General features: G+C 55.7%; 46 protein-coding genes (1 of these 46 running past the window's edge). 8 read left to right on the forward strand and 38 right to left on the reverse strand.

Annotated elements, in window-relative coordinates; all coding sequences use genetic code 11:
* Positions 1–8, forward strand: partial view of a hypothetical protein gene (locus B2310_RS05890; protein ID WP_290729489.1) — the 3' portion only. 2,836 nt of this gene lie to the left of the window's left edge; only the last 8 of its 2,844 coding nucleotides appear in the window; its start codon lies beyond the left edge, outside the window; the stop codon is at positions 6–8.
* Positions 9–11: 3 nt separating this feature from the next.
* Here the strand turns inward: B2310_RS05890 and B2310_RS05895 are convergent, their stop codons facing one another.
* The 10 genes from B2310_RS05895 to B2310_RS05940 all read right to left on the reverse strand — a co-directional run bounded on the left by B2310_RS05895 (position 12) and on the right by B2310_RS05940 (position 11,223).
* Positions 12–887, reverse strand: a complete 876-nt coding sequence (locus B2310_RS05895) for a hypothetical protein (RefSeq protein WP_290725507.1) — start codon at positions 885–887, stop codon at positions 12–14.
* 9 nt (positions 888–896) lie between these two features.
* Positions 897–1,784: an orotidine-5'-phosphate decarboxylase gene (gene pyrF, locus B2310_RS05900; RefSeq protein WP_290729492.1), complete on the reverse strand. Its 888-nt coding sequence runs from the start codon at positions 1,782–1,784 to the stop codon at positions 897–899.
* Positions 1,784–3,007 (reverse strand): TrmH family RNA methyltransferase, encoded by a 1,224-nt coding sequence (locus B2310_RS05905; protein WP_290729495.1) that lies wholly within the window; start codon positions 3,005–3,007, stop codon positions 1,784–1,786. The genes pyrF and B2310_RS05905 overlap by 1 nt, the downstream gene beginning before the upstream one ends.
* Positions 3,004–4,875, reverse strand: coding sequence for a 1-deoxy-D-xylulose-5-phosphate synthase (gene dxs, locus B2310_RS05910; RefSeq protein ID WP_290729498.1), 1,872 nt, complete (start codon positions 4,873–4,875; stop codon positions 3,004–3,006). Before dxs ends, B2310_RS05905 begins: the two co-directional genes overlap by 4 nt.
* Positions 4,875–5,762 (reverse strand): polyprenyl synthetase family protein, encoded by an 888-nt coding sequence (locus B2310_RS05915; RefSeq protein ID WP_290729501.1) that lies wholly within the window; start codon positions 5,760–5,762, stop codon positions 4,875–4,877. Before B2310_RS05915 ends, dxs begins: the two co-directional genes overlap by 1 nt.
* A 103-nt stretch (positions 5,763–5,865) precedes the next feature.
* A complete protein-coding gene (locus B2310_RS05920) occupies positions 5,866–7,521 on the reverse strand; it encodes a hypothetical protein (protein WP_290729504.1) in 1,656 nt (551 codons plus the stop codon).
* Complete coding sequence (locus tag B2310_RS05925; RefSeq protein ID WP_173381745.1) at positions 7,518–8,354, reverse strand: TIGR02147 family protein; 837 nt, start codon at positions 8,352–8,354, stop codon at positions 7,518–7,520. Before B2310_RS05925 ends, B2310_RS05920 begins: the two co-directional genes overlap by 4 nt.
* Positions 8,355–8,455: 101 nt before the next feature.
* On the reverse strand, positions 8,456–8,827 hold the full coding sequence (locus B2310_RS05930; protein ID WP_173365609.1) for a hypothetical protein: 372 nt from the start codon (positions 8,825–8,827) through the stop codon (positions 8,456–8,458).
* A gap of 3 nt (positions 8,828–8,830) precedes the next feature.
* Positions 8,831–10,162, reverse strand: coding sequence for a GGDEF domain-containing protein (locus tag B2310_RS05935; protein ID WP_173365610.1), 1,332 nt, complete (start codon positions 10,160–10,162; stop codon positions 8,831–8,833).
* Between the two features lie 59 nt (positions 10,163–10,221).
* A complete protein-coding gene (locus B2310_RS05940; protein ID WP_290729509.1) occupies positions 10,222–11,223 on the reverse strand; it encodes a GDSL-type esterase/lipase family protein in 1,002 nt (333 codons plus the stop codon).
* Between the two features lie 122 nt (positions 11,224–11,345).
* Between B2310_RS05940 and B2310_RS05945 the strand changes: the two genes are divergently transcribed.
* Positions 11,346–11,819, forward strand: a complete 474-nt coding sequence (locus tag B2310_RS05945; RefSeq protein ID WP_173365612.1) for a c-type cytochrome — start codon at positions 11,346–11,348, stop codon at positions 11,817–11,819.
* A gap of 21 nt (positions 11,820–11,840) precedes the next feature.
* On the opposite strand, the gene B2310_RS05950 is transcribed toward B2310_RS05945, so the two are convergent.
* From B2310_RS05950 to B2310_RS06010, 13 genes are all read right to left on the reverse strand, one after another.
* Positions 11,841–13,721 (reverse strand): hypothetical protein, encoded by a 1,881-nt coding sequence (locus B2310_RS05950; protein WP_290725489.1) that lies wholly within the window; start codon positions 13,719–13,721, stop codon positions 11,841–11,843.
* Between the two features lie 84 nt (positions 13,722–13,805).
* Positions 13,806–16,526: a helicase C-terminal domain-containing protein gene (locus B2310_RS05955; RefSeq protein ID WP_290729512.1), complete on the reverse strand. Its 2,721-nt coding sequence runs from the start codon at positions 16,524–16,526 to the stop codon at positions 13,806–13,808.
* Between the two features lie 3 nt (positions 16,527–16,529).
* On the reverse strand, positions 16,530–18,326 hold the full coding sequence (locus B2310_RS05960; RefSeq protein WP_290729515.1) for an Ig-like domain-containing domain: 1,797 nt from the start codon (positions 18,324–18,326) through the stop codon (positions 16,530–16,532).
* Positions 18,326–19,708: a signal peptidase I gene (gene lepB / locus B2310_RS05965; RefSeq protein WP_290729517.1), complete on the reverse strand. Its 1,383-nt coding sequence runs from the start codon at positions 19,706–19,708 to the stop codon at positions 18,326–18,328. The genes B2310_RS05960 and lepB overlap by 1 nt, the downstream gene beginning before the upstream one ends.
* Positions 19,709–19,720: 12 nt before the next feature.
* The gene (locus tag B2310_RS05970) at positions 19,721–20,491 is read right to left on the reverse strand and encodes a LytR/AlgR family response regulator transcription factor (RefSeq protein WP_173365617.1); all 771 of its coding nucleotides are present in this window, start codon (positions 20,489–20,491) and stop codon (positions 19,721–19,723) included.
* A 1-nt stretch (position 20,492) separates the two neighbouring features.
* The gene (locus B2310_RS05975; RefSeq protein WP_290729520.1) at positions 20,493–20,948 is read right to left on the reverse strand and encodes a copper resistance protein NlpE N-terminal domain-containing protein; all 456 of its coding nucleotides are present in this window, start codon (positions 20,946–20,948) and stop codon (positions 20,493–20,495) included.
* A gap of 19 nt (positions 20,949–20,967) precedes the next feature.
* Positions 20,968–21,888 (reverse strand): formylglycine-generating enzyme family protein, encoded by a 921-nt coding sequence (locus tag B2310_RS05980; protein WP_290729523.1) that lies wholly within the window; start codon positions 21,886–21,888, stop codon positions 20,968–20,970.
* 19 nt (positions 21,889–21,907) lie between these two features.
* Complete coding sequence (locus tag B2310_RS05985; RefSeq protein ID WP_290729526.1) at positions 21,908–25,327, reverse strand: FG-GAP-like repeat-containing protein; 3,420 nt, start codon at positions 25,325–25,327, stop codon at positions 21,908–21,910.
* Positions 25,328–25,359: 32 nt separating this feature from the next.
* Entirely contained in the window at positions 25,360–26,196 is an 837-nt protein-coding gene (locus tag B2310_RS05990) for a hypothetical protein (RefSeq protein ID WP_290729529.1), read from the reverse strand.
* 5 nt (positions 26,197–26,201) lie between these two features.
* Positions 26,202–28,151, reverse strand: a complete 1,950-nt coding sequence (locus tag B2310_RS05995; protein WP_290729532.1) for a hypothetical protein — start codon at positions 28,149–28,151, stop codon at positions 26,202–26,204.
* A 5-nt stretch (positions 28,152–28,156) separates the two neighbouring features.
* A complete protein-coding gene (locus B2310_RS06000) occupies positions 28,157–28,909 on the reverse strand; it encodes a PASTA domain-containing protein (protein WP_290729535.1) in 753 nt (250 codons plus the stop codon).
* 89 nt (positions 28,910–28,998) lie between these two features.
* The gene (locus B2310_RS06005; protein ID WP_290729537.1) at positions 28,999–29,712 is read right to left on the reverse strand and encodes a Crp/Fnr family transcriptional regulator; all 714 of its coding nucleotides are present in this window, start codon (positions 29,710–29,712) and stop codon (positions 28,999–29,001) included.
* Between the two features lie 30 nt (positions 29,713–29,742).
* Positions 29,743–31,047, reverse strand: a complete 1,305-nt coding sequence (locus tag B2310_RS06010; protein ID WP_290729540.1) for an adenylosuccinate synthase — start codon at positions 31,045–31,047, stop codon at positions 29,743–29,745.
* 642 nt (positions 31,048–31,689) lie between these two features.
* Between B2310_RS06010 and B2310_RS06015 the strand changes: the two genes are divergently transcribed.
* Complete coding sequence (locus tag B2310_RS06015; protein WP_290729542.1) at positions 31,690–33,201, forward strand: fibro-slime domain-containing protein; 1,512 nt, start codon at positions 31,690–31,692, stop codon at positions 33,199–33,201.
* 7 nt (positions 33,202–33,208) lie between these two features.
* Here the strand turns inward: B2310_RS06015 and B2310_RS06020 are convergent, their stop codons facing one another.
* From B2310_RS06020 to glgA, 5 genes are all read right to left on the reverse strand, one after another.
* Positions 33,209–33,694: a hypothetical protein gene (locus B2310_RS06020; protein WP_290729545.1), complete on the reverse strand. Its 486-nt coding sequence runs from the start codon at positions 33,692–33,694 to the stop codon at positions 33,209–33,211.
* Between the two features lie 39 nt (positions 33,695–33,733).
* Positions 33,734–34,288: a hypothetical protein gene (locus B2310_RS06025; RefSeq protein ID WP_290729548.1), complete on the reverse strand. Its 555-nt coding sequence runs from the start codon at positions 34,286–34,288 to the stop codon at positions 33,734–33,736.
* Positions 34,289–34,383: 95 nt separating this feature from the next.
* On the reverse strand, positions 34,384–35,043 hold the full coding sequence (locus tag B2310_RS06030) for a vWA domain-containing protein (protein WP_173381681.1): 660 nt from the start codon (positions 35,041–35,043) through the stop codon (positions 34,384–34,386).
* Between the two features lie 140 nt (positions 35,044–35,183).
* Positions 35,184–36,236 carry a macro domain-containing protein gene (locus tag B2310_RS06035; protein ID WP_173381682.1) on the reverse strand — a complete coding sequence of 351 codons (1,053 nt, stop codon included), beginning with the start codon at positions 36,234–36,236 and terminating at the stop codon, positions 35,184–35,186.
* Positions 36,236–37,459: a glycogen synthase gene (glgA, locus tag B2310_RS06040; protein ID WP_173366448.1), complete on the reverse strand. Its 1,224-nt coding sequence runs from the start codon at positions 37,457–37,459 to the stop codon at positions 36,236–36,238. Before glgA ends, B2310_RS06035 begins: the two co-directional genes overlap by 1 nt.
* A gap of 130 nt (positions 37,460–37,589) precedes the next feature.
* Between glgA and B2310_RS06045 the strand changes: the two genes are divergently transcribed.
* On the forward strand, positions 37,590–38,237 hold the full coding sequence (locus B2310_RS06045; protein ID WP_290729555.1) for an NADase-type glycan-binding domain-containing protein: 648 nt from the start codon (positions 37,590–37,592) through the stop codon (positions 38,235–38,237).
* 81 nt (positions 38,238–38,318) lie between these two features.
* Here the strand turns inward: B2310_RS06045 and B2310_RS06050 are convergent, their stop codons facing one another.
* From B2310_RS06050 to B2310_RS06075, 6 genes are all read right to left on the reverse strand, one after another.
* On the reverse strand, positions 38,319–39,563 hold the full coding sequence (locus tag B2310_RS06050; RefSeq protein WP_290729558.1) for an alpha/beta hydrolase: 1,245 nt from the start codon (positions 39,561–39,563) through the stop codon (positions 38,319–38,321).
* A 111-nt stretch (positions 39,564–39,674) separates the two neighbouring features.
* A complete protein-coding gene (gene folE, locus B2310_RS06055; protein ID WP_072813434.1) occupies positions 39,675–40,241 on the reverse strand; it encodes a GTP cyclohydrolase I FolE in 567 nt (188 codons plus the stop codon).
* A 19-nt stretch (positions 40,242–40,260) separates the two neighbouring features.
* A complete protein-coding gene (locus B2310_RS06060) occupies positions 40,261–41,751 on the reverse strand; it encodes a glycoside hydrolase family 5 protein (protein WP_290729561.1) in 1,491 nt (496 codons plus the stop codon).
* Between the two features lie 155 nt (positions 41,752–41,906).
* On the reverse strand, positions 41,907–42,497 hold the full coding sequence (locus B2310_RS06065; RefSeq protein ID WP_290729564.1) for a nitroreductase family protein: 591 nt from the start codon (positions 42,495–42,497) through the stop codon (positions 41,907–41,909).
* A gap of 1 nt (position 42,498) precedes the next feature.
* On the reverse strand, positions 42,499–43,857 hold the full coding sequence (gene argA, locus B2310_RS06070; protein WP_290729567.1) for an amino-acid N-acetyltransferase: 1,359 nt from the start codon (positions 43,855–43,857) through the stop codon (positions 42,499–42,501).
* A gap of 5 nt (positions 43,858–43,862) precedes the next feature.
* Positions 43,863–44,816, reverse strand: coding sequence for an FKBP-type peptidyl-prolyl cis-trans isomerase (locus tag B2310_RS06075; RefSeq protein WP_290725431.1), 954 nt, complete (start codon positions 44,814–44,816; stop codon positions 43,863–43,865).
* Positions 44,817–45,009: 193 nt separating this feature from the next.
* Between B2310_RS06075 and B2310_RS06080 the strand changes: the two genes are divergently transcribed.
* Together B2310_RS06080 and folD are read left to right on the forward strand one after the other, a co-directional pair.
* Entirely contained in the window at positions 45,010–45,246 is a 237-nt protein-coding gene (locus B2310_RS06080) for a hypothetical protein (protein WP_173366453.1), read from the forward strand.
* Between the two features lie 59 nt (positions 45,247–45,305).
* A complete protein-coding gene (gene folD / locus B2310_RS06085) occupies positions 45,306–46,145 on the forward strand; it encodes a bifunctional methylenetetrahydrofolate dehydrogenase/methenyltetrahydrofolate cyclohydrolase FolD (protein ID WP_072813350.1) in 840 nt (279 codons plus the stop codon).
* A 21-nt stretch (positions 46,146–46,166) separates the two neighbouring features.
* On the opposite strand, the gene B2310_RS06090 is transcribed toward folD, so the two are convergent.
* From B2310_RS06090 to B2310_RS06100, 3 genes are read right to left on the reverse strand one after another with little or no spacing between them, the layout of a single operon-like run.
* Positions 46,167–46,529, reverse strand: coding sequence for a hypothetical protein (locus B2310_RS06090; RefSeq protein WP_290729574.1), 363 nt, complete (start codon positions 46,527–46,529; stop codon positions 46,167–46,169).
* A complete protein-coding gene (locus B2310_RS06095) occupies positions 46,526–47,524 on the reverse strand; it encodes a bile acid:sodium symporter family protein (protein WP_290729577.1) in 999 nt (332 codons plus the stop codon). The genes B2310_RS06090 and B2310_RS06095 overlap by 4 nt, the downstream gene beginning before the upstream one ends.
* 44 nt (positions 47,525–47,568) lie before the next feature.
* Complete coding sequence (locus B2310_RS06100) at positions 47,569–49,308, reverse strand: Ig-like domain-containing protein (protein WP_290729580.1); 1,740 nt, start codon at positions 49,306–49,308, stop codon at positions 47,569–47,571.
* 232 nt (positions 49,309–49,540) lie between these two features.
* On the opposite strand from B2310_RS06100, the gene B2310_RS06105 reads away from it, so the two are divergent.
* Positions 49,541–50,599, forward strand: a complete 1,059-nt coding sequence (locus B2310_RS06105; RefSeq protein WP_290729584.1) for a hypothetical protein — start codon at positions 49,541–49,543, stop codon at positions 50,597–50,599.
* 33 nt (positions 50,600–50,632) lie between these two features.
* On the opposite strand, the gene B2310_RS06110 is transcribed toward B2310_RS06105, so the two are convergent.
* Positions 50,633–53,887: a type ISP restriction/modification enzyme gene (locus B2310_RS06110; RefSeq protein ID WP_290729587.1), complete on the reverse strand. Its 3,255-nt coding sequence runs from the start codon at positions 53,885–53,887 to the stop codon at positions 50,633–50,635.
* Positions 53,888–54,490: 603 nt separating this feature from the next.
* On the opposite strand from B2310_RS06110, the gene B2310_RS06115 reads away from it, so the two are divergent.
* The coding region (locus B2310_RS06115; RefSeq protein ID WP_290729589.1) for a type IV toxin-antitoxin system AbiEi family antitoxin domain-containing protein at positions 54,491–55,002 on the forward strand (512 nt) is incomplete at its 3' end.

Raw genomic sequence — 55,002 nt, forward strand, 5'->3', positions numbered from 1 at the left:
CACGATAAGGATTAATTGGCGGGTGTTTCCGCTGCATCACCCGTGGCACCGTCCACGGGTTTTTCTTTTGCATTTTCTTCGGCGGGTTCTACTGCGGCAGTTTCCTCTTCCTTCTTCTCGACCTTCTTCAGCGAAAGCAGGTGGTGGAACGCATACGGCGGAGGCAACTTTCCATCGGCAAACGCATCGATAGTATTCTTCACGTCGTTGTACTTGGTGGAATCAGCCCCTGTCTTCGAGCCGATGCCACGGTATCCCAGTACACGGAAAGTCTTGTTGTAGAAGCTTTCGCGGAACTTCTTGAACCGGGGCTGCATCACGTCGTTCAGGATCATTTCGAGCGCGGTCTCCGTCTGTTCCGCATCGAGTTCGAACGTGCGGTACATGAGGCGGATATGCTGGGGAATCGTCGTATCGGGACTGTCGAAGTAAGGGCGCATCACGTCGGCCGCGGCACGCGGGTTAGGGAAGGGTCCCTTCGAGAGGCGAAGCGAGAACCCGACCGCAAGGCGCCACTGTTCCGGAAAGTTCTTGATTGCACGGCGCATCACGATAAAGTCCGTGGTGTCCTGCGTATCGATCGGAGTGATGCTACCGACAAAGTAATATGGCGTGTAGAAGAGGCTGTCGAGTTCGGTGCAGAGGTTCGCCACATGGCTCAGGTGGTTGTACTCCTTGCCCGAAAGGAAGCTCTCGCCCAGGTCCGTAAGCCCCTTGATCCAGAGGAGCCCCGCGACGGAGGCGTCATTCCCAGCGGCGACATACTTCACGTACGAAGCCTTCGGCAAGAAGGATTCATCGAAATGCGCGTTCGGGAGCGGCTTCGCCAGGTTGAAGGCGAGCGCGATAACCGCTACGGCAAGAACGATGCATGCAACGAACCGCATAGGCCTTCCCTATAGCGCGCAGGCCTCGGCCAGTTTTTCGAGAGCGTCGATACAGTCGTTCGCGAAATTCGACGGCGTGTTGTTGCGCTGCCATGCAAAATTGAGACCGCTCGAACTGTTGAGCACGTGGAACTTGCGCTTGCCGCCGCCGTTCGCGATTGCGGTAAGCACGGTCTTCGCGTCGCCGCCCTGTCCTCCCGGCACTCCCGGAATCGAGACGCCCGGAATCAGGAACGGGATTTCGTGCTTCTTCGCGACCGTGTAGGCGGTAATCTGTTCGAGTTCCTCGGGATGCGTCGCACCGACGACTGCACCCAGGTACCCGAGACTTCCGTCCCATTCCATAATCTTGTCGGCAACGGAGTAGAACGCCTGCGCATTGTCGCGCGGGTCATCGCTGCGGACGACCGTCATGTCCTGAAAATCGTGAGCACCCTTGTTGCTCGTGCGGAGCAGCACGTAGGCGCCATTTTCGGAGTTCTCGCGGATGAACGGGCCGACAGAATCGGCACCCATCCACGGCGAAACCGTCACGGCATCTGCCTTGTACACATCGTAGGCGGCAGTCGCATATGCGGCACTCGACTTGCCGATGTCGCCGCGCTTTGCATCCAGAATAACGGGAATGCCCGCGCTCCTGTAGTCGGCAATCAGCTGCTGCAGCACAAGCATCGCCTGCACGCTCACGCATTCGTAGTAGGCGCTGTTGGGTTTCACCACGGCGGGCTGCACGTTACGGCGCAATGCGCATTCCAGAATGTCGGAATAGAAGCGCTTGATCTTCTCTTCGGCACTGCCTTCGAGCGGGATAAGCTTCAAGACCGGGTCCATGCCGAGGCATACCGGGTTCCCGCACTTCGCGATTCTCTGTTCGAGAAGTTCGTGGAAATTCGCCATTACTTGAGTTCCTCCTGGATCTGCGCGGCTTCGTAGCTGAGGATTCCGTGCGCCACGGAAACATTCAAGGATTCAAGTTCGCTGCTCATCGGGATCTTCACCGTCTCGTCGGCAAGCTCGATGAAATACGGATTGGTGCCTGCGCCCTCGTTCCCCACGAGGAAGGCCATCTTGCGGAGCTTGTGCTTCGGAATTTCCTTCAGGCTCTGCTTTGCGTGCAGGTCCGTCGCAATGATGGTATAGCCCTTGCTGCGCAGGAAGTTGATGTGGTCCACGAGGTCGATATCGAATTCGAAGGGAACGCGCAGGAACGTGCCCGAGGAGCCGCGGACCACCTTCGGGTTGAACGGGCTCACCGTACCGCGGCCGAGCACCATGCCGTTGGAACCGAAACCGAGACTCGTACGAAAAAGCGTCCCGAGGTTGCCCGGATCCTGCACGGCGTCAACGAGCGTGAGCACGCTGCGGCTCGCCTCGTAGACGGGCTTGGTGTTCGCGATGCGGCAATGGGCGATAATCCCCTGCGGAGTAACCGTCGAGGAAAGCTGTTTCATCTGTTCCGGCGTGAGCACGTGGAGCGTGACTTCGGCGTCGTTGATTTTTTCGATGAGGTTCTCGTCCTCGAAACCTTCGACGACATACACGGCAATCACAATTTCGCGATGACGGGAGACAAGTTCGTCAACGACATGCACGCCTTCGCCAAGGAAGCGGCCTTCGCGTTCGCGGCCCTTCTCGGTCGTAATGGCCAGGAGCTTGCGGAACCAGGGCGGATTCGCCTCGGAAGACGCAGTCTGTTCCGCCTGAGTCTCCAATACGGATTCGTCGATATTCTCGTCGACAAGTTCGGCCTTCTGCTCGGGACGCTGACGGTACACGGGAGCACCCATGTCGCCAGAAGCGCGGAACGGACGGGCGTCGCGGTCGAAGCGCTTCTTGAAGGGGCGATCCCCGAAGCTGCGGGGACGGCGTTCGCGGCTGAAGCGGCCTTCGCCATCTTCACGGCGGCGTCCGTCTTCGCGCAAACCGCGCGGGCGGTCGCCTCGGAATCCCGGACGGTCGGAGCCCTTGAATACAGGGCGGTCTTCCCTGCGGAACGGGCGGTCGCCGGAATCCGTGCGGGAATCGTCGTCGCGGCGGGGGCGACGTTCGTCTCTTTTTTCGCTAACTCCGAACTTGCGGTTCAAAGTCGTTCTCACTGTGCGCTTGTTTTCTTCGCTCATAATTTTTCCATCAGCTGTCTGGCGACAGATTCGCCATCGATTTTAAGTAGTTTATACAATTCCTTGATTTCGCCCTGTTCCACAAAACGATCCGGCAAGCCAAAGCGGAACACCTTCTTGTCCGTATAGCCGAGATCCTCGAGCAGGTCCGACACGGCAGAACCGTAGCCGCCGATTCGGGTATTGTCCTCGAGCGTGACGATGACCTTGTGGTTTTCGAACAGGCCCCGATAAGATTGCGTATCGAGCGGCTTTATAAGGCGCGCATCCACAAGCGTCGGGCTGTATCCGTTCTGCTTCAGGATTTCTGCCGTCTTCTTGAGTTCGTTTGTCATGAATCCCGCACCGAGCAGCAAGATATCCTTCCCCTGCTCGATGACCTTCGGGAGTTTCGCGTCAAAAGGCTTGTCGCTTACCGGGGCAAGGGATTCGGCAAGCGCCGTGCCACGCGGATAGCGGATGGCGACCGGGCCTTCCATGTCGATGGAGGCCGTTATCATGTCGCGGAGCTCGTTCTCGTCGCTCGGAGCCATGATGGTAAGGCCAGGAACGGTACGCAGGAACGAAAGGTCGAATGCGCCATGGTGCGTGGGGCCGTCGGCTCCGACAAGCCCTGCGCGGTCAAGGACGAAAACGACATGCAGATTCTGGAGCGCCACGTCGTGCATAATCTGGTCGTAGGCGCGCTGCATGAAGCTCGAATAAATTGCCACGACGGGAACAACGCCATCGCAGGCGAGCCCCGCGGCAAAAGTAACCGCATGCTCTTCGGCGATGCCCACATCGATGACACGGTCGGGCAGTTCCTTCGCGACAATATCCATGCCGCAGCCGGTCGGCATCGCGGCCGTAATGCCCATGATGCGGTCGTCCTTCTTCGCAAGTTCCAAAAGCGTCTTGCCGAACACGCTTGTCAGCGAGGGATTCGGGCTGCCCGGCGAAAGCGGAAGTCCGCTCTCGGGATCGAACGGGCCCGTACCGTGGAACTTCGTCGGATTCTTCTCGGCAGCGTTGAGGCCGCGGCCCTTCTCGGTAAGCACGTGCACAATGCAGGGACCGGGCTGGTTCTTGACCCTCTGAAGGATCATGATAAGTTCGTTAATGTCGTGGCCGTCGATCGGGCCAAAGTAGCGGACGCCCAGGTCCTCGAAGAACGTTCCGGGCTTCACCGCATTCTTCGCGGCCGTTTCCACCTGCAGGAACAAATCACGGAAACGGCTGCCGAGCACACCCGGAAGCCTCTTCATCAGGCGGTCCAGGTCCGAACGCATCTTGTTGTAGACCGGGTCCGATATAACGCGGTTCAGGTACTTGCTGAACCCGCCCACGTTCGGCGCGATGCTCATCTTGTTATCGTTCAAGATGATGGTCATGTTCTGCTTCGAGACGCCCGCATTGTTCAGGGCCTCGTAGGCCATACCGCCAGTCATGGAGCCGTCACCGATGACCGCCACCACGTTGTTCTTGCGGTTGAAATGGTTACGGGCAACCGCAAAACCGAGCGCCGCCGAAATGGAGGTGGTCGCATGCCCCGCGCCAAAGCAGTCGTATTCGCTTTCGCAGCGCTTCAAGAACCCGGAGATGCCGCCCTGTTGACGGAGCGTGTCGAACCGGTCGTAGCGACCCGTCAGAAGCTTGTGCACGTAAGCCTGGTGTCCCACGTCCCAGACAATCTTGTCGTCCGGGGCGTTGAACACGTAATGGAGCGCAAGCGTGAGCTCCACGACGCCAAGGCTAGACGCAAGATGCCCGCCATGCTTCGAGACCTGCCCGATGATGGTTTCGCGGACCTGCGATGCAAGCCGGTTCAATTCGTCCAAGGAGCAGTGCTTGATGTCCTCGGGAGACTTTACGTCTTTCAATTCCATTACTTAACCCGTGTAATGATGAAGGCGGCAATCGCGCGGAGGATGGAGGTGTCGCAGTCCAACCTATCCAAGGCAAGGAGAGATTCTTCGTAGAGTTCGTGCGCACGCTCGCGGGACTTTTCGAGTCCGACCAGCGAAGGATAAGTCGCCTTGCCCTTCTCGATGTCGGAACCGGCATCCTTGCCCAGTTCCTCGGTCGTAGAAACAATGTCCAGGATGTCGTCCACAATCTGGAAGGCAAGCCCGATGGAGCGTCCGTAATCGCGGATAGCTTCGATAGATTTCTTGTCGGCGCCAGCCAGCATCGCACCCACCTGGAGCGAAGCCTCGATAAGGGCAGCCGTCTTGTGGTAATGGATGTAGTCCACAATTTCGAGGTCGACCGTCTTGCCTTCGCATTCGATATCGGTCATCTCGCCGCCGATCATGCCGTAGGTACCGAGCAGGTGGGCCAGCAGCTCTATCGCCTGGGCATCGCCCGTCTTGCCCATCAGTTCGAAAGCCTGCACGCACAGGGCGTCTCCCGCCATGACGGCAGTCGCCTCCCCGAACTTCTTGTGGTTCGTGAGCTTTCCGCGACGGTAGTCGTCATTATCGACACAGGGCAGGTCGTCGTGGATGAGGCTAAAGGTGTGGAGCATCTCGAGCGCAGATGTCGCAAGCCAGATCTTGTCGCCCTTGCCGCCGAACATGTCGAACGTCGCCTTTGCAAGGCCCGGACGCAAGCGTTTTCCACCAGCAAACATGGAATAACGCATAGCCTCGTGCAGGCGGCACGGGCGGTCACTTACGGGGGGAAGGTGTTCGTCAAATTTCGCTTCCGCTTCCTTGGCAATACGGGCAAGGTAGTCCTGCGCTATAGCAGATTCTTTTTCAAGATTTTCCATAATCCAAAGATACTTAAATTCGCGTTTACAAACAATGGTGGCATTGTTCAAATATCAAATAAAAAAGCCCCCGGCAGGGGCTTTTCGGTCATTTTCATGTGCGTTAGAACAGTGCGCCGTAGAGAATCACGTCGTCGATGTAGAACTCGGAACCGTCCTGCACGAAGATGTGGAACTGCTTGACCCAGCTCTTGACTCCGCTCCACGAGGTGAAGCAAGATTCCGTCGTCGCGGCACCCACGCAGAGTTCGGCAGGGTTCACGCTGATGCGCTGCCAGTCCTTGGAAAGCGGGATCCATTCGGTGGCGGCCTTCAGGTTCTTGCTCGGGTCGATGTAGTTCTCGAGCGAAAGCCTGATGTTACCGTTACCCTTCGCGTAGAACACCACGGAATCGATTTCGGAGAACTTCATGTTGTGCTCAAACGCGGTACCCACAAGCGCCCAGGCGTAATCGTCGCTAGCCAGCTTGTACGTGCCGTGGAACACCTTCGACTTGCGGGTCGAATCGTACACGATTCCTTCCTTCACGCTGTTCGCAGGCTTGATTTCGGTACCCTTCTTGAGGCTATCCGTATTCAGGTACCAGCCTTCGCCACCATTCTCGAAATCCTGCAGGACCTTCACCGGGTTCAGGAACTGCGTGCTGTTGGATTCCGCCACAGTGTTCCATTCCGCATAGAGGCTGTTCAGGCTATCGGCAGTCACGAAGTATATCGGGAGCGAATCGCCCGCGGGCACGCTCGGGAGCACGTAGGCACCCACGTTGTTCGTCTTCACAAGCACATCGAGCCCGTAGACACCCACCCAGAGGAACTCATCCACCGTGCGGAGCGTTACTTTACTCGAAACAGACGCGGTCGCCGAAATCCATATGGTATCGAGATCCGGCAGGTCTTCCGCATCGAACACCTTCGAGAAAGCAAACCCGTCAGAAACGACCGTCAGGCGGTATTCCCCCTTCTCGGGCCATTCCATGGTAAACCTGCCGTTCGCATCGGTGCGGACATCGGAATCCACCATCGCATTCTGGACTGCAAACTTTTCGGCCTTCGCGTCGGCGGCACGGAGGGCGACCGTCGCATAGGCAGCAGGAGTACCGTCCTTCAGGAGCGCGACGATTTTCCCTTCATCGGGATCGGGAGCGCGATAATCCTTCAGCACGGATTCGCGGGGCTTCAGGTACAAGGTCTTTTCGTCCAGGGTCTTGTCGTAGTCCCCGTCAACGAAATAGAGGTGCAGCGAATCGTTCGCCGGGAGCGCGGACAACGCGAACCAGCCGTTCGAATCGGTCTTCACGAGCACGTCGGTACCGAGCACGCCCACCCAGACATTGGAACTGCCTTCGGGAACATCCACGACTCCAGCCATCAGGGCGGTCGCGAGGAGGTTCACCGTGTCGGGGGAAGCCTTGTCGTTCGATTCACTGAAATCGGCGCGGGTCACGACCTTGGAGAACGCGACTCCATCCGGATGGACCACCGTCAAGCGGTACTCGCCTTCCTCGGGAATCTTCACCTCGAAGGCGCCCTTCTCGTCTGCATAGCCGTCGGCCACCACGAGGGCGTTCTCCTCGACTGCCTGCGAAGCGCGGAAGTTGACCTTCCGGAGCGCGACAGACGCATAGGAAGCAGGCTTGCCGTCGATAAGCGCAAGTCCGTTCGTCGTCTCGCTGCCGGGACCTTTCGTAAATTCATCGGGCGCGGAAGAACAGAACCACCCCATAAGGGCGATCGGCATTAGAAGAAGCAACTTTTTCATTTTTCCTTCTCCTGTAGTTTCTTCGCAAATCCAATCGGGAACAGCTGGACATTCAGCTGGAAGACCGTATCGTCGCCATCGCCTTCCTGCGACATGCGCAGAAGCTCGCTGCGGAACTCCTTGATCTTTTCGCGGATGAGCGCGATGTCGTCCATGTTGAACGTCATCGTCACCGTGCTAATGTCCCTGAGGGGAGGCGCATGGCGTTCGAGGGATTCGCCGCCAAGACGGATTGTTTCCTTCTGGAAAGTACGCACGGCTTCGGAGCGCCAGTTTCCACCGGTACTCACGAAGGTGTCGTTCACCTTCCAGTATCCATCCCTATCCCTCGAAATCATGTTTAAATCATACAAAAGTTTTACGGCACTCTTGGCCTCTTCCACCGTAATCGGGGGCGTACAGCTCTCCGCCAGGCCCTCGAAGTCGTCCTTGAACTTGCAGATGCCGATAATCGAGCGGATGGCGTTGCAATACCAGTTGCGGTAGAACTCAAGCTCCTTCTTCGCAAGCCTCTTGAGGGGGATCCCCTTCAGGATCTGCATCTTCTCGTAATGGTTCAGCGCCTCGGCATCCGTCTTCGCGCGGCCGAAGCAAACAAGTTCGGTCCAGTAGGCGGTCTCCTTCTCGTCGAGCCCGAAGAATTCGGCCATGGGCTTCACGAGAGAGAGCGTGAGGTGGATCTTTCCCTGGGACACGCGCAAAAGGTTGCCCGGGTCCGCCCCGAGCTTCATCGCCATGTAACGCCAGGAGATGACGCTCTTGCGCTGCTTGAAGTCGTCAAATGCGTCACGGATCCATTCGCGGTAGTCTGTATATTCAAAAATCGGCTTCACAAAAATATCCTCTGGAATCACCCCTCGGGGTGGCCCGCAAAGTCTTGTGGGCTAACAGATTAAAAATAAAACAGCGCAAGCCAAAAAGGTAGTATTAGGGGCTAGTCTCCGTTGTGAAATTTTACAACGACATTTTCGGCGCTAGGGCATGAGGCCGTCCAGCGGCACTCCGGGGATTCACGGGAAGCCGAAATCCCGCAAAAACCCTCAAATTCGAGGATACCGCCCTTAAGATCGTAGTTCACCAGGTAGTCCAGCACCTCGGACTTCGAGTCCAGGACCGCCCTCTCGCGCATCATTTTTGCGGTGACGGCAATCACACAGGCGTCCTTTTCCGGGTGGTTCTCGGCCTCCTCGGAGAGGGCGTTCCACGACAGCTGGATAGGCTTGAAATCGACCTCCGGCTCCTTGTGTGCGCACGAGGCGAGCAGAAGCGACAACGCCGCAAGGGCAAAGGAAAGACGCGTGCGCATAGGCTATCGGTTCTGGCGCTTGTAGGTCGCGCTCGTCACGCGGTTGCGGCCCCCTTCCTTGGAGGCATAGAGGGCCTTGTCGGCGCGTTCGAACAGCTTCTTGGGATCTTCGCCCGGAATCATCTCCGCAATGCCGAACGAGCACGTAATGGTCTGCTGCTTGATGAGCTGGGCCTTCTCGATGGCGATACGGAGCTTCTCGGCCAGGAACTGCGCGTTCTGGATAGGAGTGTCGCCACAGAGGATGACGAATTCCTCGCCTCCCCAGCGCACCAGGCTGTCGCTGTTGCGGATCTTGCCCTGGATGAGCTTCGAGAGGTTCACGAGCACCTCGTCGCCCACGCTGTGGCCGTAGGTGTCGTTCACTTCCTTGAAATGGTCGATATCGAGCATCACGAACGAGACGGAGGAACCGTTCTTGTTGAGGTTCTCCTGTTCGCGCAGGAGCACGCTACCGAAACCGGCGCGGTTGAGGCAGCCAGTAAGCGGGTCGGTGCGGCTGGACTTCTCGTATTCGCTCTTCTCGATTTCGAGAGCCTCGAGGTAGCGTTCCAGTTCTTCCTGGCGCTTCTTGTTCGCGGCGCGCTCACGGTTGTAGTCGAAGAAACGGATGACGAGGATGATGAGGAAGGTGACGAACCAGACCGCGACGATGATGGTCACGAGGTCGGCCCACGGGATCTTCTTGCCCTTGAAGCAGAGTCCGCGGATTTCGAGCGTGCCGTAGCCGAGCGGGGCGTTCGTGCCCGTCTGGATTTCGATAAGCGGGATGTTCGAGAGGTCGACGCGCGCCTTGTGGACGTTGATTTCGTTCTGGGCGACCCACCAGGACGCCACGCGGAATTCCTGCGGGACGAACACGGCGGGATAAGTCTCTTCGAGCGGGAAGAACTCGATTTCGTTGAACTTGAGCGAACCTTCGTCGCCCTCGCGGTAGAAGTCGGCATCGTAGCCGCGCAGGTAGAGGCGGACCGTTCCCTCGCCACGGGGCTTGATCCACACGAAGATGCTGTCGTATTTGGAGAAGTCGCGGCCCTTGGTCTTGCCATCGCCCAGGAGGATCTTCACGCCCGCATACGGGTAGGCGTAGCCTTCCTTGAGTTCGTAGTCGACAATGATGGAAGAATCCGTACGGGTAAGGGCGACCGCGGAAGCACCCCCGTCCGCGCTGTCCGTCTCGGGAATCACGTAGGCGTAATCAGAAAGGTTCAGGAACGTAATATCGTCCAAACCGTTCTTGTATGCGAACAGCGCAATGACCGTCGCAGCCAATAGGACGAAAATCAGGATGTTCATCCTGAATAGGGCGTATATTTTCTCCATGATTCTCGACATGTTCCTTCCTACCGATATACCTCCAAAAATAACATATTACGGATTCCTAAACCAGCCCGCTACCGCGAAAGCCACCCGCCAAGGCGCCCGACAAGGGGTCTGAGAGTGTTCGCGAGCTCCTTTTGCGACATTTCGCTCGGGTGACCGTGCAAGGCGGTATTCTCGGTGTAAACAAACTTATACACAATATCGTTTTTCCCCGCGGCCACCTGGTCATTGTAGATGCTCTCGACAACGCCGCCTAGGTCGTCATTCGGCCACGTCTTCGTCGCGACGAGCAGGAACTTCACGCCGGGATGCAGGGCGCGGAGCTTATCCAGCAGTTTCGCATACGCTTCCTTGAACTTGCCCACGTCCGCATACGGGGGCTCGCCCTGGAAATCGTTGATGCCCACGAACACGACCACGACCTGCGGATGGAACTTCTCGAAATTCCAGCGTTCGGCATCCTTTTCCTGCTCGGGGGTGCCCATCATCGTGTATTCGTACAAATTCTCGAGCGTCCACTCGGGGACGATATTCGCATAGTTGCGCACGAGCCCGCGACCGCTCACAGCGTTTACCTGGTAATCGGCCTTGTAGCCTTCGGCAAGCAGGAAGGCGTAGCTCTTGCTCGCGTTCGTCTTCTCGAAGGGCGTGCCGTCTTCCGGCCCCTTGCCCTCGACCCCGTAGCCGACCGTAAAGGAATCGCCGATAAATTCGATGCGTCGGTTCCAGGACTTCGGTTTCGGCCCGAAGGAACCGCCCTTCCCGAGTTCGATGCCGCGGATGCAGATTTTGCCCGGATTGGATTCACTGACCTTGACGAGGCGGTAGGTGTGGGAAGCCTTGTCTTTCGGAGCCTTGAAGGAAAGTTTCCTGCGGTCGTTCACCGTCTCGTATTTCACCGCCTTGCCGTCGATTTCGAAAAGGAACCGGGCCTCGCCCTCGATGTCAAACGAAACTTCGGATGCCGTCGCGTTGAAGGAGACCGATGCCGCGGGGGCACTCGCACAAAGGCATTCTTCACTGACACTCCACCGCCCCTGCAAAAGCAGGGACTCTTCTTTGGGCATGGACATGGATTGCCCTCCATAGGCAAGGACGGACACAAAAAGGGCCGTCGGCAAAAACAACTTCACATTCATGGGGGACAAAGTAGCAAGTTCAGCCCCAGAGCCTGGGCGTTTTATATATTCTCTACATGCAAAAGCGCAGAAATGCATATGTTTTCATCGCGGCGGCCACCTTCTACGGGCTGCTCTCGGGCCTTGCCGCCGCGGGCGAGGCTGCGCCGGAAGGCGCCGGCGCCCCCCAGGTGGAGGCGCCCGCCCCCGGATCCCCCGGGGACACCCTCACCCGCGAGGATGCGCGCATGGCGTACCTCGTGTACAAGCTGCTCGACAAGAACGGCAAGATAAAGGGTGCAAACCTCAAGCGCGGCGCAAAGCTCTTTTACCAGAACTGCAGGCCATGCCACGGCGAAGACGGCAGGCGCGTAAACGTGAATCCCTCCGGGAAGCCCACCTACATAGGGGAGCGCGCACGCGAGGACATGCCCACGTTCTGGTACCAGATGAACTTCGGCGACGAAGAGCGCAACATGGAAGCCTACTACGACGAGATTTCGCTCGACGAGATGAAGGATATCGCGGGCTACGCGCAGACGCTTCCCTAGCGCGGGAGGCGCCGCGGGGGCCTAGATATTCTTCTGCAGGACCTTGATTTCCTGGATAAACGAAAGCGGAAGCGGAAGCATGGATTCGACTCCGCGTTCCTGGATGTCGACATTGAGCGGCGCCCTTGCAAGGTGCAGCGCATGGACGGAGAAGACAATCTCGCGTTCCTTTTCCGCACGCTTGGCAGGATCCTTGACCTTTGCGGCCAGGAACGTCCCCGCCATCTTCGCATAGCGGAGCACCTTCACCAGGTCGAACGTATCCAGCTTCTGGTAGACGCTTCCGTACTTGGTCGAATTGAGCGCGGACTGGATAGACGCCTCGTCGATATCGTCCTTGAGTTCGTAGTCGGGCTTGCCCGCCTCGGGCCAGGCGATGGTGAAATCCTTGCGCCATTCTTCCGTAGGCGCGCGGTCGCGAACCTTCGCGGACAGATCCACGAACGGACAGTAACCGAAACTCTCGAGGATTTCAAAAGCCTTGTGTTCGAGTTTCGGGTTCAAGATAAAACCGTAGCCCGGGATGTATTCTTCCGTACATTCCATGAAATGCGGGAACCTGGCCAGTTCCGACAGGATCTTCAGGTCGTCAATCTTCAGCAGCCGGACCGTACTCACGCGGGCGCCATAGAACGAGGAGTTCCATTCCCGGAAAGTCGAGAGCACGTTCTCGGGCGGCTTGATCCAGTTGAAGAACTGCTCCATCTCGGATTCGTATATGCCGCTCTTCAGCCCCGCGAGGTAGCCTTCCTTGTCGATGTTGAAGCAGAGGAAGGATTCGTCGTTCTTTACGCGGGAGAGGCACGAGACAAGGAACAGCAGGTAGGGCGAAGTGTCCGTAGATACGACCATGTCGAAGTTCGGCAACATCGAGACATTCCCTTCGGGCTGCGGGACGACGGACGTTTCCATCCATTCCTTCCCCGCACCGCTTACCACAACGGCCGAGACCTTGCCCGACTGGAACTGGAACTTCACGAGCCCGAGAAGCCAGAGTTCACGGAGCGGACGCGGCAAGAAATCCCAGGCCAGATGCTTGCTCGACTCGAGGACCCGGTAGGAGGGGTCCATGACCCAGAAGAGGTACGCCGCCTCGGACACGCTCCTTCCCTTGGCAAGCTCGTTCAGCAGCTGCCTGCAATGCACGGCATCGCCGCGGAAGCGCACGTTCAGCCACCACGACAGGACATACTGACGGAGGCGGAATCCACTCGTCTTCAGGAACTCGGTCGCCTTCTCGGAGGGGTACAGGAGGGAGTTCTCCTGTTCGAGCCAGTCGTTCTGCGTGAGGAAATTGAAGATGAGCGAAAGCTCGTTCTCGGCGGCCTTTTCCGAAATCTTGGATGCAGCCGTAAACGCGCTCGTGCAAATCTGGAAGCTCCTCCTGTGGAGCGTACCGTTGGTGTTCACCCGCAGCTCACCCTTTTTGGCAAGCGAGAGCACCATGCAAATGTGCCAGTTCAGCAGGTTCCCGTAATCGACAAGATTGCGGTCGAGCCCGGCCGGTTCGTCCGCCTTTATCTCGAAGCACCTCGAAAAATCGCTGAAGCCCTGGTATACGGCCGCACCCGTAGAATTCGACCTCCAAATCAGGAAGTCCCTGCACATCGCAAGCAGGAACTTTCTCAGTTCCTTCTCCTTGCTCACGTGGACCGTCAGGCGGAGCTCATTGTAGGTAAGGCCCCTAGAGACGCTGTGGTAAATCAGGTTCAGTACGCGACGCTGCCACGGTTCCATCGCGGCAAATTTTTCGACAGCGCGGTTCTTGTCGCTAAAAAACGACATCACTTCGGACTGGATGAGCGCATTGTTCAGAAGCCCCTTTTTCCCATACGCCTTCGCATGGACATCGCGGAGCAGCGACTTGGACATACCATCGAAATAACTAAAGAGATCTAGCATCAAAAATCCTAAACATCAAAGGAACACCCCTTCCCAAACACAACATTCAGGGGGACGCAAATTTAGAAAATATGGCGAGGGGTGTCAAGAAACGAACTTCTTCACGTCGTCGACAGTATTCGCGGTAGCGTGCTTCATGTTCCAAATGCGAGCAAACGTCTTGCCGTAAGCCTCGGTCACTACACGGTTGTCGAGAACAAGCACCTTGCCCGAATCGCTTTCCGTGCGCAAAAGCCTGCCCAGGCCCTGACGCAGTTCCATGTACGCCTCGGGAATGTAGTAGCTCTTGAACACGTTCTCGCCCTTCGCCTTCAGGTCGGCGGAAATGCCCGCGACCAGCGGTTCCGACGGATTCGGGAACGGAAGCTTCGTAATGACCAGGAGCTTGAGCGCATCGCCCGGGAAGTCGACACCTTCCCACAGGCTCTGGCAGCCGAGAAGGCACGCGCCGCGCGACTTGCGGAACATCGCCACGAGACCGTCGAGAGCGCCATCCACGTGCTGGCACAACAGGAGTTTGCCCTTCGCCGCAAAAACGGGAGCGAGCGCCGCCTGCGCCTTCATCATCGCGGAAATGCTCGTGAACAGTACCATCGTGTTCTCTTCCACTTCGGGGAGCACCTGCACGAGAGTCTCGTTCAGCGCGTCGCCGAATTCGGGAGTCGAGGGCTTCGGCAAGTAGCGCGCAACCATCACGGAGCGTCTGGAATCGCTATTGAACGGTTCGTTGAACACCTTGAGGAACGGACGCTTGGGCTGGTCCGCGCCGACAAGGCCCATGCGCTGCGAGAAATACATGAGATCCCCCTGCACGGCAAGCGTCGCCGACGTGAACGTCGCAGACTTTACCCACGGATAGAATTTGGACTTCCAGACATCGCCGGAATCGAGCGGATAGGCGTGCATCTTGAGCGTATGCGGATTGAACGGTTCTTCCAGGTAGAACACCCAGTCGCTACGGCCAGCCTTCACAAGGAATTCGAAATCGGCCATGAAGCGCTTGAGCTCTTCCATACGGCCGGCGGCATCTTTCACAAGGCCTTCCATACGCGGATTTCCGGAAACGAGTCCGAACAGGGACTCGGCACGGCTCTTCGCAATTTCGTACTGGTCCAGCACGGATTTCGGGTCCGCCTCGTATTCGGCAAGGATCCCGTTCGCAAAGACAAAGCCTCCCCTTCCGGCTTTCTGCTTCTGGAGCTTTTTCCCGATCTTCATGAAGAAGCGGTGCAGGCACTTTTCCGTCTCGGCAATATCGGCGGTAAGCTGGTCGCACTCGCTACGGGCCGCGGCATCCTCTTCGGGAATACGCGAGCGGATTTCCGAGAGCAGCCCGCCCTGGCCATCCTTCGTCGGCAAAAGCGTCTTGGCCACATTCCTGAATCCAAAGAAGGAGACCGTCCTCCCAAAGCACTGGTTGCTAGCATCGGGAAGCTTGTGCGCCTCATCGAACACCACATGTTCGTACGAAGGCAGCAGCGCGAAATCGAGAGAAAGGTCCGCGAGGAACAGCGAGTGGTTCACCAAGAGAAGGTTCGCCGCCATGGCACGGCGCTTGGCGGCAAGCGCAGGGCACTTCGAATAGTAGGGGCACTTTTCGCCGCTACACGAAGAGGCGCTGCTCGAAATCTTGGACCACAGCACGCGATTGCGGGAATGGCTGAACGACGAACATTCGCCCACGTCGCCGCTCCGGGTCGAAACGGCCCACGGCAGGATCGCCATGAAGGAATCGCGTTCATCGGGAGCCAGAAGCGTTTCCGGTGCAGAAAGGATTTCCGAAAGCTTGCGGAGACAGAGGTAATTGTCGCGGCCCTTGAGGATCGCGGGCACGAGATTGCCTTCGTAGAGAGGCATGATCGAGGGAATGTCCTTGTTCCACAGCTGGCTCTGCAGCGCATGTGTCGCCGTGCTGATAACCACGCGTTCGCCCGTGACCGCCTTGTTCGCGGCAGAAACGAGATAGGCAAGCGACTTGCCCGAGCCCGTCGGGGCTTCGAGCACGCAGAGGCCGCCCTTGTGCATATTGCGTTCCACGCACGATGCGTAGTCCTGCTGGTTCAGCCTCGGCTTGAATCCTTCGACAACGCGAGAAAGCAGGCCGTCTTCCTTCAAGAATTCGCTCACGCGAGGCGCCTTCCAGGTCGGAAGCGAGCCCGCCTGCGACGGGACATCCGCCATGGCGAACTTGGCTTCGGGCAATTCTCCCGCCTTCTTTTCGAATAAAATCTCCCAGTCGGAACCTTCGGCAATGCGCCCGAACGCATCGAGCAGCCACGGGTCCATCCCCTTGATTTTTTCGTAGGCCATCACGAACAGCTTTCCGCAGGCATCCGCATCGGGAAGCGCACGGTGGGCGCGGCTTCGTTCGATTCCCAGTTCCTGAGTAAGCGTGTCGAGCCTATGGTTGGGCACATCCTGGTAGGCGATTCTGGACAAGGTAAGCGAATCCCAAACGCGGACGTTGTCGAAGGCGATTCCCACCTTCTTCATGGATTGCTTCAGGAATTTGGAATCGAAATTCGCATTGTGCGCAACGAGCGGCAGGTCGCCGACAAACGAGCAGATTTTCCCGGCGAGGCTTGCAAAATCTTCCGCCGATTCCAGGTCCGCACGCGAAATACCCGTCAAGGATTCGATGAAGGGCCGAAGTTCGGCAGATGCCGGCTTGACCAAGCAATCCAGGGAGTCCACGGGTTCCCCATTCTCGAAGCGGACGAGAGCCACCTCGATAATTTCGTCCTTGTCAAATTCCAGACCGGTCGTTTCCAAATCGACCGCGACAAATGCGGGAATCTTGTCCATTATTTACCTCTTTCTTTCCGGAAGCACCGGCAAATTCGGCAACAGCTTGTTGATATCGTTTTCACCATTGGCCACATGCACCGTATCGTTCGGGGCGCGCCACGGCAAGCCATACCGGAATGGCGCCAGAGTCCCGCCGTCGGGAGTCAGCCTGCCACTTTCGGCATAATAGTAGTCAATAAAATACTTGCCTTCCACAAGATTTTCAAAGGCAAAGGTCCCATCGCGGTTGCAACGGACATAGTAGGGATTCTTGTTTTCGGTCGCAATCAGTCGAACTGTCACGTCCGTGTTCCCGTTCGGGATGCGCCCCTTGAGTTTCGCAAGCTTCAGCTTGGATACCGTCTCGAACTTAAGAAGCTGCTGATACTTGGTCTCGATTACCGTATCGCGCACGCCGTTGCTGTCGGCTTTTGCAAGCGTCGTATCCTTGTAGCCCTTCAAGAAGCCGACCGTCACGTCCGTAGGCCACGGTTCCTTGGGAACGGCCATGTAGCGGACCGGGTCTATGCGTTGCATTTTCACTTCGGACGTATCCTTATTTATCACGATATGGAACGTTTCCAAAAGCGAATCGACCGGCTTGCTGTAAGCGACGACAAGCGTATCGCCCGGGAACGCGGACCTCGTTTTCGAAAGCAGCTTCGTCTTCGCAATCGATGGGGCAAGCGTGTCGGCGGGCTTCTCGACCCATTCGAGTTCCACTTCCGCATGGAGGGAATCGAGTTCGCGGAAAAGGGAATCCTTCGCCACCTTGCATGCAAACTTGTATGTAAGTTCAGGGGCGGGAACCGAATCGAAATAGAACTGCGGCTTTTCGGAGGATGCCCCCAGGTAAACCGCCGAGGGGTGTACGGAACGTCCGTCGGGATAAGTCAGCGTGCAGTTCGAAAGTTCCGCGAATGCGGAATCGAAATAGAGCGGACGGGAAAACGAGGCTTCCAGGACATTCGCAAACGGCTGTGAGACCGACACGAGTTCCAGCTTGGAGGAATCCTGGTCCGCGAGGGGAACCCACAGCGTATCCGCAGTCTCGGGAGTCAGCACAAGGTCGTCCGTCCACACACCGGCAAGTTCCATCGAAGGCTCAATTTTCTGGTTCCCGTTCACATCCACAAAGGCAACAACGCGGTAGCGTCCGGGCTTGAGCCCCGTGAGCTTGAAGTTGCCCGCGCTGTCCGCACGCGTAAGGAACAGCGGGGGTTCCTTCGTGAGCATCGGGAGGGAATCAAGCGCATGCGTCACCGTATCGCGGTACTTTTCGAGATAGCGGTGCCCTTCGCGGGATTCTCCCATCAAAAAGAGGCCGATGCTCGGGAACATCTTCTTCCTCGCCATGGAATCGTTCACCAGCACGCGCCCTTCAAGCGAAAGCGAATCGATATGGTCGCCCGTCGAGAACACTATCTGGAACGGTTGCGCAAGGGCGTTGCCGTGCAAGTCCTTGATGCCGCCCGCGAAGGTGACCGTATAGGTCGTTCCCGTGTCGAGAACCGCCCTGGACGTAAGCTCCAGCGTCTTCCCGCTGACCTCGAACTTCATCTTCTTTTCGATGGGGGGCGAAATGGACACGGCACTGCGCGGAATCGAGGCGTTAATCCACTCGTCGAACTCGAGTTTCACATAGAGTTCCTCGGGATGGTTCGTCGTATTCAGGGCCGGGTAGACCGCAGCCACCCGCGGAGGCAACTTGTCCGCAGGGCCTCCCGATGGCGCCACCTGGGTTGCGCACGCCCATAGCCCGATGCAGGCAAGCAACGAGACAAAGGCGGAAACGTATGCGGAACGGCCAAACTTCATCAGTCTATCAGCGAAATAATCTTTCCGATGCGTGACCAGCGGATCCTGAACGGGATGCGCCACCAGGTAAAGGGGTTCCCCAGGCTGAACGCCTGGTCATCGTTCTCGAAGGAGAAGTAGATTACGAATGCCTTCGCACGGATATTGCGGAGCGTCACGAATCCCCAGTAACGGCTATCCGCAGAGTTGTCGCGGTTGTCTCCCATCATGAAGAAGAGCGGCGTCTGGACAACATAGCGGTCGATCGGCTTTCCGTCCACCAGCAGGCGGCGGCGAATCTCGAAGCGCGGCTGCGTAGACGGTTCCATGAAGGCGCTTTCTGCAGCAGCGGAATCGGAAGCGACACTGTCGGCCACCGTGGAATCCACGGTAACGGCAGGCGCATTGAGCATCGCCACGTTGCCTTCCAAATCACGCAACAGTGAACCCTCGAAGCCGACATAGCTGACAAGGCGCGACATCGAGCCCTGCGCTTCCGGCGGAATCGGGACGGGGATAAAACCGATCCCTGCGTTCCTGCGGAAGAACTCAAAATTCACAGACCCCGTCACCGTATCGCCCCAGACCGGCCTGCTGTCCGTCTTGGACCTGAGTCCGGAAAGCGCCTGCAGGAGCATCCCGCGATCCGTTTCCACGGGCAGATTGAAATCCTCGAAAATGTAGTTGTTCGCCTCTACGCCATCTTTCCACAGCGCAAGTTCCAGATTCACACGGCTGTCCGGATTTTCCTGCAGCACGATGGAACGGAGCCACCACAATTTTTCGAGCGACAGCGAATCCACGAACAAGGTATCGCCCACGGAAGGAATCACGAAGCTTTCTCGTTCGTCGCGCGGAGAATGGCTCCTAAACGACATCGTGAGCTTGCCGCGTCCCGGGAGTTCCGTCTGTTCCTTGCCATTGATCGAAAGGCGCCCCTGATGGACAGCCACAGTATCGCCGCTCACGGCTACACAGCGCTTGATGTAGTCCTTCGGACCGTCCGCATAGTGCACCAGGTGAGGTTTCCCCTTCTCCGGCTCGTGATCCCAGTAATAGTTGCCGAACATGAGCGCGTTGAACAGGTGCGTGTATCGCGCGGGATTGTTGTCGGGATACTCCGGTTCGCCGGGATAGCGGAAAATCACCACGTCGCCGGGTTTGGGTTCGGCATAGCCCGGAAAATGCCGGTTCGTAAAAGGAATCGGCGAACCGTACGTAAACTTGAGGCCCAGCAAAAAGTCGCCCGTATGGAGCGTATCTTCCATCGAGCCGCTCGGGATCTGGAACGCCTGGATAACGTACTGGATAACCACGAGCGCAAGCACGATGGGAACGATGATTTCGCGCAGGAACGATTTCAGGAATTTCTTTATCGAAAAATTCTTAGGAGGCTCTTCCATATCTTTCCATTCTTAGAGGTTGCGGACACTCTTCACGAAATTCCTGCTCACGAGGATCTGCGTCCTGTCCTTGTCGCGCAGCTGCACGACCAGACGGCCCATGTCCGACTTGCGGATTTCGGAGATGTAGTCGATGGCAACGAGGTGCGCACGGTGCACACGCACGAACTGGCGCGGGTCGAGTTTCTTTTCGAGATCCACCAGCGGCGTGTCGATAATATACTGGTTCGTGGGCGTGTAGACCGTCGTGTACTTTTCCTCGCTGTGGAAGCGGATAATCTCGTCCACGTTCACGAGCAAAATCCTATCGCCGATCTTCACCTGGATGCGCTGCAGGTAGGCGTCTCCCTGCGCCATGAGCGAACGGAACTTCTCCCACGAAAAATCCGCAGGCATCTGCGAATTTTCCGCGACCGCAGAGAACCGCTTGCGCAATTTTTCCATCGTGGCTTCGAGACGCTCGGGATCGACCGGCTTAAGCAGGTAATCCACCGTATTTTCCTCGTAGGCACGGAGCGCAAAATTTTCGTAGGCCGTCGTGAAGACAATCAGCGGCATGTCGTCGTCCTCGATCTTTTTCAGGACCTCGAACGCGTCCATGTCAGGCATCTGGATATCCAGAAACACCACATCGGGCATCAGTTCGCGGATTTTCGATATCGCCTGTGCACCGGATCCGGCCTCGTCCAATATTTCCAAATCCTCGGAATATTTTTCCAGGAGCGAACGCATACGCATACGCGCCAAGGGTTCATCATCTACAATCAAAGTTTTTGCACGCATATTACTTCTCCGTTACTGTTCCGTTTTTTTTCTGAGACGGGAGGTTGAGTATCCTGATGAGATCGACCCGCACGCCATTTTCATCCTCGTAGACGGTACCCGCGCCCGTCAAGAGCGAAAGCGATCCCGACTTTTCCACCTGGAAATTCCAACGGGTTCCTTCAGACAGCGCCACGGCCACCTTTCCCGAATCGATGGTGAACCTGCCGGCAAGCGTGTCCGTCTTCATGGAATCCGTCATGATGTTCTGTATCACCGTCACGCTGCTATCTTCGGCAAGCGTCATGCGAACCATGCGCACCTTGCAGTTTTCGCACGGCAGGCGGCCGGTATAGAAGCCCACGATGGTTTCCGGAAGCTCGACCTTGGGCAAATCCGGCAACGGAGCCGGTTCTTCCTTATTGCAACCGGCAAGAAAAAGACCCATACAAAGGGTCGCAAGCACAATCCTTTTCATGGGCTATAATCTAACAAAATTAGAGCAGTCCGCGGGAATAAACCACACGGAACCCAAGCGTCGGAGCCGTATAGAGCGGGTCCTTTTTCGCACGCACGTCCGGAGCGCAGTCCTTGATGGGGTCGCTCCAGCCGCCACCGCGCACCACGCGGGCCGTACCCGAAGTGGCACCCGTGTAATTGTCCATGGCCTTCGTCGGGAAGGTACCGTACCAGTCGTTTACCCATTCGGCGACGTTACCCGCCATATCGAACAGGCCGTAAGGATTCGGCGGATAGCTCCCTACCCTCGTAGGGCCAGAAGTTTGTCCGTAATACACGAAGTCCGACGCCTTGTCCGTACCCCAGTAGAACATCGTGTTCGTACCGCCATGCGCAGCGATTTCCCACTCGATTTCTGTGGCAAGGCGAAATGCTTCTACCCCGTAATCGATTTCGAGATCCTGCAGGTAATTCTCAGCGCCCACGGAAGAATAGACGTAGGCCGTATCGAGCCCCATGCTCTTGGAAAGTTCATTGCAAAAGAGTACCGCATCGAACCAGGAAACATTCACTACGGGGTTCTCGGGGGCATCCTTTGGCTGGTCAGGCATGTAGCCCATCGCCTCCGCATATGCCGCCTGCGTCACTTCCGTCGCCGAAACGGAATACGCACTGAAAGAGAACTCGACAGAATTGACCTTCGCCTTCCCGCCCTGGAATTCAACCCAACGCAGAAGATTGTAGATAGAAGAATCGCGTTCCCCGCCATTCCCGGATTCACTACTGGAAGGATCCCCGGCAGATGATTTTCCATCGCTGGAAGAAGGCTGTTTTACAGAAGAATACCAGTCGGAGTCATGCTCGATGGGCTTGACATCGACGGGATCGCCGCCGGCAGTACAGGCGGAAAGGAAAGCGGCAAACAAACCCGCGAGTGCTAGTTTATACACAACCTTCATTGTTTTCCGCCTCCAAAGACTACTTAATCACGCCCACGCGGTAAAGCTTCTGTTTCGTCTTGCCGCTCTTGAATTTTACCTTGAGCCGCGCCGTATAGACATCGGAACCGAGGTTCTTCAGGTCGAGATTCTCGAACTGGTTACGGCCCTGCGCAGGCTCATCCATCTTCTGCTTGAACACGCACAGGCCAGTAATGTCGTAGAACTCGAGGGTCGCATCTTTCGCCTGCGCGCCAATCTCGAAACGTGCCTTCGCATTGCCGCCGCGGACCGGGTTCGGGAATACGAAGAACTCGCTTATCTCGTCCTTCTCTTCCGCCTTCTCCACGTCGCCAAGTTTGCTTGCATCAAAGTAACCCGAGCGCTCGTTGCCACCCGCGGGGAGCGTCCATGCCGCAGGCGATTCCGCGGCCGACCCGTTCGCCTTGCGCAGGCGGAAAGCGGAGAGGCTGTTGCGATGCAGTGCGTAAAGTTCGGGACCCGCAGACTTCTTGCCCGGAACAGCGTCCGCTACGAATATGCTCATCGGGTAGATTGTCCCAAGCGTATCCTGGTATTCAAAGCTGCCGGCCGCAAGCGGGAACTGGTCCTTCACTTCCGTGCCCTTGCCCGTATAGGCGTACACGAGGCCGTCGCTGCTCGGGACAAGAATCTCGGGAATATCGTCGCCCGTCACATCCACAAGGAGCGGGTCGCTCATGAATCCCGCAACCGGGGTGCCGCGGGAAATCTTCACCGGGAAGCCCGCAATCGGGAGGCCCGAACGGTCGAGCGCATACACGAGGTTATCGCCCAGGAATACGACTTCAGGATAACCGTCGCCGTTTATGTCGCCGATGGCAATGCCGGAAGTCTCGTCCTTGAGGCCGCTCGTACCGCTGGCGCCACGCTTGTAGCTCTTGGTCCAGAGGGCTCTCAATTCATTTTTACCCTGCCCGTATGCAGTCACCGTACCGCGGCTACCGACCACAATCACATCGTCTGTCCCGTCACGGTCCAAATCGGTGCATGCAATTTTCCACTTTTCACCGGATGCGCCACCCAGATTTTTTCCATGTCCTTTCGCATAAACAAAATTGCCGGCTGTTACAAAAGCAAAGGCGAAAGCACCATCTGTTCTTGAGCACTTTGCCATATCGACAACGGGCGCAGGAATTTCACGTATAGGAGCGGACTTCCCGTCAAACGACGCCCCGCTAAAGGTCCACACAAAGCTCCTTCCTTCCGTTTTATCTGCAACCATAATTTTTCCATCATAAACCAGAGGCCCCGCCGTCGCGGAATCGATGTCAATTTCCTGCTGCACCGGGAATCCGCCCGCAAAACTCGTCTTCACGAGTTTCTTGGTATGCAGGCTGTAAACATCCTTGCCGTCGCTCGCCATGCCCACCAGCGGGCCGTAGCTTGCGCCTATGCGGTACAGCGGCACTTCGCGCTCCGCTCCGTCGCGGCTCAGCGACTTCTGCACAATCGCCGTATCGGCCACGAACAGCGTATCGCCCACCGCATTGAACGCCTGCAGCGTTCCGTCCTCGGCACCCACCACGATAATCTTTTGCCCTTCGTTTTCGGGGTCGTCCACGAACACCGCGCCGCGCACCGCCGAATTCAGGCCAATCTCACGCGGGAACTTGCCGCCCTCGATACTCCCGTCGTCAATACTTATCGTCACGCGCAGGCTCAATGCCGCATAGTTCACTACGCTGTCGCCCATGAATGCGTTCGCAGTCTTTTCCTCGCGCGCATCCTTCGGAATATCCACCTTAATCTTGATTCCGGTATAGCCACCCATGGAGGTCATCGTGTTCGCATAGCCCGTAGGGCCAATCTCCGTGACCGCCTTGAATTTCTGCTTGGAATCCTCGGCAGCTTCACGCTTGTGCGGCAGCAAGTCCGTACCGGATCCGTAATCGTACATGTCCTCGCCGAGCGCGTTCTTGAACGTCTTGCCGATGGAAAGCATGCCGTCGGCCTCCACCATCGCAACCCCGAACTGGTGGTCGCGCAGGGTATCGCCGCCCCAGAAGTTCGCAATGCCGTACGGCAACGTCTCGCGCAAGTACCAGTCGTTCACGCGCCACACCACGATGCCGCTCGCCGGAAGTCCCGCATCGTAGCTGCTCAGGCCAACGATAAGGCCCTTCGCCTTCTTCTTGTTCTCGTTGCACTTGCCCTTCACGCACACGCTGTCCTCGAACACGAGGTTCAGGCTATCCACGGGAACCGTACGAACGCTCGACTCCGCATTCGGAGTCAGCCTGTCCACTGCCACGTCGACCGTTCCTTCCTTGTTCCAGCTGCGCTGGCGGTTTTCAATCAGCAGGTATTCGCTCGCGCTGAGCGGCACCTTTACAATCTCGGTTCCCTTGCCCGTACCCGCGGCTGCGATATCCACCGTCACGGGTTTCCCTGCCACCGGGCGCACTTCCTTCACCTGCGACCAGCCCATGTAGGCACGTTCCCACGCGGCAGGCAGCGAAGGCAGGAACCCGTTGCCGGCATTGTAGCCCGCAAAATCCATCACGTCGTAATAACCGAGGCGGCTGATTCCCTTCACTACGTCGTAGGTGTTCGGGAGCCCGATTTCGCGCGCAATCTGGTTCACGATGATTCCGTTTACGCCCCAGTTGAGGCCATCCTGCGAGGCAGTCTCGCTCACCACCATTACCGAACGGAGCGTATCGACAGCACCGCCCGGAATGCGGATTCCCGTCGTCGCGGTATCGCCGGCGCTCGTAAGCCCGATTACCGGTTTTGCGGCCTTGCTCCTCGCGGAATCTGCCTGCAGGTATTGCCAGTCGTCGCCGGCAATGTAGATGTCCATGAAGTCGCCCGGAGTGTCCGCACCCTTCGTGCCCATGCTTCCGCCATCCACAAGGCGGCTTGCGCCCGCGTGTATAATCATGTACGCGCGCTTCACGTTCGGATTCTTCGAAACCGGAATGCGGAACGGCCCCGCCTCCGAGGAATCTGCGGCGGCAGCGGCAATGGCGTCGTAAATGAACGTGAGGTAGTCGCGACTGCGGGCCTCGTCATATTCGGCCGTCTTTTCGCCCTTCTTCTTGCTCGTGCGGTTGTAGTCGATAATCGGCTTGGCCAGCGTATAGACGGAAGAACCCGTGGATGGGTCCGGGAACACGCGCGCCTTCACGACCAGGTTCCCGCCGCTCACCGCATTGAAATAATTGTTGGCGAATTCAAAATGCTTGAGCCAATACAAGGGCGTGCCGCGGTTTTCGGGAGGATCCAGACTATAGGCATCCTTGTTCTTCTTGTCGGAATCGAAAGTGCCGTCGCCCGTAGTGAGCGAGTTATCCGGGTTTTCCTTCTGGAACTGGATGCGCAGCGCAAATACTTCAAGCGTATCTACAGCAAAAGACTTCGGAACAAGACCGAATACACCCAAAAACAATGCAAGTAGGGTCGCATTAAACTTCATGATTACAATTTACAAAAATAGTCCCCGACGGATTATTCCCCGACGGCCTTGTAACTTCTAGGGACATTCAACCGCCAGGTTCCGAGGCTGAAGGCCTTCCCGTGGGTCACCTTCTTCAGGCGTATTTCAAGATATTTAGCACCGTCGCGCTCGAACACGATTCTTTCGGCCAGCGTACGGCCTTCGAAGGGCCTATAGTCCAGGAATTTCAGCACCTCGGGCTTGCCGCCACTCCCCTTCTTCGAGATCCATTCCACCTGCCCGTCACGCACCGCATACGTCAGGCGAATTCCCATGGCGTCATCCGCCTCTACAAGTTTCAGGCCCGCGGAATCCCGCTCCGACACCGGTTTCGCACCCGCGGGTACATATTGCCCGTCAAAGAAACCGGCAATCTGGTGAATGTTCACCGTCGGGATAGAGGGTTCACCGAAAAGCCCCACCATGTAGCCCGCGCCCTTCATGTAGAGTTTCTCCGTCGGGAAGGTCATCGTCCAGCCTTCTTCCTGCCACAGGAGCGAGGCAACGCCAATCCCCATCGCGCCCGTGAGTTCCATGCGGTAGCGCTTACCGGGTACCGAGAACAGTACCGCGTCCAGGTTCTGTTCCTTGCCGTTCTGGTCCACGAGGGTAATCGCCATCTTCGCGCGGAGGCTATCAGGCTTCGGCGCTTCGGGTGCGCACGCCGTACTTGCCGCACCAGCATTTGCCGCGTCGGCATCTGTTGCACCGGCCACGCACTTCGCCGCAGTCGGTTCCACCGCAGGTTTCGACGACGCACACCCCGCAAGCCACACGGTCACGGCACAAAGCACGGCGAGCGCAATGCGATTCACGAAAGCAGTGCGATTTAAGACAAACAAACGCATGAATACTACTTCTTGCCCTTCAAGAATTCAAGCGCAGCCGGGTTCTTGGGCTTGAGTTTCAGGAGCTTGCGGTAGGTTTCAGCCGCCTCGGTCTTCTTGCCGGCGGCCGCCTGTATCGCGCCCAGGTGTTCCAGGTACTCTTCATCGTCCTTGAACTTTTCGGGATTGACCTGCATTATCACTTCGAGCGCTTCCTGGAAGCGGCCCAAGCGGTAGAGCCCCCAGGCCTTGGAATCTATAATCGCATCGGGCTTGTCGCCCTTTATCGCGTCGAGCGCCTTGAGTACGAGCGAATAGCCGTATTCCACTTCGGCCTTGTTGCGATTCAGGTTAATGAGCGTGTAGCCGTAGTAGTTTGCCACCTCGGGGTAATCGAGCTTTTGCAGCTGAGGCGACTTGAGGATAGCCTCGAACATCGCAAGCATCTCGTCTATGCGGCCGAGACGTTCGAGGTTCCGAGCCATCGTAAAGCGGAGCTCGACATCGTCGGGTTCCTCGGCCAGAATACTTTCCCAGAAAAGTTCCGCCTTCGTGCGCGCCTCGCGTGCGGCGGCACGGTTCAGGGAATCCTTCAGGGATTCCTTCGGCTTGCCCGCAGTGAAATCTTTGAAGAAATTCGTGAACACGGTCTTGCCTTCGAGGTCGCGCGCCTGAATCATGAGCACGTCGGCATAGGCACGCTGGAACCTGCGGTGTTTCGCCTTCGCGGCAGCCATCAGTTTGTTCAGTTGCGCGGAATCCACGACCGCTTCCATCGGGCGCCAGTTGCTCCACACGCCGAGCATCGAATCTAGCAGTGCATACGCCTTGTTGAATTCCTTCGCCGTACCGAGCGCAAGCGCAAGGAACACCTTTCCTTCGCCCTGCAGCAGGGAATCCGCCTGTTCCGCATAACGCACACCTTCCTTGTTCTGCCCGCGGCCAAAAGCGATTGCCGAAAGGGTCCTGCTCGCCTGCGCACCCGCCTCCTTGTCATTCACGAGCTTCAGGTGTGCGCTCTCGAGGTGCACCTTCGCGCTGTCAATCTCGTGCAGCATATACTCGTTGAGCCCGAGGTGATACACCAGCTCCGGCACGCGCACGCCATCGGTGTAATATTTCTTCTTGAGGAACTCGAGCACTGGTTCGCGCGGGCCGTTGACAAACGTAAGGAGGGCAAGTTCGATCATCATCGCATCATGCTCTGTCGAACCCGTAATGGTATCGGCAATTGCGCGCGCCTCCACATACCGTTTCTGCAACACCAGGGCATGCATGCTCTTCGCCAGATATTCCCGTTCGCCCGTGGCCTCGTACGCCTTGTAGAAGAGGTCCACCACCAAGGAATCCTTCCCCGTTTCCACAAGAAGGCCCATCTGCCGATTCAAAAGCGACTTTATGTAGTTGGTCTGCGGCAAGAGAATTTCATACACGCGGACCAGTTCTTCCTTGTCCTGCACCGCTTCCAGGAACAGGCTATAGTCATAGAGGAGCGTCATGTCCTGGCTCTTCGAAGAATCCAAAGCGAGGACAAAGTATTTGCGCGCCGAATCGGCAATGCCTTCGCGCACGTAGACTTTAGCCATGAACTCGTACTGGCTCGCAAGGTGCTTTCCAGGGAGCTGGTTCGCACGCTGCGCCATCGCAACCGCGGCGGAATCCATTCCGGCATCGAAAAAACGCTGGGCGACGGCAAAGGCCAGGAACCGGCTTTTCGGATCCGCCTGGGATGCCACATACCACAAGGAATCCGCTTCGGCACGCAAACCGCGACGGTCCATATCCAATGCATTGATAAAGGCAAAATGTGCCAGATCCAGGTCCTGTTTCTGGGTCATGGAATCCGCGGCCACGGAAGATTCTCCAGCCGGAGCCGGCGATGCCGGGAGAGCCTCAGCCTTCTTCGCAGGAGCAGAACTGCACGCCGCCAGGGCGGCGCACATTACTGCAACAAGGAATTTGGCGACGGACTTCATAGGCGCTAATCAACGATGACAAAGTCAATCTTCGAATCGGGTTTCAGGTAATCCCCTTCCTTCGGGGCCGTTTCAAGGACCGTTCCCGGACGCTCTCCGTTTTCGCCCTTCACGCGCTTAATCCTGCCGACCTGGAAACCGAGTTTTTCAAGTTTCGGATAGACATCGTCCATGATTTCGCCCTCGAACGAAGGAAGCATGACCTTCCCCGTGGTGGCCCCCGCCGAAATAACCACCTTGATGGTGTCGCCCATACGGACCTTGTTGCCCGCCATGGGCTCGGTACGGATGACAACTCCGCGGGGAATGCTCGCATGCGCGCCCTTTACGATTTCGCCCTGCACGAGGCCGGCACGGGTAAGCGAGATTTCGGCCTGCTTCTGGCTCTTGCCTCGCAGGTCGGGAATTTCCACTTCGCGGACACCGAGACTCTTCGTGAGCTTCACCGTGCGTCCGAGTTTTGCAGTCCGACCGGCGGCCGGCAGTTGCACGAGCACCATGCCCGCAGGCACCTGGGCGCTATAGCGGCCCTCTTCCAGCCATTCGCACTTGAAACCGGCGGAATCGAGCGCCTTCTCAACGGCGGCAGAATCGAGCCCTTCGAGATTGGGAACCACACCGGTACTCGCGAAGTGTCCGGAAAATACGGGCAACACAATCTTATCTACCGAGAAAGCGAGAACAACAATCAAGACAATCCAGAACAAGAACGCCTTCACGATAGAAGACTTCTTGATCCAGGAAACTAGCTTATTCAAAATCGATTTTAGTTTGCTCATAATAGAACTGGAACGCCACGCCAGACAGGCCTCCCCTCGGCCGCCGGAATGGCACTAGCAACTAAGCATTACCCTTTGGTCGCCTTCTCTTGCAAAGCGCTCTCGTCGAAAATGACGATGTCCTTGCCGGTCATGGCAATCGCGTTCGTCTTCACCAAAAGCGAGCAGATGCGGCTCACGGTTTCGCGGGTCGTGCCCGACATGTCGGCCAGCTGCTGCTGGGTCGGGCGGTTGTGGATGACCGTCACCATGTTGCCGTTGTCGGTATGGATGCGGACGCCGCGTTCTTCCATGAGGTTGAGGAGAGTGCCGGCCACGCGCCCGCTAACAGACATCGTGGAGAGCGACCCAATCTGGCGGTTCGCCTTGCGGAGGCGCTTGCTGAGTTCGCTCAGGAGGCCCATCGCAATCTCGGGGGACTGGCGGATGAGCTGCAGGAAGGATTCACGGTGGATGATGAGCAACTGCGCGTCGGTCACGGTGCGCACCGAGGCAGACCTCGGTTCGCCGTCGATGAGCGACATTTCGCCGAAGAAATCACCGCGTTCCAAGAAGCTGAGGATCGTCTCACGCCCATCGACGCCGGTCATGTAGACCTGCACCGAGCCCGACGCGATGAGGTACAAGGCCTGCACCGAGTCGTCGCCTTCGAGCACCACCGTCTCGTCGCGATTGAACTTCTGAGACACCACCAAGTTGGCGAGCATCCCAATCTGCTCTTCACTTAGTTCTGAGAAAAGCTCTACGCCTTTCAGCAATCCGAGAATAGTAGCATCCACCATCTTAATTCTCCTGTCTTAAGTTAAGTCACGTTATAGCCCCAACCCCTTTGCGAGGCCAGAATCGATTACAATACTTTGATCGCGCTTGGCGCCAATAGAAATCATACCAATTTTCACGTCAACAAGTTCTGCCAATTTCTGCAAATATTTTTTTGCGTTTTCCGGAAGTTCGTCGTAACTGCGGCACTTGGTCGTATCGCACTTCCAGCCGGGCATTTCCTCGTACACCGGAGTGCAGCGGCCCACCTTCGAGAGCTGGTTCGGGATAAAGTCGAGCTTTTCGCCGTCGCATTCGTAGTGGGTGCAGATCTTGACCGTGTCGAAGGTGTCGAGCACGTCGAGCTTGGTGATGGCGAGGTGCGTAAGGCCGTTCACCACGGCCGCCTTGCGGACAACCGGGGCGTCGAACCAGCCGCAACGGCGGTTGCGGCCCGTGGTGGCGCCATATTCGTTACCGATCTTGCGGAGCGTGTCACCCGTCTCATCCAAAAGTTCCGTCGGGAAGGGGCCGTTACCCACGCGGGTCGTGTACGCCTTCACCACGCCCCAGACTTCGTCCAGGGCCGTAGGTCCGACGCCCGCGCCGCAGCTCGCGTAACCCGCGACCGTATTGCTGGAGGTCACGAACGGGTAGGTACCCTGGTCCACGTCGAGGATGGTGCCCTGGGCGCCCTCGAACACGAGGCGCTTGCCTGCCTTCACGGCCTTGTAGAGCATCTCGCTCACGTCGGTCACGAACGGCTTGATCTTCTGGCCGAGTTCGAGGTAGTCCTTGATGACCACTTCGGGGTCGATCGCCGGGACGTCGTACATCACGGTAAATTCTTCGTTGTGGACCTTGGCCATCGCCTCGACGCGGGGGCGCAGTTCGCGTTCATCCATGAGGTCACCCACGCGGACGCCGATACGGTTCACCTTGTCGCTGTAGCAGGGGCCGATACCGCGGCCCGTCGTGCCGATGGCCGCCTTGCCCGCCTTCTTCTCCTTCGCCTTGTCGAGCGTGGAGTGGTACGGAAGCACCACGTGGGCGTTGTTCGCAATGAACAGGCGGCCTTCCGGGTTGATGCCCTTCGTGTGGAGGTCGGCAATCTCGGCGAGCGTCTGGATGGGGTCGAGCACGACACCGTTACCGATGACGCAAATCTTGTCCTGATGCATGATGCCCGAGGGGATCAGGTGGAACACGAACTTCTGGTCGCCCACCTCGACGGTGTGGCCCGCATTCGCGCCACCCTGGAAGCGCACGATGTAGTCCGCATCGAGCGTCAAGAAATCAACAACCTTCGCCTTACCTTCATCGCCCCACTGGGAGCCGATAACAACACGATTTGCCATATATCCTTCATTTTTGTGACCCGGAGCAAAGCCTTGGCGGGCAGCCCGCGGGTCGATTGCTTGTTTAAAACGCGAAATTGCAACGCGGGGGATTTCCCTGCGCCCTTTTTCGCTTTAAAGATAAAAAAGTGGTTTTGAATTCGGCGCCCCACCGAATGAAAATGAAGCCCGAGAGGGCCACAAAGGGAGTTTTGCACCTAAAAACACCCAAAAACAGCCCACTTATAGGCACATTTTTATAAAATTTTATACAAACTAACATTCTCGACAAGCCCCCGTCGCAACATTCGAAAGCGGCGCCAACCCGCTCTCCGCAAGACAGGCGCAAGGCTACATCAAGGCGTTTTTTGGGTAATTCCAACCACATGAAAAAAGAGTGCACCCCTCCTGTAAATTTTTATGTATATTATAATTAGATACATACTTTAAGAGATTGCTCTTATTCTCGAATCTGAAATCTGGTAAATTTCTACAACTCGAGAGAATAGGACAAGCACTCGCACCCCATGGGTGTGGGACGTGTTTGTACTTTTCCACGAGTAAGGTTTACCAGAACCGCAGATTCGGTAAGTGCAAAGGCGATTCCACACTTTTTTCGTCTTTACACCGAATATGGCCATCTCTTACATCAAGGAGATGGATATGAAACAGCATGTCTACATTCTGACCCTGTCAGTTGCAGCGGCACTCGCCACACTGAGCGCCTGCGGCGACGATTCCTCGACAGGCAACCATGCGGAAGAACCCGAAAACGCCGTTCCCATGGATTCGGTCGCGACAGACGATGACCTGCCGAGCTGCACCGAGAAGCGCCAGGAGTCAGTCGCATTCGTCGAAGACGATTCCTCTATCCGCATCTGCCTCGACGAAAAATGGGAAGAGGCCGAAAGCGTCGCCGCGACACGGGAAGACCTACCCAACTGCTCCGACAAGCGCAAAGGCGTCTCTGCCTACGTTCTCGACGAGCACGGGTTCCTGACATGCACCGATGGCCGCTGGAAATCCGATTCAAAGGAACCGGAATCATCCGAAGCAAAATCCAGCTCTTCCAAAAAGACAGACAAGTCCAGTTCGTCCGGCGAAAAGAACAGCTCCGGAAGCGAGAAGGTTTCTTCGGCAAAGGACGAATCCTCCAGTTCCGCCGAAGCGAAGAGCTCTTCTTCTGATAAAGAAGCGAAATCCAGCAGTTCCTCGAAAGGAACGTCCGCAAAGAATTCGCTGACGGCGACAATCTATGATACCGATGCAACGTTGCACCCCGCTTTCTCGTGTTATCAATCGAATCCTGGGGCAGCAGCCAGCGAAGGTTGCCAAACTGGCGCCCAGGGAACAGATTCCAAGATTGCCATAAAAGCCGCTACTGACTGTTCCGGCATAATTCAAGGAATAGTCGAAACGACTCTTGGTTCCGACAAGAAGCCCGTACTCACCGAAGCTGGCGAAAAGTGCTTTATTGAAGACAAGTTCTTCAACCAGTTGTTCAACTATACAGAAGGAGTCAACGAAGCGGTCGCCTGGGAAATGCCATTCCCAAAGAATGACAACGGGATATGGATGTTCAATTCGGATTCCACCATTGACGGAACCAAAATCGGAGGGTTCTTCCCCATCGAAAACACAACGGACGATGACATCTTGACTGTCGGAGGCAAGAAGCTGGGACCGTTGGCAGATGCCAGGACAAAGAGGGATGGCGAATCTCCGTACTTTATAAATGACAGCGTTGACTTCTATCACTACTGCAAGGGACCCGGATGGACCGATGGAGTCGAGGACTGCGGAGGAAGCTTCATGAGTTTGTCGGATCATCAGGAATTCTACAACATGCTGTATGGGAACACCCACTGGAGGGAAAGCCGCAACCATCACTTCTGTATGGAAATCCACGGGACGTTTACCTATTCCGACACGCTGGAAGCAGGCTTCTCCGCCTCGGGCGACCAGTGGGTCTTTATCGGGAACAAACTCGCGGTGGATAACGGCGGCACGCACGTGAACGCTCCGGGATTTGTCCAGATGAAAGCGCTGAACAAGACCTACAGTTCGTTCATGAAAGAGGGCGAGAAATACCCGATTGACGTATTCTTCTGCGCACGTCGCACAAGCCTGAGCGACTTCAGCATGTGGACAAACTTCCCGATAACGCAGGAATAACGACAGCCTACTTCGCGAGCGCCTCGATATCGGCGCGGCTCAGGTAGGTGCGCTCGTTCAGGGCCTGCGCAATCTTGCAGAGCTGCGTCTGGCAGGCCATCAGGATGTTGTAATCCTGCTCGACCACGTTCGTCTCGGCCAGCTGAAAATAGTAGCACGCCGCCTGGAACTTCTGGTAGTCCGGATCGTTCTTGTAGAGTTCCATGGGCAGTTCCTTCATGACGGTATCGAGGTCGCACTTGAAATCCTTGCGCATCAGGAATTCCGCGATATGGCCCGCCATCGCGATATGCGCGTCGCCCTCGAGTTCCGTACCCGCGATGTGCGTGGTGCCCGGCTGCTCCTTGGAATTGTTCATCTTCACGTAATCCAGCGGGCGCTTGAACAGGAACGCGACAAGCGCGTGGCCCGCCTCGTGATTGCACAACTTCTTGAATTCTTCTTCCCCGAAAAACTCCACCAGCGATTCATGCGTCAAGACTTGTTCCGGCATTGCGAAACTCCTTTTCTAGCCGGATAAAATATATGAAAATTACAGGCGTTCCCCATTCAGCGTGTTATTGACAAGGTGCGTCCTTTCCTTGTTATTCGCATCAAAGTATATCGGAAGCGCAGGTAATCCCGCCGCAGCGTCACCCGAGCAACGGAAGGAACAATTTTCAAAGTCTCCCGAAGCTTCTGGCATAATGGCTGCGGCACACTTTATGTAATCTATCTTGCAGTTATTGAACGTTCCATGCGCCCCGATATCTATACGGAGCGTAATGCATTTTTCGGAAAACATCTGGCAATCGACAAACGAGCACTGCGCGAAATGCCACAGCGACACGCTCGGTTCATTTTCTCCACGGAATGAACAGGCCTTAAAAGAGGCCGACGGAAATTCGCCCGACAAGAAATGACTTTTGGTATTTCCTTTAACCAGCACGCCTTCTTCAAAGACGCAGTTTTCGAAAGTTGATTCACCTTCATAGATTTCAACTTTTTCCGTAAAGACCTGACCTATGTATTTCCCCGGAGCCATATTCCCTCGCCGCATTGCGTCACAACCATAAATGTACAATTTTATGGTGCCATAAAACGACATTAAATAATTTTCTTTCGTTCCTGCCTATCTAAAAAATATTGCGTAGATAAACAGAAACGCCAAGAATATCCCTGTAAGGCAGCCGCCGCACATGGCTATTTCCCGTTGTGGTTGCCGCGCTTTGCGTAATCGGCATCGACCTTCGCCTTCCACTGGCGGGCGTTCTTGCGATTGTTACGGATGTCGCTCATCAGGCAGCATTCCGCCTCGTACATGACTCCGATTCCGGGTTTGTCGTTCACGAAGTTTGCGGCGCGATCCTCGTCGATGCCGAAGTTCCTTGCGGTCTCGATGGCGTCGATGTTTGCACCGAGGAAGATAAATTCCCAGCCGTACTTCTGCTTCTGGCGTTCAATCATCTGCTTCACGCGTTCGGCGGTGTACTTGCGGCTCGAATTCTCGTAGCCGTCGGTGGTGATGACAAAGATGGTCTTTTCGGGGCGGTCTTCGTCGCGGGCGTACTTGTGCACGTTGCCGATGTGGTGAATTGCCCCGCCGATGGCGTCGAGGAGCGCGGTGCAGCCACGGGCGTAGTATTCCTTTTCGGTGAGCGGCGCAATGTTTGCAAGCGGGGTGCGGTCGTGGAGCACTTCCATTTCGGTATCGAAGAGCACGGTAGAGACATACGCCTCGCCCGTCTCCTGTTTCTGCTTGTCGATGGTGCTGTTAAAGCCCCCGATAGTATCCTTTTCGAGCCCGCTCATGGAACCACTGCGGTCCAAGATAAATACGATTTCGGTGAGTCCCTGTTTCATGATTGCCTCCGTGCCGCTATGAATGCGGCTTAGGTAGTGGTCGCTGGCTTGGTGCGTTCGCACCTTCACATTTGCGACCGGTTAACGATGGCAATAATAGATGCTAGGTGAGGCGTTTTGGTCGCCTGACAGGCGACATTTTAAGCGCCTAGAGTTGGCAGCCCGAACTTGAAAAGCATGTTATTGATTTCCCAGATATCGAACATTCCGCGCTCGATAAAGTACGAAACGACCAGGTCGCCCCTGTTGGAGGGCGAAAGCGCGAGTTCCGCGCGGGCGAGCAAGTCCTTTGTCTCGTCCATGTTCAGGTGGAGCGCGATGGCAAGCGCGAGGGCCGTCTTCTTGGTGGGCTTGTACTTTACGTTGCTTCGTATCTTGGAAAAATGCTTGCGGTCGAGATTCGCCTTCTTGTAGACTTCCACGTCGTCCAGGTTCTTTTCGTGAATGAGATTGAACAGCTTGTCGCAGAAGGTTTCGCCGGGTTTCGCGAGAATGTCGTCGAGGCTTGCCGAGCTTTTTTCTGCCAGTTTCATCGCGCAATAGAGAGGTTCCTCGGCAGGAATCTGCGGCGATTGCAGGGCCATGTTTTCGCATTCCTCGTCGGGAACGTTGCGACCTTGCCGGCGCCGCCTTGCATACCTGCGCACACCCTCGTATTTATCTTGTACGTAATTGTCGTCGATAAACGCCTGGATATCGCTGTACAAGTCCTCGGAAACTTCGAACGCCTTGCGGTCAAACACCACGAGGGTCACCAGCATTTCGTTTGTCTGCAAGAACTCGCCGATAGTTTGCGTCGCAATCCTTACGGCATAATCCTTCGGGAACCGGAACACCCCGCTGGAAATAAGCGGGAAGGCGATGGACTGGCAGCCCAGTTCCTTCGCCTTATCGAGGGCATTACGGTAGCAATTTGCGAGCGCGAGCATTTCGCCGGACTTGCCGTCATTCCACTTTGGCCCCACGGTATGGATGATGTACTTCGCGTCTAGCGCGAACGCGGGCGTCACCGCCACCCCAGCAACGTCCAGCGGGCCGACCTGCTCGCGGGCCTTCAGCAGATCTTCGCGGCCTGCGGCCTCGTAAATCTGGTATTCGGTACCGCCCCCGCAAATAGGGTGCCTATTCGCGGAGTTGACAATGGCATCAGCCTTGACCTTGGTAATGTCGTTGCGTACAATTTCTAAGGGCATTACTTACTTTTCTTGTAGCGTTCGATGCATTCCTGGTAAAAGTCGTACGTTTGCTTGGCGATGGACTTCCAGCTGAACACATCCACGGCACGCTTGCGGCTCACCTCGCCCATCTTCTTCGCGAGTTCCGGGTCAGCAAGAACCTTGTTTAGCTTGTTTGCAAAGTCGGTCTGGAAGGCCTTCGGGTCGGCAGGCTCGAAATCCGTCTCGGACACATGCTTGAGCGGCACCAAGAATCCGGTTTCGCCGTCCACGATAATCTCGGGAATCCCGCCCACCGCAGAACCCACCACCGGGGTCCCGCAACTCATCGCCTCGAGGTTAATAATCCCGAACGGCTCGTAGAGCGAGGGCGTGGCGAACACGGTCGCATGGCTATAGAGCACGCGGAGTTCCTCGTGCGGGACGGCTTCCTGAATCCACACCACGCCGTCGCGGGTGGCCTGGACCTTTTCGATAAGCGACTTGCATTCCTCGGCGAGTTCCACCGTATCGGGAGCACCCGCACAGAGCACCACCTGCGCCTTCTTGTCGATTTGCGGAATGGCCTGGATAAGCTGGCTAATGCCCTTCTGGCGCGTAATGCGGCCCACGAACAGCACGTAGGGGCGGTTCGGGTCCACGCCCCACTTCTCGAGGATGCCCGCATTGAATGTCGGCGCGTAGAATTCCGGGTCGATGCCGTTGTAGATAACCTTTACGCGGTCCTCGGGCACACCATAGAGTTTCATCACGTCGCGCTTCATGCCCTCGCTCACCGCAATCACGCCGTCGGCAGCCTCGTAGGCCGTGCGTTCGATCCAGCAGCTCATGGCATAACCGCCGTCACCGAGCTGTTCCGCCTTCCACGGGCGGTGCGGTTCAAGCGAATGCGTAGTGAGGATTAGCGGGCACTGCAGAAGGCGGCTCGCAAGCACGCCGCCGAAATGGCTGTACCAGGTGTGACAATGGATTACGTCAATGTCCTTGAGGGTAGCGGCCCACTGCAGGTTGATATCGAGCGGCTTGAAAATTTTCTGGAAACGGTCATCTTCCGGATTCAGCCCGATCTTGCGCGAAAAGCCCAATGCACGGATATTGTCCTCGTCGACATCCTGGTCTCCGAAGCAGCGCGCCTCGATGTGGCAAAGCTTTGCGAGTTCCTGCGTGAGGAACTTGACATGGATACCTGCACCACCGTAAATCTCCGGCGGGAACTCATTGGTCAGAATTGCTGCGTTCATGCGATTAAACTCCGGTTTGACGTTCCTAGACTTCATTAAAATAGTAATTATATCATAGAAAAAGAGCCTATTATTAAATTACATCTTTTTTCAAAATATCTATTTTTCAGGTAAAAACGGGATAACGCGAATGTACAAGAAATTACTGACAAGCCTGTTCTTCGCCTCGTGCGTCACGGCCCTCCATGCAGAACCGAACTGCACCAGCGGTGATCCGGTCAACGGGTGGGGCAATGCCGCCCCGGAAGACGAAGCTCAGTGCGCCAAGGAATACTACGAGAACCTCCTGAAGAACGATCCCGACAAGTTCTTCGAGGCCTGCAAGCTGGACGGATGCCCGGTCAAGTGGAACGACGTGATGCTCTACGCCGCCGCATCGAATGTTCTCGCCGGAGGCCACGACCCCAACAGCAGGCTGCGCGACGACAATACCGCGACCGCCTGGGCCGCCAAATGGGAAGGCCAGAAGAACCTGACCATCGCCATCAAGGTGAAGGCCAAGGTCATCGCAGGATTCAGCATCGCGAACGGCTACCAGAAAACCGACGAGGATTTTGAAAAGCACGGCGCCATCAAGAAAATTTCCATCTACCATGACGCCGTCACCGAAGCGAACAAGGTCGGCACCTTCGAAATCAACAAGCAGAAGGAAATCCAATACTTCCCCTTCGACAAGCTCCTGAGAGGCGCCGGCAAGCTTTTCTGCCGCATCGAGGAAGTTCACGAAGGCGAAGCCGCGTCCGTAAGCGCATCCGAATTCAGGGTCTGGGGCAACTAGCCACCACCCCCAAGACAAGCCTCTATAAAAAGTGCCCCGCCGGTATGGCGAGGCACTTTTTTGGAGTGAGTGTGGAGATTCTTAGAAGTTCTTGCACTGGCCTTTCCACTTGCCATCGTGGCCGGCGATGTTTCCGTCGATGTACTTGCCGCTGGTGCCTACGAAGTCTGCCTTACGCCATTCTTCGCCACCGAGATGCCAGCGCATCCAGGCAACCGTAGCGGCCATGCCGTCCCACGAGCCGGAACCGTGACCGTAACCGCATTCCCTGCGGCCGGGAGCGACTTCGTAGCATTCGGTACCCTTGCCACCCGTCATCTGGATAAGGCATGCAGGTGCCTTGACGTTCGCGTTGTTGTAATCGTTCTCGGCGTTGCCGCGTTCCATGCCGCCTTCACCGTAGAGGATAGCGATAGTCCGGTCGGTCGCCACCTTCATGGCACCGGCTCCGCCCCAGTCACCGCTGTTGTTGAGGAATGCGGTAAGCACGCGCCTGTCCTTGATGAGGGCCTGTTCGGATTCGAGACCACCCATGGAGTGGCCCGAGCAACCGACCGTATTCATGTCGAGCTTGCCAAACAGCGGGCTGTTCGAATCCTTGTTCAGCCCATCCAGCCAGTCGAGAGCCTTGATGGCCTGGGTCGCGTTGCCCGGAGATTCCTTGAGAGCAACCACCACGAAACCGTGAGATGCAAGACGGCGAATCATGCCTTCGTAAGCACTCGGTTTTGTACCACCACCGGGGCCCCATACCACAACGGCATGCTTCTGGTCCGGATTGTCGGTCAAGCGCTTGGGGTATGCGAGAATCCCTTCCCCATCCCAGCCGGTATTCGTCTTGTACTCGACTTCCATATAGTTCTTTTCTTCTTCCTTGTCGTTCGCGAGGAAAATTTTCGGCACGGAGGGCTTCGCTTCTTCGCTGGAAGAAGAAACGACCGGAGCCGCTTCGCTGGAAGAAGATTCAGCCGAAACCGATTCGCTGGAAGCGGGCGCGACCTCGGCACTGCTTGCCGGATTGACATCCGCACTGGAAGCAGGATTCACATCTGCGTTGCTCGTCGGATTTACGACCGGATTTGTCCCAGGGCCGCAAGCATCGGGCAGGCTAGAGGCCAAGCAGGCATCGTCGCCACCCGGAGTCACCGTCCCGTCCCCCATTTGGGAGGGATCGACCATGCCCGAAGAACTAAGCGCGGCAAGCGGATCGTTCGGATCGTATTGCGGGGCATTGGTCAACGCGGAATCGTCGCAGTTGACAACGGCAAGGGCGGCACTTACAACCACGAGGCCCTTCGCTAGATTCCTGAAGAATCGAGATTTCATTGTTTTACTCCTTGTTTTGCTCCGTAACCGCATATAAAGATATCTCGCAAAAAAAAGAAAAACTCGCGGCTTACGCGAGTTTCCATGGACAATAAATCCAAAAGCGGCAATTTAACGGGGCGCGTAGATACGCGACATGAACTCGGCGCGGGTCTTCTCGTCGGTCTTGAAACGGCCGAGAAGCTGGGTCGTGACCATCGTGGCGCCGGGTTTCTTTACCCCGCGCATGGTCATGCACATGTGGGATGCCTCGAGCACCACCGCGACTCCCTTCGGGTTCAGTTCCTTCTGGATGAGTTCGGCAATCTGGCGGGTCATGCGTTCCTGGATTTGCGGAAAGCGCGCATAGAATTCCACCACGCGGGGAATTTTAGAAAGTCCCACCACGCAGTCGCCCGGAATGTAGGCCACGTGGGCCTTGCCCGTAAACGGCAGAAAATGATGTTCGCACATGCTCGCGAACTCGATATCCGGCACGATAATCATCTCGTCGTACTTCTCGTGAAAGCGCGTCTTGAGGATATCCTCGGCACGCATCTCGCCCGAAAGGCCGGTCATGAGTTCGGCATACATCTTCGCGACACGCTTCGGCGTATCGAGCAAGCCTTCGCGGTTCGGATTCTCGCCCATGCCGGCGAGAATCATCCGGAAGCCATCTTCCATCATCTTCAGGTTCATACGGACAAAGATAGAAAAATTACCGGATATCAACTCTCACCAAGGCGCCAGCGCCCTTGGCAATATATATACCGTGCGGAATGTTTTCGAGCGACATGCCGTTTATCGCGGTGCAGACAAGCGTTCCGTTCAGGTTGAACAGCCTGATTTCGCCCGCGGATTCCAGACGGTTGCCCACGCGGACAATCCCGGAGGTCACGCGCGCCAAACCCTCACCCAACTGCGCGCCGTTCACGATTCCCGTCGTTTCGCCACCGGCCTTGAAATTTTCCACATGCGTGATGCCATTGTTCACATAGTCGCCGAGCCCGTAGGCACTGCGCATAATCTTCAGCACGTCCATGTCGAACACGGAGCCGTCCGGCGCGGACTGCCTGCGGATAATGGTCATGTTGTTTTCGCCCTCGTGACCGGTATCCCAGGCGATGGGCACCACCTTGTTCTGTTTCGCGAGTTTCATCACGGCGTCGTAATAGGCAAGGCGGCCCTTGCGGTGCTTCGCGTAGTTGTCGCCCGTCAGCACGCCCACGCGGTCGTTCGCACCGAACTCGCCGATAATCACGGGCACGCCCTTGTCCACAAAGTTCGTCTTCATCTTGCCGAACTGTTCCTGAATCTGCGCGCTGGTGCACTTGTCGCCCATCGCGCCCGCCCAGGCGTTGTAACCGCAGTTGTGCACGATGTCTGCACCGGTCGCAAGGCCATCGCCCCAGTAATATTGCGGATAAACTTGCGCGCCCCAGTCGGCAATGTCGTTCATGAGCGTGTAGGTGTACGGGTCATAAAAATGCACCTCGACCATCAGGCGGTTTTCAATCACGTCCTTCGGGAGCTTGGAAACCGGCATCACCTCGGTCGTGCGGTCGATACTCGTGGAAGGCCCCTGGATTACAAGAGTACGGCTCGCATTGTTGCCGCCCGTTGCACGCACGGCATCCACGAACGTCTGGTGGTATACCATCAGGATTTCCGTCTCGTGCCTGTAATTGTCGTCGGTAGTCGCGGGCTCGTTCGCGCTCGCAAAGAGCAGGTTCTCGTTATAGTCCTTGAAACGCGTCGCAATCTGCGTCCAGTAGCCCTTCTGCTTCGCGTTCACCTCGTCCTTCTTTTCGTCCTTCAGGTTCTCTTCGAGCCAGCCGCCATCCCAGTGGATGTTCAGGACCGTCACGAGGCCTGCGCGCATGCACATGTCCACGACCGTCTGCACCGAGTCCATCCAGCTTTCGTTGATGACACCGTCCTTAGCGTGGCTATCCCAGGCGCAGGGTATGCGTATGGTGCTGAAACCCGCCGCCTTCACCGAATCGATGTAGGCTTCTGTCGGGAACTTGTTGCCCCAGCCTGTGGGGTTGCCCGGAACTTCCATCGTGTTGCCGATGTTAATCCCGAAACCCATCTTGTTGAACATTTCGCCCGCCGTCGGGAGCGTTTCGGCATTCGCGAGCACAGCAAGCGACGCCACGGAGAAGGAAGCGGCCTGCGCCGCAGTCCTGAATCTGCTTTTAAGCATAACATCCCTTTAAGGCGCGAAGGCGCCTTCACTTCAAACAACACCCAAAATATATATGGATTTACAGCCCGCAGGCGCCCGCCAGGCAGTTTTTCTCGTTGACAAAATGTCCTTGAATTGGATTTCTTTGCAAAAAAGTCGGGTTTTAGCAGAATTTACACAAACACGACTTCGTTGCCGGTGCGGGGCGACTGGCTGCGGTTCGGGAGGCCACTCTCCGTATCGGCGTAGCCGATGGCAACGGAGGCGTACACGCGTTCGTCTTCGCGCAAGCCAAGGCCACGCAGGTATTCGAGGAGCGTCGGGTCTTCGTTCAGCCACTTGAGCTGGTTGATGTAGCAACTGCCCAGGTCGAGCTCGTTCGCCGCAAGCATCATGTTCTCCACCGCGCATGCCACGTCGGCCATGTTGTTGCCGTAATCTTTCTTGTTCGCGACTACAATCAGAACAGGCGCCGTGTAGCAGAACGAGTAATTGCCTTTGCGGGCGAGCGTGATGGAATTCTTGAGGCTCTTGTACAGGTCTTCGCGGAGTTCCATCTTCGCGAACGCTGCCTGTACCAGTTCCTTGAGTTTCGCAATCACCGAAGCATCCGAAATCACGAAGAAGTGATTCGTCTGAGCGTTGCCGCCGGTAGGGCCAAACTGACCCGCCTCGACAATCTGCTTCAACTTCTCGAGTTCCACAGGCTGTGCCTTGAACTTGCGGGTACTGCGACGTGTGCGTATTGCTTCGAGTGTGTTCATACTACTTATCCAGCGGGAGAATCAGGATACGCGAGTTGCGCTTCTGGTTGTAATGGTCGCGCTTGCTCTTGGGCAAATCCTCGACCGTACCATCCTCGAATCCGAAGTGGTAGAACCAGTCGAGAGCCTGCGTGGTGAGCAAGAACAGCTTACTGTAGCCTTTCATGCGCCCGACAGAAATCAGGTGCCGCACGATGGCATCGCCAATGCCCGACTTGCGGTAGTTCGCACCCACCGCGATGCCCGCAACTTCGGCCATCCCGTCTTCGAACTCGTGCAAGGCGCCGCAACCGTGAATGCTGTTGTCGATGCTGTACACCACGTAGTCCTTGAGCTTCTCGGAAATGCTTTCCTGAGTGCGCGGCACCAGGTAGCCCTTCGCGATGTAGTCCTGCATGATGCGCAGGATATCGGGAATGTCCTCGATGTTCGCGGGCCGGATACTCGAGTACTGGTTCGCGTACACCATGGTACCGTCGCCCCGCGCGCTGAACACTTCCTGCAGCACGCTGCCCTGAAATTCACCGCTCAGCAAATGCACGCGGTTAGCGCCCGCCTCGCACGCCCGGATGGCGTTCATCAGGTAGTCCATCTGCGCGAAGTCGAGCACGTCGGAATTGAGTTCCAGCAGTTCCTTCGCCTGGTCCACGTCCAGTGCCGAAATCACGCCCGAGTCGGTCGGTTCCAGATACTTCGTGTTCTTGCCGGTCACGAGCCCCTTGAGCTTGATGCCGTTCTCGTTACCGATAAAGAACAACTTGCCCACCTGCATGTACTTGCAGATTTCAGTCGCGAGTTCGGTAGAACTGATGTTGTAGGCGTGCCCGAGCTTGTTCCACCCGATAGGCGGAATGATGGGCACGAACTTCTCGTCCAAAAGCTGTTCGAGCGTATCGCGCTGGATACGTTCAATGCGCCCGGTACGCATGTAGTCGATACCGTCAATAACCCCGAGGCTCCGGGCGAGCACCCAGTTGCCCTGGATACCCTTGAGCCCGCTCGCCGTGAGGTGGCTCATGATGCGCTGTGCAACCCCGAGGCTCGCCTGCTCAATGAGGGGCAGGGCCTCCTCGCTCGTAAGCCGGACGCCGCCCTCGAACTTGCTTTCAAGTTCCCAGGCCTTCAGCTGCGCGTCGATACTGTTCCGCGTACCCGGCACGATGATGATGCGGATGCCCGCTTTGTGCAACAGGGCGATATCCCGCATGAGCACGGGGAACAGCGGATGGTCCATAAGGCTATCGTCAATCTTCAATACGAAAAGCTGGCCCTTGAACCGGTCCATATAGCCGAACACTTCCCGGATGAATCCGGCAACTTCGAAGTGCTGGGAATAGAAATCGGACGCAGTGTTGTTCATATTTCTTACTTCTTCTTGCCCTTCGCAGGCTTCTTGCTATCCTTCGCGGGCTTTGCAGGTTCGGCAGCCTTCGGCGCTTCGGCGGCAGGCTTCTCCTCGGCCTTCGGGGCCTCTTCGGCAGCGGGGGCGGCCTCGGCCGGAGCGGCAGGGGCAGCGGCGGCATCGGTTGGCGAGCCCGTCGAACCATCCACGGCCGGAGTCTCGGCATACACCTTCAGGAGTTCCACCTCGAACACGAGGAGCGCATTCGCGGGAATCATCGGCGGCACGCCGGCCTCTCCGTAAGCAAGCGCGCTCGGAATCCAGGCCTTCACCTTCATGCCTTCCTTCATCACCTGGAGCAAATCCTGCCAGCCCTCGATCACGGCATTCACCGGGAATTCCAGCGGCTCGCCGCGCTTCACGCTGTTGTCGAACTCGGTACCGTCGAGGAGCGAACCCACATAGTGCACCTGCACCTTGTCGGAAGCCTTGGGGGTAATGCCCGCGCCTTCCTTAATTACCTTGTACTGCACTCCTTTGGTCGTCACCTTCACCGTGGAATCCAACACGTTCTTCGCGAGGAACTGAGCCTGCTCCTCGAGAGCCTTCTGGGCGGCGGCCTTCGCGTCGGCTTCCTTCTTCTGCTGCATCTGCAAGAGCAGGCCCTGGAGCGCCTGCTCGGAAGCGGAATCCGTCATGAGCACCTTGCGGCTCGTGTCCACCTCGTCCTTGATGGCGGCGATAATCACGTCGAGCTTGAGGGGAACTTTTATTTCGGCAATCGCCCTGCCAAGATCCATACCCAGGGCGTAACTGTAGCGGTCGACCGTGCTGTCGAGGGAAATCTTCGTTTCGGGGGCAACCGCGGGAGCGGGAGCCGGAGTCGGGTCTGTCGCGGGAGCAGCGTTCTTGTTTCCGCCACAGGCGACAAAAACCAGGCAAGAGGCAGCAATCGGGGCTAAAACAGAAAATTTCATACAGGAGATCCCTTTCTTGGATGTTATCATAAGAAAAATAGGTAATTTCGCTCACACCCGCCTCCGAAAAGGGGCAAGATTGCGTGAATCACCTCACAAAAAACCTGCTTTGTAAACTTCCATAAACATTTTCCATTGCAGAAGGGCGCTGCATGTACTATTTTTTATAAGCAGGAAGAGAAAGGTACAGCTTATGACCAGCAACTTTATGAATATCGTAGCGAAAGCAAGCGAGAACAAAAGTCGCTTTGACACGTCTATGCTCGGCCTCAAGGACGAACTTGAGAAATCGGTGAGCCGCGACGCCAGCATGGTGCGCGCACACGTGAGACATCCCAAGGGCACAACCGGCTGGCTCCCGGGAGCCCTCTCCTACCCCTGGATTTTCGTCTGCATCGTAATTCCTGCCGTCATGGACATGTTCGTCTAGGCGCCACTTTTCTATCTTTGTTGCCGTAAAACTAGCGCAACCTGCGCACCGGAGACCTTATGGCAGCACTCATCCTCGACGGCAAGGCACTCGCCAAGACCACTGAAGAAGAACTCAGCGCCCGCGTGGCGAAACTCAAGGAAAAGACGGGCAAGACCCCGATACTCGCCACCATCCTGGTGGGCGACGATCCGGCGAGCGCCACGTACGTGAAGATGAAGGGCAACGCCTGCGCCCGTGTGGGCATGGAAAGCATCCGCGTGGTGCTCCCCAAGAACACCACCACCGAGGAACTGCTCAACAAGATTCAGGAACTGAACGACAACCGCGACGTGCACGGCATTTTGCTGCAGCACCCGGTTCCGCGCCACATCGACGAGCGTGCCGCCTTCGAGGCCATCGACGCACGCAAGGACGTGGACGGCGTGACCTGCCTCGGCTTTGGCCGCATGGCGATGGGCGAACCGGCGTACGGTTGCGCGACCCCCGCCGGAATCATGCGCCTGTTGAAGGCATACAACATCCCGCTCGCGGGCAAGCACGCCGTGGTCGTAGGCCGCAGCGCCATCTTGGGCAAGCCCATGGCCATGATGCTCCTGAACGCAGACTGCACCGTGACCATCTGCCACAGCAAGACGCAGAACCTCCCCGAATTTGTGAAGCAGGCCGACATCCTGGTAGGTGCGGTCGGCAAGCCCGAGTTCATCAAGAAGGAATGGATCAAGCAGGGTGCGGTCGTGGTCGACGCCGGTTACCATCCGGGCGGCGTGGGCGATATCGAGAAGGGTCTCGACGACGTGGCGAGCGCGTACACCCCGGTTCCGGGTGGCGTGGGCCCCATGACCATCAACACGCTCATCTACCAGAGCGTGGAAAGCGGCGAAAAATATTTGGGATAATTCAAGGATCAAAGGCGCGGACTAGCGTCTTTGGCGTTCCAGCTCGACGGCGTCGGCTTCGGCGGAATTCGGAGAGAGGATATTCTTGACCGTCTGCCCTACGAATTCGGCGCCTATACCAATCAATGTCCCCGTGAGGGAATCGTTCGAGTATTCAAGGTTCATCGCAGCCTTCGCATCGGATGTCGCACGTTCGTTATGCAGCGTCGCGCTGTCCGAATAAACTAACGGGCCATTTTTCTTCGCGCCGGAAAGGTCTATCGAATCTGCCGCAGTCGGCGCAGAATTTTTCTTCTGCACGAGCTGCGCATTTGCAGCCGAAGCGCAGGCAAATAATGCAGCAAGCACGGCAAGACGGGAAACAAGCCTCTTCGCCAAGATCATGCCGCTTTTTCCTTCTTGTCGTGCCGCGCAAAGAACTCCGCGACAATCGTGCCGCTTATGGAATGGTACGCGCAGCTGATGGCACACGGAACCACGCAAATCGCAGCCTCCGGGTGGGCAGCCACGTTCTCGGGGTTCGCGAAGAAGGCCGCCGCAAGCACGGTCGCCATGCCCGCATTCTGCACGCCCACCTCGATAGCGATGGTGCGCTTCTTTGCGGTATTGAACTTAAAGATGCGCCCGACGGTATAGCCCAGCACGTAGCCGAGCCCGTTGTGGAAAAACACCACCGCAAGCACGAGGAACAACAGCGAAAGCCCGTTCGTAAGCAGGTGCGGGCGCACCGTCACGATGACACCGCCCACAATCAGCGCAAGGCCAATCACGCTAACCGCGGGCATATTCGCACGCACTTCCTTGAACACCGGGTTCTTGCCCAGGAAATAGTTGCAAATAAAGCCAACCAGAATCGGCGCAACCGTCACGTACAGGATGTTCAGGAACATTCCCTTCGCGTTCACGTCAATGCTCGTATCGGCAAGCCAGAGCACGAGCAGCGGGGTCATGAGCGGGGCAAGCAACGTCGAGACCATCGTCATGCTCACGGAATACGTCACGTCCCCTTTGGCAAGGAAGCTCATCACGTTGCTCGAGACGCCACCCGGGCAGCAACCCACGAGAATGATGCCCACGGCCAGGTACGGGTCGAGCCTGAAAACCTTGGTGAGAGTGAAGGCCACCAGCGGCATGATGGTGTACTGCGCGCACGCCCCGAGCAGAATGTGGAGCGGCTGCTTCATGAGGTTCTTCACGTCGTCGACGGTGATGGTGAGGCCCATGCTGAGCATGATGACGCCGAGGATTATGGAACTCGTGTTGCCGTGCACCCAGCCGAACGCGACCGGGAGGAAAAAGGCGACCACCGCGGCGCCGATGACGACCAGAGATGTATAGGTAGAAAGGAAACGGCTGATAGCCTTGATTATTTTCAACATGCGCAAAATATAGGAAATCGCCTACACCGCAACACGTCTACCGTCTAGAACATCACCCTGTAGGGAATCAGTTTTTCGAAGCGGCGGCCCTTCAAGTCGCGATAATTTTTATATGTAGCCCCGCGCATGTCGGCAGGGCGTGCACGACGAAGGTCCCGTATCACGGTTATCGAATCCGTCGCAGTTGAATCGCCCGCGACAACAGATGACGAGTCCTGCGGCTGCACAGTCGAAGTATCCGTGCCCGCGCCAGCAGATTTTTCCACAAGCACCTCAACGCGGCCCGTATATTCGGTATTGTCGTTGCCCTTCACGGTATACTTGAACGAAGCAAGCCCGCTGAAATTCGCCTTGGGCGCAAACCTTGCCGTATAGCCGTCACCCGCAAGTTCTACGGTTCCGTTCTCCGCAGCAGAGACGCTGTAGGTCGGCGATACATCCTTGAACCCGCGCGTAATCGTGCGCAGGTCAAAATCGAGGGACTTCCCACCCGCAGCCGTCGCGTGCATGGCACCCAGCCAGTTGATATACTTCTCGATACGCACGTAGCCATCGCTTTCCTTGGTCATGGCATCATCTTTTGACTTGTCATAACCAAGAGCCTCTTCGAAGTAATCTGGCATGCCGTCCTTGTCGGAATCGGTCGCGGCCTTCCCCGCAATCACCTCGCCCCAGCCGTTATTGGTCTTGAGCCCCATCGCACCCACGCTCTTCACGAGCGCACCGGCCGTTCCAAGCGTATTCACCTGGTACCACACCAGCGAATCTATGTCGTCGTACGGAAGCACGCCGCTCTGCGACGTCACATAGCGCCACGCACTTGCTGCACTGAGCATCGGGCCCGATGTCGTAAGTTCGCTCCAGGGTTTCGCAAGTTCCTCGCCCACACCCTGGTAGTAGTAAATACTAGAAGGCCCGCCGTTCAGTTTTCCGTCGCGGTCCGTATCGATCATGTTGCCGCTCGCGTAGATGCTCTGGTTCTTGTCTACCTGAAACCACGGGTTACTCCCCTTCGGGCCATAGACAAAGTAATTGTTCACGATGTCGTGATTGAAGTGCGTGCTCGTATGCGTCGTGTAGCCCGCCTCGAAGTTGTAGAGGATGTTGTTCACGAACACGTCGTTAATCTTGTCGAGCGGGTTTCGGTTGTGCGTATTCACAAAGGCGTTGTAGTACCAAGCCCAAGTGCCATCCACCGATTCGATATGCGCACCGAACTGCTGCCCGATGGGGTTTGCAATCAGCGAGTTCTGCACCGTAATGCCCGTAACGCGGTAGCTTGCATTGTCCGAAGAACCGCCGAAGTTATTCCATGGCGCAAGTTCCACCGAGCAGTGGTCCACGATTACGTTCTTGGAATCGTAAAGGTTGAGTGCGTCATCCTTCTCGGACGCGGTATTTTCGCCCGGACGGATTCGCAGGTAGCGGATAATGATATTACTCTGCTTGCCCGTGCTGAGCTTGCCGCCGTGAATGGCGATTCCCTCGCCCGGAGCCGTCTGCCCCGCGATGGTAATGTTACTCTTGATGGAAACTGCCGTCTTGATGTTGATGATGCCACCCACGTCAAAGACCACAATGCGATTGCCCTGACTTACCGCATCGCGGAAAGAACCCGCGCCGTCATCGTTCAGATTCGTCACGTGATACACGGTTCCGCCGCGACCGCCCGTGACCTGCGCCCCGAAACCGAGCGCCTCCGGAAAGGCCAGCGGCTCGGCACCTGCCCCGATAAAACCAAACACTGCGAGGCAAAGCGCCGAAACCGGCAATCCCTTATGCAAACCAAAGCCCATATTTCCCATACCTTTTCTAGACAGGATTCCGAACCACCGGAATCCGCCGTACATAAATATATACTAAAAGTTTCTGAAACGGGCCCGCAAAAGCGCATTAACGTTGTCTACGGACTACGGCGGCATACCCGGAAACCATTCCATCTCTGCATTCTTGCACCTTGTCAGGCAATTTGCGAAACATCGACCTGTGCAGCCCCTATTTTGTTATTTTTCTAACATGCACAAGAAAATCGCCATATTTTCAGTGGCCGCAATCGTCGCTACCATCCTCGGGGCCTGTGATGCCAACGGGGACCTCATCATCGTAGATGATGAAGGCCGCATTTTGGGAATGGACCCGGTCTACAACTACTGCGAAAACCATGTTTGCCTCCCCGCAGCCGAAATGGTGCACCGTCCAACGACACTCCAGATTTCGTTCACCGCAACAGACTCCATCACAAACGTGCACCTGGAAACGCTCGATTGCAAACTGCTCGAGAACGAGAGCGCGGATTCGGTACACCCCGCATGCGTCACGAAAATCAAGGTGGGTGACAGCGATTCCATTATAAACATGCCGCCTTTTGATTACTACAATAGGCATTATAATTATGGCATGAGCATCGACCCCGACGGCGACAACCACTTACGATTCACCCTCGTCGACATAAAAGGCGAAGAGAAAAAGTTTGACATAGACCTTAATTTGTACGCAAAGATATACCATAAGGTTTCTGCCGGCGACCACGATACGGCCTACTTCTCGTTCCCCGAGGGGCTTGACTCGCTAGAGGGCTACACGCTCGACACGAACTTCGACAGGTCGCAACTGCCAAGTGGTACCGAGTTCAAGACCATCGAGAAATGTTCTATCGCAAGCTATGAATACGACTACGATCTCGATACCACCTACAAATGCGTCTCATGCCCCGAATGGATGGACGATTCTACCCGGCGCGAGGCCCTCAAGAACAACGACTGTCCTTTCTACATGGCCGAATCACCCGAAAAATGCAACGGGGATACGCTCTACGTCCTCAACAGAAGATGGGAGCAAAAGGACATAGGCTGCCTGCACTTCACGGCGACTGGCCTGCCCCAAGACGTCGCCATCGCCGACATGTTCTCGACTTCGCGCATCAAGAACAACTACGAAGCCGACAAAGCCTACCGCGCCTCAGACTCAAGATTCTTTAACATCTGGCAAGCAACGTTCCGTCTCGGGAACCAGGGCTCGTTCAAGACCGACAGCCTGGTCATCACCGTGCACGCTCCGTACAGTTACGGCGAATAAAAAAGGGCCGCATCCTTTTTTGATAAGACGAATTTATCCCGCAATTTCATCAAGATTCTGCATCAACTTGTGAGTTTCGATAAGGATGGCGATGATTTTGCGGTAGTGAGAGACGTCGTCGTAGGTAAGGGTGCGGTTCTTGCGGTCTTTGAGCCACTTTTGGGCGGGTTGGTAACCGCCGATGTAGAAGTTCCAGGCTAGTTCAGGGACATTGCCGAAATATTGAGTCTTGTTAATAAAAACTTTGCCGTAGTTGTCATCCCCGACTTGGTCGGGGATCTCCCTTTCAAAACGAATTTCGCTCACGGCATTGTCGCCTTCGATGTCAAAGGAGGTTGCCTGCGGAGGAATTTCTTCCATCAGGTGCAATTTGCGGAGTTTATTGCCGATGGAGACGATGCGTTCGAAATCTTCCTTGTTTTCGGGATACGGAATTCGCGGAAAATCAATTTTCAGGAATTCCTTGTATTTTTCACGATAGGACGGTGTATGGAGAACGCCGTAGATGTAATCAAAGATTTGTTCAGGAGTTGTAATATGCGAATTGTCATTCTGAGCGTAGTTCCCTGAGCTTGCCGAAGGGAACGGAGTCGAAGAATCTAGGCAGACGTCAATTTTACGCCAAATGGATTCGTCTAGGTTGGGCTTGCGTGTTTCGCCGAGTTGTTCTTCACCTTCTGTTGGGTAAAGGTAGAGAGGGAAAACGTTTCCACCACCTAATTTCCCCGCACTAGCAATCAAATTCATATCGCAAACATTGTTCGTGCAAAAAACATATTTCCAATTATCTATGCATTGTCGCGATGCAATTAAAGCAAAATTCTCTTTTTTTTCAATTAGATTATTATGGACTTTAAAAAACGCTCTTTTTATTAATTTCTCGTCATAATAAATAATCTTAGGATCAAAAGGTCGGTATAGATATTTCTGTATTTTAGATGGACTAAATTGTGACTCTGCAATTCTTTTTAGTAACGGATAACCGCTTGAATCTTCAACATTGTAACATTTTGAAAAATTACTATCATATTTCTTTTGCAACAATTTTTCTATTCTTGCTTCTAAATCATAATGGTTCTCATCTATAAATAAAAGATCCCTTCCTGATTGAACCCCACTTGTATTCATTTTCATTAGTTCGTCAATCTTGAAGCCTTTTTCGTATTCTTCTTGTATTGAAAAATCCTTTGGAACAAAAAAGAATTGAGGCCTTTGCGGACACAATTCTTTCCAGGGCACATCGCTAAAAGAAGTCTTTGCTAAAAATGCGTATTTTTCAAAGCGTTTGCCAAAGAGTTCGTAGTGATATACTTTAGCTAGAGATCCTTCGACTTCGCCCTTACGGGCTTCGCTCAGGATGACACTCTGTTTTTTCTTAATAAAAATGTTAATGCTTACGCCTTGCATGATGTCAAAGACATTCTCATCTTTATCGCCATCAAATGCAGTTTCCTTTTTACGAGTGTCGCCATGCAAATCAAGAATGTAGATTTCATCAAAAGTTTCCATCAACGCTTTTCGCATTTGTCGATGGATGATTCCATCTATAAAACTATTGTTCGAAATATACGCGAGAATTCCTTCGCCATTCTTTTCTACATAGTAATGTCCTAATCGAATGAATTTGATGTAATCATCCGAAAGCGGCTGGATGTTTTTCTCGTTTAAATTTTTCTTGTAGGTTTCCGATAATTCCTGAATCCAAGCGCTTTTATTGCTACTACTCACGCTATATGGTGGGTTGCCAATCATTACCATTACGGGTGTATCGCGTTTGACAAGGTTTGCCTCGTTCGCTTCTTGCGCAAGCCATTGTGCAAACAATGTCCCCGTGTCGTGGTCACATTCTTCAAGGGAATTGGTAAGGAATATGCGAAGTCGTTTGTCCTGTCTTGCCTTGTAGCCTGTCTGCGCTAACACCATGTCCAATTTCAAATGCGCAACGGCGTATGGAGCCATCATGAATTCAAAACCGTTCAGGCGCGGAAGCAGATGTTCTTCCACATAATTTTGCCAAGCGCCCTTTTGGTTTTCCATACCGGAATTTATCTTGCGAACCACTTCGGCAAGGAATGTTCCCGTTCCGGTTGCCGGGTCGAGAATCTGAACTTTATGGTATTCTCGCGTTTCGTATTTCTTGTGGTCTTTGGTGCGGTTGTCCGTATATAGGTTCGAAGCTTGGCGAATCGTCACCTTGCTCGTATCAGCGAGACCATCGCTCAAACCAAAGCGCGTTTTCAAAATTTCATCAACGGCATTGACGATAAAGTGGACGACGGGTTCGGGCGTGTAATAAACACCGCAGGCCTTTTTCTGCTTGGGGTCATAATAGCGTAGAAAATCTTCGTAGAAGTGAATCATCGGATCGGCTTGCCCCGTAGCCTTTCCAAAATTTTTCATGACCTTCGGCATGTCCGTCACCCGGAATGTTTCTGCCAGGTCATCAACAATCCATGCGATGCTTGTATCTACATCGAATGCGGCGACATTCTGGAAAACCTTGCGCAAGAACGGATTCGTCTTGGGAATGAGCGTGGCCGCTTCTTCTCGACTGAACGTGTCAGGAGTGTCGTCATGGAGCCTTGCCGCAAACATTCCATAGCAGATTGTCTGTGCGTAAATATCGGCAAATTGCCGTTCCGTCAAATCGTGAATCAGCACCTTCTGGAAAGACTTCCATTGTCCCGCCAGTTCGCCCGTCTTTTCGCTATCGGTTTCGAGAGTCTTTTCAATCACCTCGGCAAGGAGGCGCGCCTTGGCTGCCATCATCTGCGCCAGTTTTGTTGAACTTGTAATCCTCTGCGGCATCGATTCCGCGAGGTGTGCCACCATTTCCAAAAACATCGGGACATTGGCGTCTATTAGCGCAATTTTGTTCCCTTTGATTTCTGCAATGCGGATGTTTTGAGTCGGCAGCCCGTTTTCATAAGAATGAAAATCAAGGTAATCCGTGAAAAGGATATGGTCTAGCGAATTCTTGTAGCGGTTAAACTGTTCCTTGTGCTGGCGGTTTCCATCCAGGTCGCTATCGCCGATGTCTTTAGCTTCTACGAAGGCAACAGGAATGGATGTTGCTCCTTTCCCTTTCGCGATAATGTAATCCGGCGCTCCGCACTGGATTCGGCTGGGCTCGTTCGTGATGGTGAATTTGGGGAGCAAGTCGCCAAGGAGTTTCGCGAGTGCGGGACGGTAACTGTGTTCGGTCGCCTTGCCCGTAGAAAATTGCTTGGATACCTCGTCGATGTATTGTGCGACGGCTTGAATCTTGCTCTTGTCCAAATCGGCCATGGCGGCTCCAGCGTTGCGAGAGCCGTTCCTTGTTTGCCGCAATTTCCACAAATAAAAAAGGCGTGGAGTCGAATGCACCTACCTAGTCTGAGGGTTAGCACGCCCTATCACATAATAAGCACAAAACGACCCACGCCCAATGCGGGCGTGAGCGTTCGTCTTATCCTCATGTGATTTGAAAGTGCTAATTTCAGACTAGAGAATAAGAGACGAATCTCAAAATTTCCGGTCGCTCCGAACCATTCGGTACGGGGCTATGTAAGCGATAATATAAGTAAATATGCGAGAGGGAAATCCCCACCTTGGTGGCCATGCGCACTAAACAACAAGTTGTTAAGTGCTGTCCGCCCGCCTACGCGGTGATGACAGAAAAAATCGGGATGAAAGAAATTTGCGAAATTCTCCGAAAATCTCTTGACATTCTCCCCTTGAGGAACTATATTTATAATGAACAAATGTTCATTACTTGGCAGTTTCTGCTTGTCTGTCAAAGGAGATTATATGAGTGAAAGTAGGCTTACCACCTTGAATTTTCGGCGAAATAACGTATATTTTTACTATAATTCTGTAAAAAATCGCATTTTACAGAATTTAGGAAAGAATATGCTTCAGACGCTCGCCCAATGCATTGAAACGTTCGGCTCAAAATACTTGATAAAAAAGGCCATTGCCGAAGGCCGCCTGTTCCGCATCGCAAAAGGATTCTATTCCGATAGCAAGGATGTTTCCGAAACTTCGCTATTCTCCGCAAAATATCCTAAGGCGGTTTTTACGATGAATACCGCTTTTTATCATTACGGTTTGACCGATACCATTCCCGAGAAATATTACCTGGCAACTGAGCGGGGAGCAAAAAATTCCGACAACCGTGTTGTGCTGAAGTTCGAGAATAGCGATATCCTGTTTCTTGGAGCTGTACAAGAATCAGTCAACGGCGCAACCGTTTCAATGTATAACAGGGAACGCATGCTGCTCGAACTGATCCGCAACAAGTCAAACTTGCCCTTCGACTACTATAAAGAAATCATCCTAAACTATAGAAAGATAGTTGACGAACTGGACATGCAGTTCGTGCAGGATTACTTGCCGCAAATGCCGAAAGCGGATATGATTAG

The organism is Fibrobacter sp. UBA3629, assembly GCF_002374005.1.
In the GTDB taxonomy this organism is placed as follows: domain Bacteria; phylum Fibrobacterota; class Fibrobacteria; order Fibrobacterales; family Fibrobacteraceae; genus Fibrobacter.

Coding starts and splice junctions, on each gene's coding strand:
- B2310_RS05970 (WP_173365617.1), bottom strand. CDS start 20,491: ATGCGTGCAAAAACTTTGATTGTAGATGATGAACCCTTGGCGCGTATG.
- pyrF (WP_290729492.1), bottom strand. CDS start 1,784: ATGGCGAATTTCCACGAACTTCTCGAACAGAGAATCGCGAAGTGCGGG.
- B2310_RS06095 (WP_290729577.1), bottom strand. CDS start 47,524: ATGTTGAAAATAATCAAGGCTATCAGCCGTTTCCTTTCTACCTATACA.
- B2310_RS05930 (WP_173365609.1), bottom strand. CDS start 8,827: ATGCGCACGCGTCTTTCCTTTGCCCTTGCGGCGTTGTCGCTTCTGCTC.
- folD (WP_072813350.1), top strand. CDS start 45,306: ATGGCAGCACTCATCCTCGACGGCAAGGCACTCGCCAAGACCACTGAA.
- B2310_RS06035 (WP_173381682.1), bottom strand. CDS start 36,236: ATGCCCTTAGAAATTGTACGCAACGACATTACCAAGGTCAAGGCTGAT.
- B2310_RS05935 (WP_173365610.1), bottom strand. CDS start 10,162: ATGTCGAGAATCATGGAGAAAATATACGCCCTATTCAGGATGAACATC.
- B2310_RS06080 (WP_173366453.1), top strand. CDS start 45,010: ATGACCAGCAACTTTATGAATATCGTAGCGAAAGCAAGCGAGAACAAA.
- B2310_RS05980 (WP_290729523.1), bottom strand. CDS start 21,888: ATGAAGGTTGTGTATAAACTAGCACTCGCGGGTTTGTTTGCCGCTTTC.
- B2310_RS05905 (WP_290729495.1), bottom strand. CDS start 3,007: ATGAGCGAAGAAAACAAGCGCACAGTGAGAACGACTTTGAACCGCAAG.
- B2310_RS06050 (WP_290729558.1), bottom strand. CDS start 39,563: ATGAAATCTCGATTCTTCAGGAATCTAGCGAAGGGCCTCGTGGTTGTA.
- B2310_RS05920 (WP_290729504.1), bottom strand. CDS start 7,521: ATGAAAAAGTTGCTTCTTCTAATGCCGATCGCCCTTATGGGGTGGTTC.
- glgA (WP_173366448.1), bottom strand. CDS start 37,459: ATGAACGCAGCAATTCTGACCAATGAGTTCCCGCCGGAGATTTACGGT.
- B2310_RS06065 (WP_290729564.1), bottom strand. CDS start 42,497: ATGAACACACTCGAAGCAATACGCACACGTCGCAGTACCCGCAAGTTC.
- B2310_RS05940 (WP_290729509.1), bottom strand. CDS start 11,223: ATGTCCATGCCCAAAGAAGAGTCCCTGCTTTTGCAGGGGCGGTGGAGT.
- B2310_RS05975 (WP_290729520.1), bottom strand. CDS start 20,948: ATGAAAAGGATTGTGCTTGCGACCCTTTGTATGGGTCTTTTTCTTGCC.
- B2310_RS05960 (WP_290729515.1), bottom strand. CDS start 18,326: ATGAAGTTTGGCCGTTCCGCATACGTTTCCGCCTTTGTCTCGTTGCTT.
- B2310_RS06025 (WP_290729548.1), bottom strand. CDS start 34,288: ATGTCGTTTTATGGCACCATAAAATTGTACATTTATGGTTGTGACGCA.
- dxs (WP_290729498.1), bottom strand. CDS start 4,875: ATGGAATTGAAAGACGTAAAGTCTCCCGAGGACATCAAGCACTGCTCC.
- argA (WP_290729567.1), bottom strand. CDS start 43,857: ATGAACAACACTGCGTCCGATTTCTATTCCCAGCACTTCGAAGTTGCC.
- B2310_RS06060 (WP_290729561.1), bottom strand. CDS start 41,751: ATGCTTAAAAGCAGATTCAGGACTGCGGCGCAGGCCGCTTCCTTCTCC.
- B2310_RS06090 (WP_290729574.1), bottom strand. CDS start 46,529: ATGATCTTGGCGAAGAGGCTTGTTTCCCGTCTTGCCGTGCTTGCTGCA.
- B2310_RS06015 (WP_290729542.1), top strand. CDS start 31,690: ATGAAACAGCATGTCTACATTCTGACCCTGTCAGTTGCAGCGGCACTC.
- B2310_RS05955 (WP_290729512.1), bottom strand. CDS start 16,526: ATGGACAAGATTCCCGCATTTGTCGCGGTCGATTTGGAAACGACCGGT.
- B2310_RS05945 (WP_173365612.1), top strand. CDS start 11,346: ATGCAAAAGCGCAGAAATGCATATGTTTTCATCGCGGCGGCCACCTTC.
- B2310_RS05990 (WP_290729529.1), bottom strand. CDS start 26,196: ATGCGTTTGTTTGTCTTAAATCGCACTGCTTTCGTGAATCGCATTGCG.
- B2310_RS05895 (WP_290725507.1), bottom strand. CDS start 887: ATGCGGTTCGTTGCATGCATCGTTCTTGCCGTAGCGGTTATCGCGCTC.
- B2310_RS06010 (WP_290729540.1), bottom strand. CDS start 31,047: ATGGCAAATCGTGTTGTTATCGGCTCCCAGTGGGGCGATGAAGGTAAG.
- B2310_RS05985 (WP_290729526.1), bottom strand. CDS start 25,327: ATGAAGTTTAATGCGACCCTACTTGCATTGTTTTTGGGTGTATTCGGT.
- B2310_RS06005 (WP_290729537.1), bottom strand. CDS start 29,712: ATGGTGGATGCTACTATTCTCGGATTGCTGAAAGGCGTAGAGCTTTTC.
- B2310_RS06030 (WP_173381681.1), bottom strand. CDS start 35,043: ATGAAACAGGGACTCACCGAAATCGTATTTATCTTGGACCGCAGTGGT.
- B2310_RS05995 (WP_290729532.1), bottom strand. CDS start 28,151: ATGAAGTCCGTCGCCAAATTCCTTGTTGCAGTAATGTGCGCCGCCCTG.
- lepB (WP_290729517.1), bottom strand. CDS start 19,708: ATGGAAGAGCCTCCTAAGAATTTTTCGATAAAGAAATTCCTGAAATCG.
- B2310_RS06105 (WP_290729584.1), top strand. CDS start 49,541: ATGCACAAGAAAATCGCCATATTTTCAGTGGCCGCAATCGTCGCTACC.
- B2310_RS06045 (WP_290729555.1), top strand. CDS start 37,590: ATGTACAAGAAATTACTGACAAGCCTGTTCTTCGCCTCGTGCGTCACG.
- B2310_RS06075 (WP_290725431.1), bottom strand. CDS start 44,816: ATGAAATTTTCTGTTTTAGCCCCGATTGCTGCCTCTTGCCTGGTTTTT.
- B2310_RS05950 (WP_290725489.1), bottom strand. CDS start 13,721: ATGCTAGATCTCTTTAGTTATTTCGATGGTATGTCCAAGTCGCTGCTC.
- folE (WP_072813434.1), bottom strand. CDS start 40,241: ATGAACCTGAAGATGATGGAAGATGGCTTCCGGATGATTCTCGCCGGC.
- B2310_RS06020 (WP_290729545.1), bottom strand. CDS start 33,694: ATGCCGGAACAAGTCTTGACGCATGAATCGCTGGTGGAGTTTTTCGGG.
- B2310_RS05915 (WP_290729501.1), bottom strand. CDS start 5,762: ATGGAAAATCTTGAAAAAGAATCTGCTATAGCGCAGGACTACCTTGCC.
- B2310_RS06110 (WP_290729587.1), bottom strand. CDS start 53,887: ATGGCCGATTTGGACAAGAGCAAGATTCAAGCCGTCGCACAATACATC.